The organism is Peribacillus frigoritolerans, from assembly GCF_004358755.1.
Lineage (GTDB): Bacteria > Bacillota > Bacilli > Bacillales > Bacillaceae > Bacillus_P.
The window spans coordinates 1-54,822 of sequence record NZ_SMZY01000008.1 but is presented as its reverse complement, the minus strand read 5'-3'; the positions used below and the strand labels follow the sequence as shown (position 1 = coordinate 54,822).

General features: G+C 41.6%; 70 protein-coding genes, 1 rRNA gene, 1 pseudogene and 2 other annotated features (1 of these 74 only partly in view). All 72 genes and pseudogenes read right to left on the bottom strand.

Annotated elements, in window-relative coordinates:
* Positions 1-101: the beginning of a P-loop NTPase gene (locus tag E2R53_RS22040; RefSeq protein WP_133313813.1), read on the bottom strand. 958 nt of this gene lie to the left of the window's left edge; the window shows 101 of its 1,059 coding nt (coding positions 1-101); the start codon lies at positions 99-101; its stop codon lies beyond the left edge, outside the window.
* 107 nt (positions 102-208) lie between these two features.
* Positions 209-922 carry an N-acetylmuramoyl-L-alanine amidase CwlD gene (cwlD, locus tag E2R53_RS22035; protein ID WP_133313812.1) on the bottom strand — a complete coding sequence of 238 codons (714 nt, stop codon included), beginning with the start codon at positions 920-922 and terminating at the stop codon, positions 209-211.
* Positions 923-993: 71 nt separating this feature from the next.
* Positions 994-1,440: a DUF2521 family protein gene (locus E2R53_RS22030; protein ID WP_309194732.1), complete on the bottom strand. Its 447-nt coding sequence runs from the start codon at positions 1,438-1,440 to the stop codon at positions 994-996.
* A 136-nt stretch (positions 1,441-1,576) separates the two neighbouring features.
* Positions 1,577-1,969: a 30S ribosomal protein S9 gene (gene rpsI, locus E2R53_RS22025; protein ID WP_133313811.1), complete on the bottom strand. Its 393-nt coding sequence runs from the start codon at positions 1,967-1,969 to the stop codon at positions 1,577-1,579.
* A gap of 20 nt (positions 1,970-1,989) precedes the next feature.
* Complete coding sequence (gene rplM, locus E2R53_RS22020) at positions 1,990-2,427, bottom strand: 50S ribosomal protein L13 (protein WP_070875209.1); 438 nt, start codon at positions 2,425-2,427, stop codon at positions 1,990-1,992.
* A gap of 160 nt (positions 2,428-2,587) precedes the next feature.
* The gene (gene truA / locus E2R53_RS22015) at positions 2,588-3,331 is read right to left on the bottom strand and encodes a tRNA pseudouridine(38-40) synthase TruA (protein WP_133313810.1); all 744 of its coding nucleotides are present in this window, start codon (positions 3,329-3,331) and stop codon (positions 2,588-2,590) included.
* A 6-nt stretch (positions 3,332-3,337) separates the two neighbouring features.
* Complete coding sequence (locus tag E2R53_RS22010) at positions 3,338-4,135, bottom strand: energy-coupling factor transporter transmembrane component T family protein (protein ID WP_133313809.1); 798 nt, start codon at positions 4,133-4,135, stop codon at positions 3,338-3,340.
* Positions 4,132-4,998: an energy-coupling factor ABC transporter ATP-binding protein gene (locus E2R53_RS22005; RefSeq protein ID WP_133313808.1), complete on the bottom strand. Its 867-nt coding sequence runs from the start codon at positions 4,996-4,998 to the stop codon at positions 4,132-4,134. The genes E2R53_RS22010 and E2R53_RS22005 overlap by 4 nt, the downstream gene beginning before the upstream one ends.
* Positions 4,974-5,816: an energy-coupling factor ABC transporter ATP-binding protein gene (locus E2R53_RS22000; protein WP_133313807.1), complete on the bottom strand. Its 843-nt coding sequence runs from the start codon at positions 5,814-5,816 to the stop codon at positions 4,974-4,976. Before E2R53_RS22000 ends, E2R53_RS22005 begins: the two co-directional genes overlap by 25 nt.
* A gap of 202 nt (positions 5,817-6,018) precedes the next feature.
* Positions 6,019-6,381 carry a 50S ribosomal protein L17 gene (gene rplQ, locus E2R53_RS21995; RefSeq protein WP_070875214.1) on the bottom strand — a complete coding sequence of 121 codons (363 nt, stop codon included), beginning with the start codon at positions 6,379-6,381 and terminating at the stop codon, positions 6,019-6,021.
* Between the two features lie 80 nt (positions 6,382-6,461).
* Positions 6,462-7,406 (bottom strand): DNA-directed RNA polymerase subunit alpha, encoded by a 945-nt coding sequence (locus E2R53_RS21990; protein WP_070875215.1) that lies wholly within the window; start codon positions 7,404-7,406, stop codon positions 6,462-6,464.
* A 184-nt stretch (positions 7,407-7,590) separates the two neighbouring features.
* Positions 7,591-7,980, bottom strand: a complete 390-nt coding sequence (gene rpsK / locus E2R53_RS21985) for a 30S ribosomal protein S11 (protein ID WP_029282777.1) — start codon at positions 7,978-7,980, stop codon at positions 7,591-7,593.
* A 21-nt stretch (positions 7,981-8,001) separates the two neighbouring features.
* Positions 8,002-8,367 carry a 30S ribosomal protein S13 gene (gene rpsM, locus E2R53_RS21980; protein ID WP_070875216.1) on the bottom strand — a complete coding sequence of 122 codons (366 nt, stop codon included), beginning with the start codon at positions 8,365-8,367 and terminating at the stop codon, positions 8,002-8,004.
* A 23-nt stretch (positions 8,368-8,390) separates the two neighbouring features.
* Entirely contained in the window at positions 8,391-8,504 is a 114-nt protein-coding gene (gene rpmJ, locus E2R53_RS21975) for a 50S ribosomal protein L36 (RefSeq protein WP_003156543.1), read from the bottom strand.
* 32 nt (positions 8,505-8,536) lie between these two features.
* Positions 8,537-8,755, bottom strand: coding sequence for a translation initiation factor IF-1 (gene infA / locus E2R53_RS21970; RefSeq protein ID WP_070875217.1), 219 nt, complete (start codon positions 8,753-8,755; stop codon positions 8,537-8,539).
* Positions 8,733-9,067, bottom strand: a pseudogene (locus tag E2R53_RS21965) (KOW motif-containing protein). Before E2R53_RS21965 ends, infA begins: the two are co-directional and overlap by 23 nt.
* 17 nt (positions 9,068-9,084) lie before the next feature.
* Positions 9,085-9,831, bottom strand: coding sequence for a type I methionyl aminopeptidase (gene map / locus E2R53_RS21960; RefSeq protein ID WP_133313805.1), 747 nt, complete (start codon positions 9,829-9,831; stop codon positions 9,085-9,087).
* The gene (locus E2R53_RS21955; protein WP_070875219.1) at positions 9,828-10,481 is read right to left on the bottom strand and encodes an adenylate kinase; all 654 of its coding nucleotides are present in this window, start codon (positions 10,479-10,481) and stop codon (positions 9,828-9,830) included. The genes map and E2R53_RS21955 overlap by 4 nt, the downstream gene beginning before the upstream one ends.
* A gap of 56 nt (positions 10,482-10,537) precedes the next feature.
* Entirely contained in the window at positions 10,538-11,833 is a 1,296-nt protein-coding gene (secY, locus tag E2R53_RS21950) for a preprotein translocase subunit SecY (protein WP_133313804.1), read from the bottom strand.
* Entirely contained in the window at positions 11,833-12,273 is a 441-nt protein-coding gene (gene rplO / locus E2R53_RS21945; protein ID WP_070875221.1) for a 50S ribosomal protein L15, read from the bottom strand. Before rplO ends, secY begins: the two co-directional genes overlap by 1 nt.
* A 32-nt stretch (positions 12,274-12,305) precedes the next feature.
* Positions 12,306-12,488 (bottom strand): 50S ribosomal protein L30, encoded by a 183-nt coding sequence (gene rpmD / locus E2R53_RS21940; RefSeq protein ID WP_133313819.1) that lies wholly within the window; start codon positions 12,486-12,488, stop codon positions 12,306-12,308.
* Between the two features lie 13 nt (positions 12,489-12,501).
* The gene (gene rpsE / locus E2R53_RS21935; RefSeq protein WP_029282798.1) at positions 12,502-13,002 is read right to left on the bottom strand and encodes a 30S ribosomal protein S5; all 501 of its coding nucleotides are present in this window, start codon (positions 13,000-13,002) and stop codon (positions 12,502-12,504) included.
* A 23-nt stretch (positions 13,003-13,025) separates the two neighbouring features.
* On the bottom strand, positions 13,026-13,388 hold the full coding sequence (gene rplR / locus E2R53_RS21930; protein WP_070875222.1) for a 50S ribosomal protein L18: 363 nt from the start codon (positions 13,386-13,388) through the stop codon (positions 13,026-13,028).
* Positions 13,389-13,421: 33 nt separating this feature from the next.
* Positions 13,422-13,958: a 50S ribosomal protein L6 gene (gene rplF, locus E2R53_RS21925; protein ID WP_133313803.1), complete on the bottom strand. Its 537-nt coding sequence runs from the start codon at positions 13,956-13,958 to the stop codon at positions 13,422-13,424.
* Between the two features lie 30 nt (positions 13,959-13,988).
* Positions 13,989-14,387, bottom strand: coding sequence for a 30S ribosomal protein S8 (gene rpsH / locus E2R53_RS21920; protein WP_029282804.1), 399 nt, complete (start codon positions 14,385-14,387; stop codon positions 13,989-13,991).
* Positions 14,388-14,419: 32 nt separating this feature from the next.
* A complete protein-coding gene (rpsN, locus tag E2R53_RS21915; RefSeq protein ID WP_010285078.1) occupies positions 14,420-14,605 on the bottom strand; it encodes a 30S ribosomal protein S14 in 186 nt (61 codons plus the stop codon).
* Positions 14,606-14,626: 21 nt separating this feature from the next.
* Positions 14,627-15,166 carry a 50S ribosomal protein L5 gene (gene rplE, locus E2R53_RS21910; RefSeq protein ID WP_029282808.1) on the bottom strand — a complete coding sequence of 180 codons (540 nt, stop codon included), beginning with the start codon at positions 15,164-15,166 and terminating at the stop codon, positions 14,627-14,629.
* Positions 15,167-15,190: 24 nt separating this feature from the next.
* On the bottom strand, positions 15,191-15,502 hold the full coding sequence (gene rplX, locus E2R53_RS21905) for a 50S ribosomal protein L24 (protein ID WP_070875224.1): 312 nt from the start codon (positions 15,500-15,502) through the stop codon (positions 15,191-15,193).
* Positions 15,503-15,541: 39 nt separating this feature from the next.
* On the bottom strand, positions 15,542-15,910 hold the full coding sequence (gene rplN, locus E2R53_RS21900; protein ID WP_070875225.1) for a 50S ribosomal protein L14: 369 nt from the start codon (positions 15,908-15,910) through the stop codon (positions 15,542-15,544).
* A gap of 38 nt (positions 15,911-15,948) precedes the next feature.
* Positions 15,949-16,215: a 30S ribosomal protein S17 gene (rpsQ, locus tag E2R53_RS21895; protein ID WP_070875226.1), complete on the bottom strand. Its 267-nt coding sequence runs from the start codon at positions 16,213-16,215 to the stop codon at positions 15,949-15,951.
* Positions 16,216-16,235: 20 nt separating this feature from the next.
* Positions 16,236-16,439, bottom strand: coding sequence for a 50S ribosomal protein L29 (rpmC, locus tag E2R53_RS21890; protein ID WP_070875227.1), 204 nt, complete (start codon positions 16,437-16,439; stop codon positions 16,236-16,238).
* On the bottom strand, positions 16,429-16,863 hold the full coding sequence (gene rplP, locus E2R53_RS21885) for a 50S ribosomal protein L16 (RefSeq protein ID WP_070875228.1): 435 nt from the start codon (positions 16,861-16,863) through the stop codon (positions 16,429-16,431). Before rplP ends, rpmC begins: the two co-directional genes overlap by 11 nt.
* A 2-nt stretch (positions 16,864-16,865) precedes the next feature.
* Complete coding sequence (rpsC, locus tag E2R53_RS21880) at positions 16,866-17,522, bottom strand: 30S ribosomal protein S3 (RefSeq protein ID WP_133313802.1); 657 nt, start codon at positions 17,520-17,522, stop codon at positions 16,866-16,868.
* 3 nt (positions 17,523-17,525) lie between these two features.
* Entirely contained in the window at positions 17,526-17,867 is a 342-nt protein-coding gene (gene rplV / locus E2R53_RS21875) for a 50S ribosomal protein L22 (RefSeq protein WP_029282822.1), read from the bottom strand.
* 17 nt (positions 17,868-17,884) lie between these two features.
* Positions 17,885-18,163 (bottom strand): 30S ribosomal protein S19, encoded by a 279-nt coding sequence (gene rpsS / locus E2R53_RS21870; RefSeq protein ID WP_029282824.1) that lies wholly within the window; start codon positions 18,161-18,163, stop codon positions 17,885-17,887.
* A gap of 57 nt (positions 18,164-18,220) precedes the next feature.
* Positions 18,221-19,051 carry a 50S ribosomal protein L2 gene (gene rplB / locus E2R53_RS21865; RefSeq protein ID WP_070875230.1) on the bottom strand — a complete coding sequence of 277 codons (831 nt, stop codon included), beginning with the start codon at positions 19,049-19,051 and terminating at the stop codon, positions 18,221-18,223.
* Between the two features lie 29 nt (positions 19,052-19,080).
* Positions 19,081-19,368: a 50S ribosomal protein L23 gene (gene rplW, locus E2R53_RS21860; protein WP_070875231.1), complete on the bottom strand. Its 288-nt coding sequence runs from the start codon at positions 19,366-19,368 to the stop codon at positions 19,081-19,083.
* The gene (gene rplD / locus E2R53_RS21855) at positions 19,368-19,991 is read right to left on the bottom strand and encodes a 50S ribosomal protein L4 (protein ID WP_070875232.1); all 624 of its coding nucleotides are present in this window, start codon (positions 19,989-19,991) and stop codon (positions 19,368-19,370) included. Before rplD ends, rplW begins: the two co-directional genes overlap by 1 nt.
* 27 nt (positions 19,992-20,018) lie before the next feature.
* Positions 20,019-20,645 carry a 50S ribosomal protein L3 gene (gene rplC, locus E2R53_RS21850; protein ID WP_133313801.1) on the bottom strand — a complete coding sequence of 209 codons (627 nt, stop codon included), beginning with the start codon at positions 20,643-20,645 and terminating at the stop codon, positions 20,019-20,021.
* Positions 20,646-20,688: 43 nt separating this feature from the next.
* The gene (gene rpsJ / locus E2R53_RS21845) at positions 20,689-20,997 is read right to left on the bottom strand and encodes a 30S ribosomal protein S10 (RefSeq protein WP_029282834.1); all 309 of its coding nucleotides are present in this window, start codon (positions 20,995-20,997) and stop codon (positions 20,689-20,691) included.
* Between the two features lie 341 nt (positions 20,998-21,338).
* The gene (gene tuf / locus E2R53_RS21840) at positions 21,339-22,529 is read right to left on the bottom strand and encodes an elongation factor Tu (protein ID WP_133313800.1); all 1,191 of its coding nucleotides are present in this window, start codon (positions 22,527-22,529) and stop codon (positions 21,339-21,341) included.
* A gap of 111 nt (positions 22,530-22,640) precedes the next feature.
* Positions 22,641-24,719 (bottom strand): elongation factor G, encoded by a 2,079-nt coding sequence (gene fusA / locus E2R53_RS21835; protein ID WP_133313799.1) that lies wholly within the window; start codon positions 24,717-24,719, stop codon positions 22,641-22,643.
* Between the two features lie 53 nt (positions 24,720-24,772).
* Entirely contained in the window at positions 24,773-25,243 is a 471-nt protein-coding gene (gene rpsG, locus E2R53_RS21830; protein ID WP_070875236.1) for a 30S ribosomal protein S7, read from the bottom strand.
* 51 nt (positions 25,244-25,294) lie between these two features.
* The gene (rpsL, locus tag E2R53_RS21825; protein WP_029282841.1) at positions 25,295-25,717 is read right to left on the bottom strand and encodes a 30S ribosomal protein S12; all 423 of its coding nucleotides are present in this window, start codon (positions 25,715-25,717) and stop codon (positions 25,295-25,297) included.
* 107 nt (positions 25,718-25,824) lie between these two features.
* On the bottom strand, positions 25,825-26,073 hold the full coding sequence (locus E2R53_RS21820; RefSeq protein ID WP_133313798.1) for a 50S ribosomal protein L7ae-like protein: 249 nt from the start codon (positions 26,071-26,073) through the stop codon (positions 25,825-25,827).
* 130 nt (positions 26,074-26,203) lie between these two features.
* Entirely contained in the window at positions 26,204-29,803 is a 3,600-nt protein-coding gene (rpoC, locus tag E2R53_RS21815; protein WP_133313797.1) for a DNA-directed RNA polymerase subunit beta', read from the bottom strand.
* Positions 29,804-29,849: 46 nt separating this feature from the next.
* On the bottom strand, positions 29,850-33,431 hold the full coding sequence (gene rpoB, locus E2R53_RS21810) for a DNA-directed RNA polymerase subunit beta (RefSeq protein WP_133313796.1): 3,582 nt from the start codon (positions 33,429-33,431) through the stop codon (positions 29,850-29,852).
* Positions 33,432-33,690: 259 nt separating this feature from the next.
* Positions 33,691-34,296, bottom strand: coding sequence for a class I SAM-dependent methyltransferase (locus E2R53_RS21805; protein WP_133313795.1), 606 nt, complete (start codon positions 34,294-34,296; stop codon positions 33,691-33,693).
* Positions 34,297-34,433: 137 nt separating this feature from the next.
* On the bottom strand, positions 34,434-34,799 hold the full coding sequence (gene rplL, locus E2R53_RS21800; protein ID WP_070875241.1) for a 50S ribosomal protein L7/L12: 366 nt from the start codon (positions 34,797-34,799) through the stop codon (positions 34,434-34,436).
* Positions 34,800-34,856: 57 nt separating this feature from the next.
* Positions 34,857-35,357: a 50S ribosomal protein L10 gene (gene rplJ, locus E2R53_RS21795; protein ID WP_133313794.1), complete on the bottom strand. Its 501-nt coding sequence runs from the start codon at positions 35,355-35,357 to the stop codon at positions 34,857-34,859.
* A gap of 56 nt (positions 35,358-35,413) precedes the next feature.
* Positions 35,414-35,559 (bottom strand) — a sequence feature (ribosomal protein L10 leader region).
* A 49-nt stretch (positions 35,560-35,608) separates the two neighbouring features.
* The gene (gene rplA / locus E2R53_RS21790) at positions 35,609-36,307 is read right to left on the bottom strand and encodes a 50S ribosomal protein L1 (protein ID WP_133313793.1); all 699 of its coding nucleotides are present in this window, start codon (positions 36,305-36,307) and stop codon (positions 35,609-35,611) included.
* Positions 36,308-36,409: 102 nt separating this feature from the next.
* Entirely contained in the window at positions 36,410-36,835 is a 426-nt protein-coding gene (gene rplK / locus E2R53_RS21785; protein WP_029282857.1) for a 50S ribosomal protein L11, read from the bottom strand.
* Positions 36,836-37,005: 170 nt separating this feature from the next.
* Positions 37,006-37,539 (bottom strand): transcription termination/antitermination protein NusG, encoded by a 534-nt coding sequence (gene nusG / locus E2R53_RS21780; RefSeq protein WP_286166378.1) that lies wholly within the window; start codon positions 37,537-37,539, stop codon positions 37,006-37,008.
* Between the two features lie 208 nt (positions 37,540-37,747).
* The gene (secE, locus tag E2R53_RS21775) at positions 37,748-37,927 is read right to left on the bottom strand and encodes a preprotein translocase subunit SecE (RefSeq protein ID WP_070875245.1); all 180 of its coding nucleotides are present in this window, start codon (positions 37,925-37,927) and stop codon (positions 37,748-37,750) included.
* Positions 37,928-37,990: 63 nt separating this feature from the next.
* Positions 37,991-38,140, bottom strand: a complete 150-nt coding sequence (rpmG, locus tag E2R53_RS21770) for a 50S ribosomal protein L33 (protein ID WP_083328099.1) — start codon at positions 38,138-38,140, stop codon at positions 37,991-37,993.
* A 94-nt stretch (positions 38,141-38,234) separates the two neighbouring features.
* Positions 38,235-38,891, bottom strand: coding sequence for an RNA polymerase sporulation sigma factor SigH (sigH, locus tag E2R53_RS21765; protein WP_133313791.1), 657 nt, complete (start codon positions 38,889-38,891; stop codon positions 38,235-38,237).
* Between the two features lie 67 nt (positions 38,892-38,958).
* Entirely contained in the window at positions 38,959-39,468 is a 510-nt protein-coding gene (locus E2R53_RS21760; protein WP_070875247.1) for an NYN domain-containing protein, read from the bottom strand.
* Between the two features lie 4 nt (positions 39,469-39,472).
* Positions 39,473-40,216: a 23S rRNA (guanosine(2251)-2'-O)-methyltransferase RlmB gene (gene rlmB, locus E2R53_RS21755; protein WP_133313790.1), complete on the bottom strand. Its 744-nt coding sequence runs from the start codon at positions 40,214-40,216 to the stop codon at positions 39,473-39,475.
* A gap of 2 nt (positions 40,217-40,218) precedes the next feature.
* Complete coding sequence (locus E2R53_RS21750; protein ID WP_286166376.1) at positions 40,219-40,635, bottom strand: Mini-ribonuclease 3; 417 nt, start codon at positions 40,633-40,635, stop codon at positions 40,219-40,221.
* Between the two features lie 2 nt (positions 40,636-40,637).
* Positions 40,638-42,035, bottom strand: coding sequence for a cysteine--tRNA ligase (cysS, locus tag E2R53_RS21745; protein ID WP_133313788.1), 1,398 nt, complete (start codon positions 42,033-42,035; stop codon positions 40,638-40,640).
* Positions 41,986-42,681, bottom strand: coding sequence for a serine O-acetyltransferase (gene cysE / locus E2R53_RS21740; protein ID WP_133313787.1), 696 nt, complete (start codon positions 42,679-42,681; stop codon positions 41,986-41,988). The genes cysS and cysE overlap by 50 nt, the downstream gene beginning before the upstream one ends.
* Positions 42,682-42,739: 58 nt before the next feature.
* Positions 42,740-42,983, bottom strand: a binding site (T-box leader).
* Positions 42,984-43,021: 38 nt separating this feature from the next.
* Positions 43,022-44,479 carry a glutamate--tRNA ligase gene (gene gltX / locus E2R53_RS21735; RefSeq protein WP_133313786.1) on the bottom strand — a complete coding sequence of 486 codons (1,458 nt, stop codon included), beginning with the start codon at positions 44,477-44,479 and terminating at the stop codon, positions 43,022-43,024.
* A 76-nt stretch (positions 44,480-44,555) separates the two neighbouring features.
* On the bottom strand, positions 44,556-45,032 hold the full coding sequence (ispF, locus tag E2R53_RS21730) for a 2-C-methyl-D-erythritol 2,4-cyclodiphosphate synthase (RefSeq protein WP_133313785.1): 477 nt from the start codon (positions 45,030-45,032) through the stop codon (positions 44,556-44,558).
* Positions 45,032-45,718 (bottom strand): 2-C-methyl-D-erythritol 4-phosphate cytidylyltransferase, encoded by a 687-nt coding sequence (gene ispD, locus E2R53_RS21725; RefSeq protein WP_133313784.1) that lies wholly within the window; start codon positions 45,716-45,718, stop codon positions 45,032-45,034. The genes ispF and ispD overlap by 1 nt, the downstream gene beginning before the upstream one ends.
* A 12-nt stretch (positions 45,719-45,730) precedes the next feature.
* Positions 45,731-46,831, bottom strand: coding sequence for a PIN/TRAM domain-containing protein (locus E2R53_RS21720; protein WP_133313783.1), 1,101 nt, complete (start codon positions 46,829-46,831; stop codon positions 45,731-45,733).
* A gap of 195 nt (positions 46,832-47,026) precedes the next feature.
* Positions 47,027-48,109: a DNA integrity scanning diadenylate cyclase DisA gene (gene disA / locus E2R53_RS21715; protein ID WP_286166375.1), complete on the bottom strand. Its 1,083-nt coding sequence runs from the start codon at positions 48,107-48,109 to the stop codon at positions 47,027-47,029.
* A gap of 4 nt (positions 48,110-48,113) precedes the next feature.
* On the bottom strand, positions 48,114-49,496 hold the full coding sequence (gene radA / locus E2R53_RS21710) for a DNA repair protein RadA (RefSeq protein ID WP_133313782.1): 1,383 nt from the start codon (positions 49,494-49,496) through the stop codon (positions 48,114-48,116).
* Positions 49,497-49,625: 129 nt separating this feature from the next.
* A complete protein-coding gene (clpC, locus tag E2R53_RS21705; protein ID WP_133313781.1) occupies positions 49,626-52,073 on the bottom strand; it encodes an ATP-dependent protease ATP-binding subunit ClpC in 2,448 nt (815 codons plus the stop codon).
* Positions 52,070-53,161 (bottom strand): protein arginine kinase, encoded by a 1,092-nt coding sequence (locus tag E2R53_RS21700; RefSeq protein ID WP_133313780.1) that lies wholly within the window; start codon positions 53,159-53,161, stop codon positions 52,070-52,072. Before E2R53_RS21700 ends, clpC begins: the two co-directional genes overlap by 4 nt.
* A gap of 1 nt (position 53,162) precedes the next feature.
* Positions 53,163-53,708, bottom strand: coding sequence for a UvrB/UvrC motif-containing protein (locus E2R53_RS21695; RefSeq protein WP_133313779.1), 546 nt, complete (start codon positions 53,706-53,708; stop codon positions 53,163-53,165).
* A gap of 16 nt (positions 53,709-53,724) precedes the next feature.
* On the bottom strand, positions 53,725-54,186 hold the full coding sequence (locus E2R53_RS21690) for a CtsR family transcriptional regulator (RefSeq protein WP_133313778.1): 462 nt from the start codon (positions 54,184-54,186) through the stop codon (positions 53,725-53,727).
* 519 nt (positions 54,187-54,705) lie between these two features.
* Positions 54,706-54,821: ribosomal RNA gene (rrf, locus tag E2R53_RS21685) — 5S ribosomal RNA — on the bottom strand.
* Between the last annotated feature and the right edge of the window lies 1 nt (position 54,822).

The window sequence follows — 54,822 nt, the reverse complement described above, 5'->3', positions numbered from 1 at the left end:
ATGGAAACTTCTTCAATTGCATTTAATTCTTCTAATGTTCTATGTAAATAAGGTTCTTCTAAATTCCCGACAATTTTACGAGCTGTTTCCTCATTCAGCATGATAACCACCCTTTGTTGTATTCGTTTACATCAGTATAACATATATAGACAAAAAAGAGGTATCACACATTCCGGCCAGAGAATGAAGCAGAAAACAAAAAAACCCTTCACTCAGGAGGATTTTTTTCGTGTGTCATATATCTTAAGATGCCATTATAAATGGAAGCAGCCACTTTGTCCTGGTATTCTTCCATCCCAAGAAGCCTGGCCTCTTCCGGGTTAGATAAGAAACCTACTTCTACTAATGCACCTGGTTTATCAATGTGTTTCATTAAGTAGATTGTGTTCATTTGTTTTGCTTTTCTGTCTGTATTCTCTAAATTCCTTCTTAATTCATCTTGAATGAATTTTGCCACCTTTTCATTCTCTTTCATTTTAGAATGATAAAAAGTCTGGGCTCCGCTCCACTCATTAGAAGGAATGGCATTCAAGTGAATACTCAAATACAAGTCTGCTTCGGAATCATTAATCATGTGAAGTCTTTTTCTCAAATCCTGTCCTTTTCTCTTTGAATATCCTTTTGTATCCTTTTCAGCAAGATCTGTATCCGTTTCACGGGTCAGAAGGACTAATGCTCCCTGTTCTTGAAGGTAGTCTCTTATCTGCTTGGATATGGAAAGTGCGATATCTTTCTCAAGATGTTCTTTTCCTACGGCCCCTCCGTCTGGTCCTCCGTGGCCCGGGTCTATGTAAATCACTTTTCCCGTCAAAGGCAAATTCCACGATTTCCAGGAGCTGTCGTTACCAAATTGAAACTGAAATAATAGGAGTAATAAAATAAAACCAGCACCGAAGCCAAACCATCTTAGCTTTCTTCTCATTTTTTCCCCTCCTGCTCGTCCTTTAACACTATATGGCGAACCAGCAGGAAATATGATAAGTTATCCGATTATTAATGAAGACGAAGCTTCAGCCGTTTTTCTCCTTTTTCAAATCCCTCAGACCACCACAAATGAATTAAAAACTCACAAGCATAGTAAATCGATTCGTTTTTGAAATCATTTTCGCCAGGGTTTCCCCATATCAGCATGTAGTCAAACAGCTGGTCAACAAGCAGTTTTTCTTCCCGTCTCGATCTGTGATTCACAGTCTGCATGGTTTCTCCAAAAAAACCAAACCTGCTGTAGCTTGCACCAAGCAAATAGGCCTCTATGGAAAAATCAATGCAGCCATCCTCTATAGCTGAGTAGTCAAACTTACCGGAATGCATAAAAACACCAAAGCACTCGTAAGCTTTCGTTTTCAGCTGAGTTAACGTAAGGTCCTTAAGTATACTTCGTTCATAATTGATTTGCTTCTCTCTTCTTTTATCTGAAAGTGAAGTGATATTTTCCATCATGTAAATGCCCCCTCACTCTATTTTCCTACTGTGCATTTTTATCATACGCGGTAAAGTTTTCAAATCTCAGGTGGGAGAACAGCTGATTTTAGACAACAAAAAAACCACAACATAATGTTGTGGTTTTGAAAACGAATTAACGTTTTGAGAACTGAGGTGCACGACGAGCGCCTTTAAGACCGTATTTTTTACGTTCTTTCATACGAGAGTCACGAGTTAGAAGACCAGCGCGCTTTAAAGTGCCGCGGTATTCTGGGTCAGCTTCTAATAATGCACGAGAGATACCATGACGGATTGCGCCAGCTTGACCAGCAAATCCACCGCCGTTAACGCTAACTAAAACATCATAGCTTCCAGTTGTTTCAGTTAAGTTTAATGGTTGTTTAATATCTTCGATTAAAGCTGCGAATGGGATATAATCTTTTACTTCACGATCGTTGATAACAATACGGCCTTCGCCTGGAACCAGACGAACACGCGCTACTGAACTTTTACGACGGCCAGTACCGTAATATTGAACCTGTGCCAAATTAATAACCTCCTTAATAATTAACCGCGAAGTTCGTAAACTTCTGGTTGTTGTGCTTGATGTGGATGTTCGTTGCCAGCATATACATGTAATTTTTTGTACATTTGACGTCCTAATGAACCTTTAGGAAGCATTCCGCGAATTGCTAATTCAAGCATTTTCTCAGAGTAGTTTGTACGCATTTCAAGAGCTGTTCTTGATTTCAAACCGCCTGGGAATTGGCTGTGACGGTAGTAAATCTTGTCAGTCAATTTTTTACCAGTAAGTTCGATTTGTGCTGCATTGATGATGATCACATGATCACCAGTGTCTACATGTGGTGTGTAAGTTGGTTTGTGTTTTCCACGAAGTACAGATGCTACTTCGCTAGCAAGACGACCTAAAGTTTTGCCGGCCGCATCTACTACGAACCATTTACGTTCAACTTCAGTTGCTTTCGCCATATATGTTGTACGCATGTTTTTCCCTCCTAAATATCTTTCAGTTGTTAAAATTTAATCATTCTATTTCAAAACACAAATTAAACTCTTCCGGGGCTTTATTTGTGGGGTTGAAATACATACCATATGATATATTATAACGTTCAGGCAACATTGTCAAGAAAATGTTACACCTGGTTTAGTTGTCATAATAAACTTTCCACAAATATAATCCAGACCCCGGGGCAGTTTTGCCGCATAAGGAACGATCCCGCGCCTTAAGTATCTCCGGAATCTGATAAGGATCCGTTGCTCCGCGCCCTGCATTGATCAGAGTACCGACCAATATTCTTACCATGTTATAAAGAAATCCATCGCCTACAAACCGAAACGTAAGCATGTCATCTTCTTCATAAAATTCGATATCATATAATGTTCTTACCCGGTCTTCTTTATCCGTCTTCGCAGAACAGAAGCTCGTAAAGTCATGAGTTCCGATAAGAAATTTAATCGCTTCTCTCATTTTGACGTAATCAAGTTTATAAGGATAATGATAAGAATAATTTCGATTAAATACATTCCGGATCGCTGAACGGTTTATTTTATAGCGGTATTCTTTCGCACGGACATGATACCTTGCATGAAAGTCTTCGTTTACAAACGCAACGGATTGAATCGCAACGTCCTCAGCAAGCAGTGAATTTAATGCATTTGGCCAGCGGTCCTCAGGAATATAAATGTCCGTATCAAAATGCAGAACCTGTCCGACTGCGTGGACTCCTGCGTCCGTTCTTCCCGATGCGAATACTTTTACTTCTTTTCCTTTATGAAGCCTTTTAAGGCCCCTTTCAATCTCACCCTGGACGGTTCTAAGATTCGGCTGAATTTGAAAGCCGTTAAATCTTGTTCCATCATATCCGATTGTGCATTTTACCCTCATGATAAGCTCCTATGAACGCAATAGTAATAGAACAATGCCAACACCGACTAAAATGGCCAGAATAACCGTATCAAGGATTCCCCATTTCAGCTCTCGCAGCTTTGTTCTGCCCTCGCCGCCCTGATATCCACGTGCTTCCATAGCTGTAGCAAGTTCCTCAGCCCGTTTAAACGCACTTATAAACAACGGCACTAACAGCGGAATAATGGCACTGATCCTTTGTTTGACGGGTCCGCTTGTAAAATCAACGCCTCTTGCCATCTGCGCTTTCATGATTTTATCCGTTTCTTCCATAAGGGTAGGAATAAATCGGAGTGAGATCGACATCATTAATGCGAGTTCATGGACAGGCAGACCAATTTTTTTAAATGGATTCAGCAGACTTTCCATCCCGTCTGTTACTTCGATGGGAGTAGTCGTTAACGTAAGGATCGTTGTCAGCAGGATAAGAAACAAGAATCGCAGGGAAATGAAAATCCCCTGTCTGACTCCTTCTTCATGAATCGATAGAAAACCAAATTCAAACAGAAGAGGCCCTTCTTTCGTGACCAGAATGTGCAGGATAAAGGTAAATAAGATAATCCATATAATCGGCTTCAAGCCATTCAGCAAAAATCTAGGCGGAAGTTTGGTAGAAGCGACAATAAAGAGCGTAAAGCATCCGAGAATCGCGTAAGTCAGTGTATTGTTAGCAAAAAAGACAATAAAGACAAACAAAAAGATCATCGTAAGCTTCGAACGCGGATCCATCTTATGAATGAGAGAACTTCCAGGCACATATTTTCCAATGATCATACTGTTCATCATTTAGGGTCACCTTTTATCTCAGATGCAACCTGATGAACCAAATCATCAATAGAAAGTGAGATCCCTTTCAGTTCCTTGCCAAGCTTTTGTTCGATAATTGTTTGAAGTTTTACAGTTTCCGGAAGATCAAGTCCTGCAGAAATTAACGTTTCAGAATGGCTGAATACTTCTTCAGGAGTTCCCTTCATTTGAACAGTTCCTTTGTGCATGACGATGATTTCATCTGAGTAACGGGCAGCGTCTTCCATGCTGTGTGTGACAAGAATGGTCGTGAGAGCGCGATCTTGATGAAGGGTATAGAAAAGGTCCATGATCTCTTTTCTGCCGCTTGGATCAAGTCCTGCTGTCGGTTCATCGAGTACGAGCACCTTTGGCTCCATGGCCAGCACACCTGCAATGGCGACACGTCTCATTTGTCCGCCGCTTAAATCAAATGGCGACTTTTGAAGAACTTCTGCAGGAAGACCTACTCTTCTCAATGCCTCTCCTGCCTTCACTTTCGCCTCTTCAGGCGGCACGCCGAAGTTCAAAGGGCCAAACATGATATCTCGTTCCACCGTTTCCTCAAACAGCTGATGCTCAGGAAACTGAAAGACAATCGCAACCGATTGGCGGATTGATTTCAGATTCTTGTTTTTCTTGGAAGCTTCAATTTTGCGTTCCCCGATAGAGACCGATCCCTTTGTCGGCTTCAGCAGGCCATTTAGATGCTGCAAAATGGTAGATTTCCCTGATCCCGTATGTCCGATAATCGAAACAAACGAACGATCTTTAATCGTCAAATTGATGTCGTATAAGGCAAGACGTTCAAAAGGGGAATGAACTTGGTACCTGTGCTCTAACTCTTTGAATGTAATGTCCATAGTTCATTCACCAGGCTTTCTTCATCTAAATGGTTGCGTGTCAGGTTAACTCCTGCTTCTCTCAGCTTCATGCTCACTCTGTATGGAAAAGGGAGATCAAGACCAATTTCAACTAGCTTCTGATCAAGCTTGAAGATTGTCTCAGGTGTACCTTCGGCGAACTTTTCCCCGCCATTCATGACAATAATCCTGTCAGCCTTCGAAGCTTCTTCCAGATCATGTGTAATCGATATGACAGTAACGATCCCCTGATCTTTTAGTTCCCTTACTGTTTCCATGACTTCTTTTCTTCCCTGGGGATCAAGCATGGAGGTTGCTTCATCTAAGATGATAATTTGAGGCTGGACAGCTATGACACCTGCAATGGCAACACGCTGCTTTTGTCCTCCTGACAGATGGTGCGGCTCTTGATCGAGAAATGCTTCCATCTTCACTTTATGTGTAGCCCACTCCACGCGCTTTTTCATGACTTCCCGCGGCACTCCGTGATTTTCTAAACCAAAAGCCACATCATCCTTTACGGTTGTACCGACAAATTGATTATCAGGATTTTGAAAAACCATGCCAATCTGTTTCCGTATCTCCCAAACTGAATCTTCATTAAGAGTGATGCCGTTTACGATTACGTTACCGTGCTGAGGCAGTATCAAACCATTCAGTACCCTTGCAAGTGTCGACTTGCCTGAGCCGTTATGACCGACAACCGCAAGCCACTCTCCCTTGTTTAAACTTAAGGAGACGGAATTCAATGCGGGTCTGGCGTCCTCTTCGTGATAACGGAATGTCACGTCATTCACATGAATGATCGGCTGTTCCATTGCTGCCTCCCTCACCTGTGTTTTTGTGTGCTTCATGATAAATGGCACAAGAATAAAACACCGGACTCTTCTATTCTCTCTCTGATCACACTTAGAGTGACCCCTCTTTCTATGAAAAGAATAGAGGGGCTTTAAGTGTATAAAAAAAGGGCATAGATCCAGTTTCTAAAAACTGACCCGCCCTTGGAGTAACTAAATATAATTAAACTAATTCGATAATGACCATTGGTGCTCCGTCGCCGCGGCGAGGTCCAAGTTTCATTATGCGAGTGTATCCACCTTGACGCTCTGTATAACGTGGTGCGATATCACCGAATAGTTTTTGAAGTGCATTTTGCGTGCCTTCTTCGTTTGCTACCTCGTTACGGATGTAAGCAGCAGCTTGGCGGCGGGCATGAAGATCCCCACGTTTACCTAAAGTAATCATTTTTTCTACAGTTGAACGTAATTCTTTCGCACGAGCCTCAGTAGTTTCAATGCGCTCGCTGATAATTAAATCTGTAGTTAGATCACGAAGTAACGCTTTACGTTGAGCACTTGTACGTCCTAATTTTCTGTAAGGCATTATGTGTTCCCTCCTTCGTTTAATACTGTATGTTAATTTTAGAAACACGCGAAAACGCTAGTTAACTTGTTAACTAGTCGTCAGTCGTCTTTACGAAGACCTAAGCCAAGTTCTTCTAGTTTCGCTTTAACTTCTTCCAAAGATTTACGACCTAAGTTACGAACTTTCATCATGTCTTCTTCTGTTTTATGAGCAAGCTCCTGTACAGTGTTGATGCCTGCACGTTTTAAACAGTTATAAGAACGAACTGACAAATCCAATTCTTCGATCGTCATTTCTAAAACTTTTTCTTTTTGGTCCTCTTCCTTTTCCACCATAATCTCAGCGTTTTGAGCTTCATCAGTAAGCCCTACGAAGATATTAAGATGTTCAGTCAGAATCTTTGCACCAAGTGCAATCGCTTCTTTTGGACCTGTGCTTCCGTCTGTCCACACATCAAAAGTAAGTTTATCATAGTTCGACACTTGACCTACACGTGTATTTTCAACTTGATAAGACACGCGTGATACAGGTGTGAAAATTGAATCGATTGGGATAACGCCAATTGGCTGATCTTCTCTTTTGTTTGCATCAGCCGGAGTATATCCGCGTCCACGCTTCGCAGTCAATCTCATACGGAAATGTGCACCCTTCGCTAATGTAGCAATATGAAGGTCCGGATTTAGAATTTCAACATCACTGTCGTGAGTAATATCTGCAGCCGTTACAACTCCTTCATCCTGTACGTCAATCTCAAGCGTTTTTTCTTCCTCAGAATAAATCTTAAGAGCAAGCTTTTTAATGTTTAAGATGATTGTTGTAACATCTTCAACAACGCCTTCGATTGTAGAGAATTCATGGAGTACACTATCTATCTGGATTGATGTTACAGCGGCACCAGGGAGTGAAGATAAGAGAATACGACGTAAGGAGTTACCCAAAGTAGTACCATATCCACGCTCGAGTGGTTCGACGACGAATTTACCGTACTTGGCATCGTCGCTGATTTCAACCGTTTCGATTTTTGGTTTTTCAATTTCTATCATCTATAAACCCTCCTTCAAAACGTCGAAACCCCGGCTAGACAAAAGCAAGCTTTTAGGTGTGTCTAACCGAAATTCCCCATTATAAAGTCCCGAATGTGCACAACAACAAATAGTTATTTCTGCGAGAACTTTTTACTGTATCATAACCCATTATTGACAGGGATACAAAATCTATACAGAAAATTTATACACGACGACGTTTTGGCGGACGGCATCCGTTATGTGGAACCGGAGTAACGTCTCTGATAGCTGTTACTTCTAGACCAGCAGCTTGAAGTGCACGGATTGCAGCTTCACGGCCTGCGCCTGGTCCTTTAACAGTTACTTCAAGAGTTTTCATACCGTGTTCGATTGATCCTTTAGCTGCAGCTTCAGCAGCCATTTGTGCAGCAAAGGGAGTGGATTTACGTGATCCTCTGAATCCCAGTGAACCTGCACTTGACCAAGAAAGAGCGTTACCATGTACGTCTGTAATAGTAACAATCGTGTTGTTAAATGTTGAACGAATATGAGCGATACCTGCCTCAATATTCTTTTTTACGCGACGCTTACGAGTGTTCGTTTTACGAGCCATTGTGGGTTAACCTCCTTTACCTTATTTTTTCTTGTTCGCAACCGTACGACGAGGTCCTTTACGAGTACGAGCGTTATTTTTGGTATTTTGACCACGAACAGGTAAACTGCGACGATGACGCAAACCGCGGAAACTGCCGATCTCAATCAGACGTTTGATGTTTAAAGAAACTTCACGACGAAGGTCTCCTTCAACTTTCAGCTTGTCTACGATATCACGAATTTTACCTAATTCTTCTTCTGTTAAGTCACGCACACGAGTATCTTCAGAAACACCAGCCTCAGCTAGTACTTTTTCAGCAGTTGGACGACCAATACCGAAAACGTATGTTAATGAAATAACTACGCGTTTGTCACGAGGAATATCTACACCAGCAATACGAGCCATTTAAAGCTGCACCTCCTTTAGTTTTAGCCTTGTTTTTGTTTATGTTTTGGATTTTCACAAATTACCATTACTTTGCCTTTTCTGCGAATAACTTTGCATTTTTCACAGATTGGTTTAACCGATGGTCTTACCTTCATGATTTCTCTTACCTCCTTAGTTGCGGAGTGTTTTATTTAAAACGGTACGTAATTCTGCCACGAGATAGATCATATGGTGATAATTCTACCGTAACTTTGTCTCCAGGTAAAATACGAATAAAATGCATGCGGATTTTTCCAGATACATGCGCTAAAACCGTATGACCGTTCTCAAGCTCAACTTTGAACATTGCATTAGGCAATGTCTCTTGTACAGTACCCTCTACTTCAATTACATCGTCTTTCGCCATTCACTTTTCTCCCTTCTTCAAATCAGCAACTTGCTCATTGACAAACTTTGTTAAGGCAAACCGAAGTTTCCCGTTTGTCACACGACCTGTTTCATATATACTGTTCTGAACTTCCGGAGATACGCAATCAATAAATTCTAGATGATTAACATTCTTCTTTTTCGGGGAGTGAAACAATCGATTCTCTCCATCAGCTATTAAAACGAATCGTTCATCGAGAATATTGATCACAACAGCATATTGTCCAGCTTCTCTGCCTTCAGTAATATAGACAAACTGACCTATGCGCGGACTCGATTCGGCTTCGTTCAAACAATATCACCTTCGGATCAGGCTTTAGTTAAAATTTCAAAGCCAGTTTCAGTAATAGCAATTGTATGTTCAAAATGAGCACACATTTTGCGGTCTTGCGTAACAACTGTCCAGTTGTCAGAAAGAGTTCTTACGTAACGGCTGCCGGCATTAACCATTGGCTCAATTGCCAAGACCATGCCTGGTTTTAACCTCGGACCTTTGTTTGGCGGACCATAATGCGGAATCTGCGGATCTTCATGTAAATCCTGTCCAACGCCGTGTCCAACATATTCCCGAACGACCGAGAATTGATGCTGTTCAACATACGTCTGAATAGCGTGTGATATATTGGATAGTCTCTCGCCAGGCTTTGCTTCAGCTAGGCCTTTGTACAAGGATTCCTCTGTTACTTCAAGAAGTCTTTCGGATTCCAGAGAGATTTTTCCAACAGGATATGTCCAAGCAGAGTCACCATGATAGCCATTATACTTAGCACCGATATCAATGCTGATAATGTCTCCTTCACGCAATACTCGATCTCCAGGTATTCCGTGAACGAGCTCCTCATTCACTGAAGCACAAATGCTCCCGCGAAAACCATTATAACCTTTAAAAGAAGGAATTGCATTGCTTCCGCGTATAAACTTTTCGGCAATTACATCCAGTTCTTTTGTAGTAATTCCAGGCTGTATATGTTTTTGGAGTTCCTGGTGGGTCAATGCGACAATGCGACCAGCTTCACGCATGATTTCAATTTCACGTGGAGTCTTACAAATGATCATTCACCTAATCCTCCAAGCAGTTCATTAACGTCAACGAAAACCTGCTTAATGTCCTGTTGTCCATTAATATTACGCAAATATCCTTTTTCTTCATAGAAATTCAGCAAAGGTTGTGTCTGTTTGAGATTCACTTCAAGTCTGTTTGCAACAGTCTCTTCGTTATCATCTTCTCGTTGGTAAAGTTCTCCGCCACATTTGTCGCAGATTCCTTCAGCCGCAGGAGGGTTGAAAACGAGATGATACGTTGATCCGCATTTTTTACAAATACGGCGACCAGTAAGACGCTCCATAAGGATGTCTTTATCAACCTCGATGTTAATAACGTAATCAATTTTTCTATTAAGATCTGACAGAATTTCTTCTAAAGCTTCAGCTTGAGCAACTGTGCGCGGGAATCCATCTAAGAGGAAACCTTTTTCACAATCATTCTTGCCCAATCTCTCACGGACGATACCAATTGTTACTTCATCAGGAACAAGTGCACCTTGATCCATGAAGGATTTTGCTTTAAGACCTAATTCAGTTTCTCCTTTAATAGCAGCTCTGAACATATCCCCTGTTGAGATATGAGGGATTTCATATTTTTCAACGATTCGTTCTGCCTGTGTGCCTTTACCGGCTCCTGGCAGACCCATAAGAACTAAATTCAAGAATATTACCCCCCTCAGTCTCTATTTAGAAGGAAAGGGACCCAAGTCCCGTAACCTTACTGTTTAATAAATCCTTTATAATGACGCTTAACAAGCTGACTTTCAAGTTGTTTCATCGTTTCAAGAGCAACCCCTACTACGATCAACAAGCTCGTTCCGCCAATCTGTGCAGAAGCTGGCAAGTTAGCGAACTTAATAAAGAATACAGGAAGAACTGAGATAGCTGCTAAGAAAAGAGAACCAACAAACGTCAGTCTGTATAAAATTTTTGTCAAATATTCTTGCGTATTTTTACCCGGGCGAATGCCTGGGATATATCCGCCTTGCTTTTTCAGATTCTCTGACATTTGTTCCGGATTAACCTGAACGAATGCATAGAAATAAGTGAAAGCAACGATTAGTGCAACGTAGACTACCATACCGATTGGCTGTGTATAGTCAAACGTTTTTTGAATCCAGTTTGTAACATCATTGGATCCAAAGAATGATGCAATCGTTGGCGGTGTAATAATGAACGAAACCGCAAAGATGACAGGGATTACGCCAGCCGGGTTCACTTTAAGCGGAAGGTGAGTAGACTGACCTTTCGCCGGTGCACGACCTGCTGAGTTCTTCGCATATTGAATAGGAATCTTGCGAAGAGCCTGCTGAATGAAGATAACTCCAACTATAATTGCGATTATCGCTAATACTATCAGCCCAACTTTTACAATATTCAAGAAAAGCTGATCTCCAGCGTCCTGGAATTGTTGTGCATAGATTTGGTTAAGAGTTGTAGGGATTCCTGCTGCAATCCCTGCAAAGATGATAATGGAAATACCATTGCCAACACCCTTAGAGGTAATTTGCTCCCCTAACCACATTAAAAAAGCAGTACCTGCTGTTAAGACAACTGCAATTAAAAGGTACGTTGCAATACCTGGGTTTTCAATTAATAATCCCCCAGCGAGATTATTAAAACCGTAAGACATACCCAACGCTTGGATGAAACCTAGTACAATCGTAAAATATCTAGTGAATTGTGCTAGTTTACGACGGCCAACTTCACCTTGCTTTGACCACTCAGTAAATTTCGGCACAACATCCATCTGCAAAAGCTGCACGATAATGGATGCTGTAATGTACGGCATAATTCCCATCGCAAGGATCGAGAAGTTATACAGTGCACCACCGCCGAACGTGTTAAGAATTCCGAAAACATTCATTTCATCCTGAGCCTTTAAAACGTCAGCGTTGACGCCAGGCACAGGGATGAAAGTTCCAATACGAAATATAATTAACATTAAAAGGGTGAACAAGATTTTATTGCGGATATCACCCACGCGCATAAAATTGGAGATTGTCTTAAACATTAAATCACCTCTACTGTACCGCCAGCAGCTTCAATAGCTTCTTTAGCAGATGCAGAGAATTTGTTAGCTTTTACAGTAAGCTTTTTCTCAAGCTTGCCGTTGCCAAGTACTTTCACGCCTGATCTTACTTTGCTGATCATGCCAGCTTCAAGTAAAAGTTCAGTTGTTACTTCAGTACCGTCTTCAAAAAGATTTAATTTGTCTAAGCTCACGATCGCGAAATCTTTACGGTTGATGTTCGTAAATCCGCGTTTAGGAAGACGTCGGAATAAAGGAGTTTGACCACCCTCGAATCCAGGGCGAACACCGCCGCCAGAACGAGCGTTTTGTCCTTTATGACCTTTACCAGACGTTTTACCGTTACCAGAACCTGTACCACGGCCAACACGGTTACGTGTTTTGCGTGACCCTTCTGCTGGTTTTAATTCATGAAGTTTCATCGGGACACCTCCTTGATATTAGAAGATCTATATTATTGTTCTTTAACTGTAAGCAAATGAGATACTTTGTTGATCATGCCGCGAACAGCTGCATTGTCATCAAGTACAACTGTTTGGTGCATTTTTTTAAGACCTAGTGTTTTAACAGTAATACGTTGGTCTTCTGGGCGACCAATCACACTGCGAGTGAGGGTAATCGCTAATTTGTTTGCCATCATGTTTCCCTCCTTATCCTAACAATTCTTCAACCGACTTGCCACGTAGCTTCGCAACTTCATCAGCGCGTTTAAGTTCTGTTAATCCAGAAATTGTAGCACGGATCATGTTAATTGGAGTGTTAGAACCTAGTGATTTTGACAAGATGTCACTAACTCCTGCTAATTCTAGTACTGCACGAACAGGACCACCAGCGATAACACCAGTACCTTCAGATGCAGGTTTTAAAAGGATGTTTCCAGCACCGAATCTACCGATGACTTGGTGAGGAATAGTAGTACCAACCATAGGTACTTCAACAAGGTTTTTCTTAGCGTCTTCGATCGCTTTGCGAATCGCTTCTGGCACTTCTTGTGCTTTACCAGTACCGAAACCTACATGACCGTTTTTGTCGCCGACAACAACTAATGCAGCAAAGCGGAAACGACGTCCACCTTTTACTACTTTAGCTACACGGTTTACAGTAACAACGCGTTCTTCAAGCTCTAATTTGTTTGGTTCAATACGACCCATTCTCTGTGTCCCTCCTTTTTTTATTAAAATTCTAATCCAGCTTCGCGAGCAGCTTCAGCCAAAGCTTTTACACGGCCATGGTATAAGTAACCCCCGCGGTCAAATACAACAGATTTAACACCTTTTTCAATCGCACGCTTAGCAACTAATTCGCCAACTTTTTGAGCTGCATCGATATTAGCTTTTGCGTCAAGATTAAGATCTTTATCTAAAGTAGAAGCACTTGCAATTGTAACTGATTGAAGATCGTCAATTACTTGAGCATAGATGTGCTGATTAGAACGAAATACGTTTAAACGAGGACGAGCAGTTGTTCCAGATAATTTCGCGCGAACACGGCCGTGTCTTTTCTTACGCACAACGTTTTTATCAAGTTTCGTAATCATCTAGGTCACTCCTTTCTTATCATCTAGGCGATATTACTTCGCTGTTTTACCTTCTTTACGACGTACATATTCACCTTCGTAGCGGATACCTTTGCCTTTATAAGGCTCCGGCGGACGAATAGCACGGATGTTTGAAGCGATAGCTCCAACACGCTCTTTATCAGTACCTCTTACGATAATTTTCGTATTTGACGGCACTTCAATTTCGATTCCTTGTTCAGGAACGATTTCTACAGGATGTGAGTATCCAACAGCTAGTACTAGCTTGTTGCCAGATTTAGTAGCACGGTAACCGACACCTACTAATTCAAGACCTTTTTCAAATCCTTTAGAAACGCCCTCAACCATGTTGCCTAAAAGGCTGCGAGTTGTACCGTGAAGAGCACGATGTTCTTTTTGATCAGAAGGACGTGTCACAGTAAGTACGTTATCTTCAACTTTAACGTTGATATCAGAGTTAAAAGTACGAGTTAATTCACCTTTAGGTCCTTTAACAGTTACAGTGCTTTCATTGATAGTAACTGTTACACCTGCAGGGATTTCAAGTGGTTTTTTACCAATACGAGACATTCATGTACACCTCCATTCTATTTCAGGTTCTTACCAAACGTATGCTAGAACTTCTCCGCCAGCTTGCTTCGCACGAGCTTCTTTGTCAGTTAAGACACCTTGAGAAGTAGATACGATTGCAATTCCTAAACCGTTAAGTACGCGTGGTACTTCGTTAGCTTTAGCGTATACGCGTAATCCTGGTTTACTGATACGTTTCAAACCAGTGATAACACGCTCGTTGTTTGATCCGTATTTCAAGAAAATACGAATGATACCTTGTTTGTTATCTTCTACATATTCAACATCACGAACGAAACCTTCACGCTTAAGAATTTCAGCGATCTCTTTTTTCGCTTTAGATGCAGGAATTTCTAATTTTTCATGACGAACCATATTCGCGTTACGAATACGAGTAAGCATATCTGCAATTGGATCTGTCATTACCATATCAAAATTACCTCCTTCCCGATTATGGGGTATTACCAGCTAGCTTTTTTAACGCCTGGAATTTGACCTTTATATGCGAGTTCACGGAAACAAATACGGCAAAGTTTAAATTTACGCAGAACTGAATGTGGACGACCACAGCGTTCGCAGCGAGTGTACTCTTGTACTTTAAACTTTTGAGTGCGTTTTTGTTTCGCAATCATTGACTTTTTAGCCACGTTTTCGCCTCCCTATTTCGATTATTTTTGGAATGGCATACCGAACTGAGTTAATAACTCACGAGATTCTTCGTCAGTGTTAGCAGTTGTAACGATGACGATGTCCATACCACGAACTTTTGATACTTTATCATAATCAATTTCAGGGAAGATTAATTGTTCTTTAACACCTAGTGTGTAGTTGCCGCGTCCGTCAAAAGACTTTTTAGAGATACCGCGGAAGTCACGTACACGTGGTAATGATACAGAAACTAATTTATCTAGGAATTCATACATGCGCTCGCCGCGAAGAGTTACTTTCGCACCGATAGGCATACCTTCACGCAGACGGAATCCTGCAATTGATTTTTTAGCTTTAGTGATAACCGGCTTTTGACCTGAGATAGTTGTTAACTCTTCAACAGCTGTATCAAGAGCTTTAGAGTTAGATACTGCGTCACCAACACCCATGTTGATTACGATCTTCTCAAGCTTTGGAACTTGCATCACTGATTTATAGTTGAACTTGCTCATTAAAGCAGGTGTAATTTCTTTTTGATACTTTTCTTTAAGGCGGTTCATGCGAGGACCTCCCTTCCTTATTTACTATTTATCTAAAGTTTCACCAGATTTTGTTGCAACACGTACCTTTTTGCCATCAACCACTTTGAATCCAACACGAGTTGGTTCACCAGATTTAGGATCTAGTGGCATAACATTTGATACATGGATAGGTGCCTCTTGGCTGATGATGCCGCCTTGAGGATTTGATTGAGAAGGTTTTGAATGCTTCTTCATAATGTTGATGCCTTCAACAAGTACTCGGTCTTTCTTAGGAAAAGCAGCAAGAACTGTGCCTTGTTTACCTTTATCTTTACCTGAGATAACCATTACCTTATCACCTTTTTTTACATGCATCCTAGTCGCACCTCCTTAGTAAGGCTGTCTATTTTCGATTTATAATACTTCTGGAGCAAGAGAAACAATTTTCATAAAGTTATTTTCACGCAATTCACGTGCAACTGGTCCAAAGATACGAGTTCCGCGAGGGCTCTTGTCATCTTTAATGATTACACATGCATTTTCGTCGAAGCGGATATATGTTCCGTCTTGACGGCGAGCACCACTTTTTGTGCGAACAATTACTGCTTTAACAACGTCACCTTTTTTAACAACGCCTCCTGGTGTTGCTTGTTTGACCGTGCAAACAATTACATCACCAATACTAGCAGTTTTACGTCCAGATCCGCCAAGAACTTTAATAGTAAGTACTTCACGAGCACCGGAATTGTCAGCAACTTTTAAACGGGATTCTTGTTGAATCATTTACGTTACCTCCCTTCGGAAAAATAATCCGAACAATATTAGATAATAACAGCTTCTTCAACAATTTCAACTAGACGGAAACGTTTAGTAGCTGATAAAGGGCGAGTTTCCATGATTTTCACTACATCGCCAACTTTAGCTTGGTTGTTCTCATCATGAGCTTTGAACTTTTTGGAGTATTTTACACGCTTGCCGTAAAGCGAATGCTTTTTATAAGTTTCGACAAGAACAGTGATCGTTTTATCCATTTTATCAGAAACTACACGTCCAGTGTAGACTTTGCGCTGGTTGTTGCGTTCACTCATTCTGCAACCTCCTCTCAGGATTATCGATTATTAGCAGCGATCTCTCTTTCAGTGATCACAGTTTTCATACGAGCGATCGATTTACGTACTTCACGAATGCGAGCAGTGTTTTCAAGTTGACCTGTCGCTAATTGGAAACGAAGGTTAAACAACTCTTCTTTTAGTGATTTTACTTTTTGTTCAATTTCAGCAGTGGTAAGATCACGAATATCATTAGCTCTCATTTGATTCACCACCAATTTCCTCGCGTTTAACGAATTTTGTTTTGATTGGTAATTTGTGAGATGCAAGACGCAATGCTTCGCGTGCTACTTCTTCAGAAACACCAGCAATCTCAAACAAAACTTTTCCAGGTTTAACGACTGCTACCCAGCCTTCTGGAGCCCCTTTACCGGATCCCATACGTACCTCTAGAGGTTTTGCCGTATATGGCTTAGAAGGGAAAATTTTGATCCAGACTTTACCGCCACGTTTCATGTAACGAGTCATCGCAATACGAGCTGCCTCGATTTGACGATTTGTAATCCATGAAGCTTCTAGAGCTTGAATACCGAACTCACCGAAGTGAACTTCTGTACCGCCTTTAGCACGACCGCGCATTTTTCCACGGTGTTCTCTGCGATACTTAACGCGTTTTGGCAACAACATAATTATTTTCCTCCTTCCTCTTTTTTCTTCTTAGTAGGAAGAACCTCTCCACGATAGATCCAAACTTTAACGCCTAATTTACCATAAGTAGTGTCAGCTTCAGCTGTACCATAGTCAATATCAGCACGAAGTGTGTGAAGTGGAACAGTTCCTTCACTGTAATGTTCAGAACGAGCGATATCAGCACCGCCAAGACGACCAGATACCATTGTTTTGATTCCTTTTGCACCAGCGCGCATAGCACGTTGAATTGTTTGCTTTTGAGCACGACGGAAAGAAATACGGTTTTCTAATTGACGAGCGATGTTTTCAGCTACTAATTTAGCATCTAAATCAGCTCTTTTAATTTCAAGAATGTTGATGTGTACACGCTTGCCAGTTAATTCGTTAAGAGCTTTACGAAGTGCTTCAACTTCAGTACCGCCTTTACCGATTACCATACCTGGCTTAGCAGTGTGGATCGTAATGTTTACACGATTAGCAGCACGCTCGATTTCAATCTTAGAAACAGAAGCATCGCTTAAACGTTGGTTGATATATTCACGAACTTTAATGTCTTCGTGTAAAAGATTAGCATAATCTTTACCAGCGAACCATTTAGATTCCCAATCACGAATGACACCAATGCGAAGACCGACTGGATTTACCTTTTGACCCACGGATTATCCCTCCTTCTTTTCTGATACAACGATTGTAATGTGGCTTGTGCGTTTGTTGATTGCACTAGCACGACCCATTGCGCGTGGACGGAAACGTTTTAGAGTTGGACCTTCGCCTACATAAGCTTCAGTTACAACCAGGTTGTTAATGTCCATTTCATAGTTGTGCTCTGCATTTGCCACAGCAGATTTTAGAACTTTTTCAATAATTGGAGAAGCAGTTTTCGGTGTGTGACGAAGAATCGCTACCGCTTCACCTATTTGCTTTCCTCGGATAAGATCAATTACTAAACGAGCTTTACGAGGAGCAATACGTACTGTTCTTGCAACGGCTTTAGCTTGCATTTAAAAGCCTCCTCTCATTAACGTCTTGTTTTTTTGTCGTCAGCTGCATGACCTTTATACGTACGTGTTGGAGCAAACTCACCGAGTTTGTGTCCTACCATATCTTCAGTAACGTATACAGGAACATGTTTGCGACCGTCATATACAGCGATCGTTTGACCGATGAATTGTGGGAAAATAGTAGAACGACGAGACCAAGTTTTGATCACTTGCTTTTTCTCTGACTCGTTTAACTTTTCAACTTTTTTGAATAAATGCTCATCTACGAATGGTCCTTTTTTCAAGCTACGGCCCATACTTGTACCTCCCTTCGCGATTGCGCTACGGTTCCTTCGAACCGTAGAACCATCACGTTATTTTTTACGACGACGTACGATGAATTTATCGGACTTATTGGTTTTCTTGCGAGTTTTATACCCAAGAGTCGGTTTACCCCAAGGAGTCATTGGAGATTTACGTCCGATTGGAGAACGACCTTCACCACCACCATGAGGGTGATCGTTAGGGTTCATTACTGAACCACGAACTGTAGGTCTAATACCTAACCAGCGTGAGCGTCCAGCTTTACCAATGTTGATAAGTTCATGCTGTTCATTTCCTACTTGACCAATAGTAGCGCGGCAAGTAGCAAGGATCATGCGAACCTCACCAGAATTTAAACGAACTAATACGTATTTGCCTTCTTTACCAAGTACTTGTGCAGAAGTACCAGCAGAACGTACTAATTGTCCGCCTTTTCCAGGTTTTAATTCAATGTTGTGGATTACTGTACCTACTGGAATGTTTTGAAGAGGAAGTGCATTTCCTACTTTAATATCAGCCTCAGGTCCAGAAACAACTTGTAAACCTACTTCTAGGTTTTTTGGAGCAAGGATATATCTTTTCTCACCATCTGCATAATTGATAAGTGCAATGTTTGCAGAACGGTTCGGATCATACTCGATTGTAGCAACGCGTCCTGGTATACCATCTTTATCGCGTTTAAAATCGATAATACGGTATTGACGTTTGTGACCGCCGCCTTGATGACGTACAGTAATTTTACCTTGGTTGTTACGACCGCCTTTTCTGTGAACAGGCGCAAGTAATGACTTTTCTGGTTTGTTTGTTGTAATCTCAGCGAAATCAGAAACTGTCATGCCGCGACGACCATTTGAGGTTGGTTTGTACTTTTTAATCGCCATCTCGTTTCCCTCCTATCTTAAAAAATATATTAGACTTCGAATAATTCGATTTCTTTGCTGTCAGCTGTTAATTTAACAACTGCTTTTTTACGCTTATTAGTAAGACCTGTATAACGACCTACACGCTTATATTTGCCTTTGTAGTTAAGTACGTTAACTTTCTCAACTTTAACGCCAAAGATCGCTTCGATAGCATCTTTAACTTGAGTTTTGTTAGCTTTAACGTCTACTTCAAACGTGTACTTTTTCTCAGTCATTAAGTCTGTTGAAAGTTCAGTGATTACGGGGCGCTTAATAATATCACGAGGATCTTTCATTATGCAAGCACCTCCTCTACTTTTTGCACCGCTGCTTTCGTAATAACAAGCTTCTCATGGTTAAGTACATCTAAAACGTTAATAGAATTAGCTGTAAGAACTGTAATGCCAGGGATGTTACGAGCTGATAATTCAACTGTTTCGTTTACATCAGCAGTAACGATCAATGCTTTCTTCGCAATTGAAAGACCTGTAAGAATAGAAGTCATTTCTTTTGTTTTAGGAGCATTCATTAGTAAGTCTTCTAATACTAATACGTTGTTTTCTTGTACTTTAGATGATAAAGCTGATTTGATCGCTAAGCGGCGAACTTTTTTTGGTAATTTGTAAGAATAGCTGCGTGGTGTTGGACCGAATACGATACCACCGCCGCGCCATTGTGGTGAACGGATAGATCCTTGACGAGCACGTCCAGTACCTTTTTGGCGCCAAGGCTTACGACCTCCGCCTCTAACTTCTGAACGACCTTTAACTTTATGGTTTCCTTGTCGCAAGGAAGCTCTTTGCATGATAACCGCTTCGAATAAAACGTGCTGATTAGGTTCGATACCAAATACGGAATCGTTTAGCTCGATTTCACCAACGTTTGATCCGCTTTGGTTTAATAATGCTACTTTCGGCATTATCGAATTCCTCCTTTCTTAGAAAAATTAGTTAGATTTAACAGCTTTTTTCACTGTGATAAGTGATTTTTTAGGTCCAGGTACGTTACCTTTGATCAATAGAAGGTTACGCTCAGCGTCAACTTTCACGATCTCAAGGTTTTGAACAGTAACGCGCTCTCCGCCCATGCGTCCTGGCAATAATTTATTTTTGAATACTCGGTTTGGAGCAACAGGACCCATTGAACCTGGGCGACGGTGGTAACGAGAACCATGTGACATCGGTCCGCGAGATTGGTTATGGCGTTTGATTGAGCCTTGGAAACCTTTACCTTTCGATATTCCTGTTACATCTACTACATCTCCAGCAGAGAAAATATCAACTTTGACTTCCTGACCAACTTCATACTCACCAGCATCTCCGCGGAATTCCCTTACGAAGCGCTTAGGTGCAGTATTAGCTTTTGCAACGTGTCCTTTTGAAGGTTTGTTAGAAAGTTTGTCGCGTTTGTCTGAGAAACCAACTTGAACAGCTGCATAGCCGTCACTTTCAACAGTTTTCAATTGAAGAACAACGTTTCCAGTAGCCTCAATTACTGTTACCGGGATAAGGTCACCCTTTTCCGTGAATACTTGAGTCATACCGATTTTTTTACCTAAGATTCCTTTGGTCATTAGTCACACCTCCTATAATGTGTTGTAAAATCTATTTTTGAAATTAAAGTTTGATTTCAATGTCAACGCCTGACGGTAAGTCTAATCGCATTAATGCATCAACAGTTTGTGGTGTTGGGTTAATGATATCGATCAAACGTTTGTGCGTGCGCATTTCAAATTGCTCACGAGAATCTTTGTATTTGTGTACCGCACGAAGAATCGTATAAATCGATTTTTCAGTTGGCAACGGGATCGGACCAGAAACGTTAGCACCTGAACGTTTTGCTGTTTCAACGATCTTCTCAGCAGATTGATCAAGAATTCTGTGATCATATGCTTTCAAACGAATACGAATTTTTTGTTTTGCCATTATTTTCCCTCCTTTTCGCCTACTTTTAAAATAGACTTTCTCCGTAGAAATTTTCCGTACACTCGCCATGGCAAAGCGGCCGTGTGTATCGGCAACCTCCTACTTCATCGCAGTCAAAGACCAACATTGTCTATTATATAAAAAATCCGTGCCCAATGCAAGAAGAAAATAAAGTTTTTACTTTCTTGCGCACTTTTACTATTATACATACTTCATAGTCGTATGACAAGCGAATCTGCAAATGGAAAATGTTTTCGATTCTTGACTAAATCACTTCTTAATAGAAGAGATTTTTTATATAAAAAAAGACGAGCATTAAGCTCGTCTTTTAGAAAGTAGAATTACTCAGTGATCGTAGCTACGACACCAGCGCCTACTGTACGTCCGCCTTCACGGATTGAGAACTTAGTACCTTCTTCAATCGCGATTGGAGCGATAAGTTCAACAGTCATTTCGATGTTATCGCCAGGCATAACCATTTCAACGCCTTCTGGAAGTTGAATGATACCAGTTACGTCCGTAGTACGGAAGTAGAACTGTGGGCGGTAGTTAGAGAAGAATGGAGTGTGACGTCCACCCTCTTCTTTTGAAAGAACGTAAACTTCTGATTTAAATTTAGTGTGTGGAGTGATTGTTTTTGGCTTAGCAAGAACTTGTCCACGTTGGATATCTTCACGAGAAACCCCACGAAGAAGTGCTCCGATGTTGTCGCCAGCTTCTGCATAGTCAAGAAGCTTACGGAACATTTCAACACCTGTTACAGTTGTAGATTTTGGCTCTTCAGTGAAGCCGATGATGTCGATAACATCTCCAACTTTAACTACACCGCGCTCTACACGTCCTGTAGCAACTGTTCCACGACCAGTGATTGAGAATACATCCTCAACTGGCATCATGAAAGGTTTTTCAGTGTCACGAGCTGGAGTTGGGATATACTCGTCAACTGCGTTCATAAGTTCAACGATTTTCTCTTCCCACTCAGCTTCTCCTTCAAGAGCTTTAAGAGCAGAACCTTTGATTACTGGAATGTCATCGCCAGGGAAGTCATATTCAGTAAGAAGGTCACGAACTTCCATTTCAACTAATTCAAGTAACTCTTCGTCGTCTACCATGTCACATTTGTTCATGAATACAACTAGGTAAGGAACACCTACTTGACGAGAAAGAAGGATGTGCTCACGAGTTTGTGGCATTGGGCCGTCAGAAGCAGAAACAACTAGGATTCCGCCGTCCATTTGTGCAGCACCAGTGATCATGTTTTTAACATAGTCAGCATGTCCTGGGCAGTCAACGTGTGCATAGTGACGAGTTTCAGTTTCGTACTCAACGTGTGCAGTTGAGATTGTGATTCCACGCTCGCGCTCTTCTGGAGCAGCATCGATCATGTCGTATGCCATTGCAGCACCTTTACCGCTACGTTTAGCTAATACAGTTGTAATAGCAGCTGTTAAAGTTGTTTTACCGTGGTCAACGTGTCCAATTGTACCGATATTGGCATGCGTTTTTGAACGGTCGAATTTTTCTTTACCCATTCTAAATTCCTCCTTAGAGTCATGATTCATTATATAGATTGCAGAAAGTGAAACATGTCCACTTTCTATTCATACATAAGTAGTTATACTTCAATAAAAGGTGAAAATCAATTATTCACCTTTATTTTTTTTGATAATTTCTTCAGAAATTGATTTTGGAACCTCTTCGTAATGATCAAAGTGCATTGAGAATGTTCCGCGGCCTTGAGTATTTGAACGTAACGCAGTAGCGTATCCAAACATCTCAGAAAGTGGAACCATTGCACGTACAACTTGAGCATTTCCGCGTGCTTCCATACCCTCTACTCGTCCGCGACGAGAAGTGATATCACCCATGATATCTCCCATGTACTCATCAGGGATTACAACTTCAACCTTCATAACAGGCTCAAGAATAACAGGGTTACACTTAGATACAGCGTTTTTAAGAGCCATAGATGCAGCAATCTTAAACGCCATTTCACTAGAGTCAACATCATGGTAAGAACCGTCAACCAATGTAGCTTTTACATCGATTAGAGGGTATCCAGCTAGAACACCGTTTTTCATAGAGTCTTCTAGACCAGCTGCAACAGCAGGCACGTATTCACGTGGTACTGTTCCACCTACTACTTTATTTTGGAACTCAAAGCCTTTTCCTTCTTCGTTTGGTTCAAATTCTACCCAAACGTGTCCGAACTGACCTCGTCCGCCAGATTGGCGTGCGAATTTACCTTCAACTTTAGCAGAGCCACGGAAAGTTTCGCGATACGCAACCTGAGGAGCACCAACGTTAGCTTCAACTTTAAATTCACGTCTCATACGGTCAACAATGATGTCAAGGTGAAGTTCACCCATACCAGAGATGATCGTTTGACCTGTTTCAGTATCAGTGTGAGCTTTGAAAGTTGGATCTTCTTCAGAAAGCTTTGTTAAAGCTGTAGACATTTTGTCTTGGTCAGCTTTAGATTTTGGTTCAACAGATAGTGAGATAACCGGCTCTGGGAAATTCATTGATTCCAAGATAACTTGGTTCTTCTCATCACATAAAGTATCACCAGTTGTAGTGTCTTTAAGACCTACAGCAGCAGCAATATCTCCAGCGTATACTGTTGAGATTTCCTCACGAGAGTTAGCATGCATTTGCAGGATACGTCCTACGCGTTCACGCTTGCCTTTCGTTGAGTTCTGTACGTATGATCCAGAATTCAAGACACCTGAATACACACGGAAGAATGTTAATTTACCAACATAAGGATCCGTCATAACTTTGAATGCAAGTGCTGAGAATGGACCCTCATCACTAGATTCACGAGATACTTCGTCCTCACTGTCAGGTAATGTACCTTTAATTGCTGGTACATCTAAAGGTGATGGCAGGTAGTCTAGAACAGCGTCTAGCATTAACTGAACACCTTTGTTTTTAAATGCAGATCCACAGATTACTGGGTAGAATTCTACATTTACTGTTCCTTTACGGATCGCAGCTTTCAATTCATCGATTGTAAGCTCTTCACCTTCAAGGTATTTCATCATAAGCTCTTCGTCAAGTTCTGCTACAGCTTCTACAAGCTTTCCGCGCCACTCTTCTGCAAGATCTTTATAATCATCAGGAATTTCCATAGCCTCTGAGCGAGTTCCTAGGTCGTCTTCGTAGATATATGCAACATTCTCTACTAAGTCAATAATACCTACAAACTCATCTTCAGCACCAATTGGAAGTTGGATAGGGTGAGCATTAGCTTCAAGACGGTCGTGCATTGTTTTTACAGAGTATAAGAAATCCGCACCGATTTTATCCATTTTGTTAACGAATACTACACGCGGTACTCCGTAAGTTGTTGCCTGGCGCCATACTGTTTCAGTTTGAGGCTCAACACCAGATTGAGCATCAAGTACTGCTACTGCACCATCAAGTACACGAAGTGAACGTTCAACTTCAACTGTGAAGTCTACGTGTCCCGGTGTATCGATGATGTTTACGCGATGACCCTTCCACTGAGCAGTTGTAGCAGCAGAAGTGATTGTGATACCACGTTCTTGCTCTTGCTCCATCCAGTCCATTTGAGAAGCACCTTCATGTGTTTCACCAATTTTATGGATACGTCCAGTGTAGAATAATACACGTTCAGTAGTAGTCGTTTTACCGGCATCGATGTGAGCCATGATGCCGATATTACGAGTTTTGTCTAAGGAGAACTCTCTTGCCATTTGGGTTTTTCTCCTTCCTATTATAAGGATTAGTATATTTTATGGTTTGAATCCTACCAGCGGTAGTGAGCGAATGCTTTGTTAGCTTCAGCCATTTTGTGAGTATCTTCACGTTTCTTAACTGATGAGCCAGTGTTGTTAGCTGCATCAAGAATCTCGTTAGCTAAGCGCTCTTCCATCGTTTTTTCACCGCGAAGACGAGCGTAGTTTACTAACCAGCGAAGACCAAGAGTAGTACGGCGGTCAGGGCGAACTTCAACAGGAACTTGATAGTTTGCACCACCCACACGACGAGCTCTTACCTCAAGAACTGGCATGATGTTTTTAAGTGCTTGTTCAAACACTTCGATTGCTTCTTTACCTGAACGCTCTTTCACTAAGTCAAAAGCAGTGTAAAGAATAGTTTGTGCTTTACCTCTCTTACCGTCTACCATAATTCTGTTGATTAGACGAGTAACAAGCTTTGAGTTGTAAAGTGGATCTGGTAATACGTCTCTTTTTGTAACAGGACCTTTACGTGGCATGTTATATCCTCCCTTCATGCTATAATCTTAAGCTTTATATTACTTAAGGCATTATTTTTTTGGTGCTTTTGGTCGTTTTGTACCGTATTTAGAGCGGCCTTGCATACGCTTGTCAACACCAGCAGTGTCTAATGCACCGCGCACGATGTGATAACGGACACCCGGTAAATCTTTTACACGTCCGCCGCGGATAAGTACAACACTATGCTCTTGCAGGTTGTGTCCGATACCAGGAATGTAGGCAGTTACCTCGATTCCGTTAGTTAAACGAACACGAGCATATTTACGAAGAGCCGAGTTCGGTTTCTTCGGTGTCATTGTACCAACACGAGTACATACTCCGCGTTTTTGCGGTGATGATGTGTTTGTTTGCTCTTTTTTGAAGCTGTTGTAACCTTTGTTTAACGCAGGAGAAGTTGATTTTTCAACTTTGCTTACGCGTCCCTTGCGCACTAATTGGTTAATAGTAGGCATGTTTATGTCCTCCCTTCTCGAAGTTTAATACCACACATCCAGGTGGTTCATATTTGGGCAAAAACAAAGTTTTTGCAGAGGATTTAAAACCCTTGGCAAAAACGGTTTTAATTGATAATAGCTACAGTTACTGCTCCTACTTCTATTCCGCAAGCTTTTCCAAGCTTTTTCATAGAGTCAACCATATTAAAGGGAATGTCTTTCTGTTCAGCGAGTTCAGTAATCATGTGAATGATTCTTGAATCAGCGTCTTCAGCAATGATCAGTTCCTTTACTTGATCAAGTTTTAGAGCCTTTACTGTTTGCTTCGTACCAACAATAATTTTATGTGCCTGCGATACTTTTTCATAAGACATAAAAATATATCCTCCAAAGCAACAGGTTTTAATTAAGCACCTAGAACATACTAACATCGTAAGAGATGGATGTCAACTAGATCAATGAAACATTTTTCTAGAATCGTCCATCTCTTTTTCAGTTAGTTAATTAATCTACAGTTACAGTTTCATCTTCCGGCTGTATGCGAGGAATTGGATTCACGCGTCTATAGCGCTGCATTCCAGTTCCGGCAGGCACAAGCTTACCGATGATAACATTTTCTTTCAAGCCGAGCAGTTCATCACGCTTGCCTTTAATCGCAGCATCAGTTAGGACACGAGTTGTTTCCTGGAATGATGCAGCAGATAAGAATGAATCTGTTTCAAGTGATGCTTTTGTGATACCAAGCAGGATCGGACGTCCTGTTGCCGGGCGCTTGCCTTCAAGCAATACCTTTTTGTTGGCATCAGTAAATTGGTGAACATCAAGCAATGTTCCAGGCAATACATCTGTATCTCCTGCATCCATTACTCTAACTTTGCGAAGCATTTGGCGAACCATTACTTCAACATGTTTGTCTCCAATTTCTACCCCTTGCATACGGTATACTTTTTGAACTTCACGAAGCAGATATTCCTGAACAGATGTGATGTCTGTTACTTTCAGCAATTCTTTAGGGTCGATTGAACCTTCAGTAAGTTCCTGACCGTGTGTAATTTTGTCGCCTTCGGCCACTTTAAGTCTAGCGTTGTAAGCAGCTGTGTAAGTGCGTGTTTCAACATCGCCTTTAATAACGATTTCCTGTTGTCTGTCACGAACTTCATTAATTTCCACTACTACACCATCAATTTCAGAGATGGTTGCCTGACCTTTAGGATTTCTCGCTTCAAATAGCTCCTGAATACGAGGTAAACCTTGAGTGATGTCATCTCCGGCAACACCGCCTGTATGGAACGTACGCATTGTAAGCTGAGTTCCCGGTTCTCCGATAGATTGAGCAGCGATAATACCGACTGCCTCTCCAACTTCAACCTCGGTTCCTGTAGCCAAGTTGCGTCCGTAGCATTTTTTACATACACCATGACGAGTGTTGCATGTAAATGCAGAACGAATCCATACTTCTTCTATACCAGTTTCAACAATCGCTAAAGCAAGGTCTTCTGTAATGAGATCATTTTCAGAAACGATGACTTCACCAGTCTCCGGATGTTTAAGTGTTTTGCGTGCATGACGTCCAATTAAACGCTCTTCTAAATGCTCGATTACTTCTGTGCCTTCTTTAATTGACTTCGTCAAGATGCCGCGGTCCGTTCCACAGTCTTCATCACGAATGATGACATCCTGCGCAACGTCAACGAGACGTCTTGTCAAGTAACCTGAGTCAGCTGTTTTAAGGGCTGTATCGGCAAGACCTTTACGCGCACCATGTGTAGAGATAAAGTACTCTAACACTGTTAAGCCCTCGCGGAAACTTGATTTGATTGGAAGTTCAATAATACGTCCGGCCGGGTTGGCCATCAGTCCGCGCATTCCCGCAAGCTGCGTAAAGTTAGATGCGTTACCACGGGCTCCTGAATCACTCATCATGAAGATCGGGTTGCGCTTATCAAGAGAAGCCATCAGTTTGCCCTGGATGACATCTTTAGACGCACTCCAGATGGAAATAACACGTTCATAGCGCTCTTCTTCTGTAATCAGACCGCGTTTGAATTGTTTAAGAACATTATCAACTTTAGCTTGTGCCTCTTTTAAGATCTCTTCTTTTTCACGCAGTACGATGATATCTGATACACCAACCGTAATACCGGCTTTAGTAGAGTATCTGAATCCAAGATCTTTCATGCGGTCAAGCATTTTAGACGTTTCGGTAATATGGAATTTCTTAAAGATTTCAGCAATGATTTTACCTAAGATTCCCTTCTTGAAAGGAGGGATGATCTCTTGGCTTTGAATGAATTCTTTCACATTCACATTTGCATCAATAAAGAATTTTTCCGGTGTTTCATCTTCAATGTTGCTCTTAGTCGGTTCATTCATATAAGGGAATGAAGGAGGAAGAATTTCATTGAAAATCAGTTTTCCTACAGTTGTTACAAGCAGCTTTTTGCGCTGTTCATCCGTAAATGATTCGTTAGGCAGAGAGCTTGCTTGAACAGCGATACGAGTGTGAAGATGAACATATCCGTTTTGATATGCAAGCAAGGCTTCGTTCGTATCTTTGAAGACCATTCCTTCGCCGACAGCTTCTTCGCGTTCTAATGTCAGGTAGTAGTTTCCAAGTACCATATCCTGAGAAGGAGTAACAACAGGTTTTCCGTCTTTAGGATTTAGAATGTTTTGAGCTGCAAGCATCAAAATGCGTGCTTCTGCTTGAGCTTCAGCAGATAGAGGTACGTGAACCGCCATTTGGTCACCATCAAAGTCAGCGTTATATGCTGTACATACTAATGGGTGAAGACGTATTGCACGGCCTTCTACAAGCGTAGGCTCAAATGCCTGGATTCCCAGTCTGTGAAGTGTAGGTGCGCGGTTAAGGAGAACTGGATGCTCTCTGATAACTGCTTCTAATACATCCCAAACCTCAGGAGATACACGCTCTATTTTACGTTTAGCACTCTTAATGTTGTGTGCTAAGCCTTTTTCAACAAGTTCTTTCATAACGAAAGGCTTGAATAATTCAAGAGCCATTTCTTTCGGCAAACCGCACTGATACATTTTCAGGTTCGGTCCTACAACGATAACGGAACGGCCTGAATAGTCAACACGTTTACCAAGTAGGTTTTGACGGAAACGTCCTTGTTTACCTTTCAGCATATGTGAAAGGGATTTAAGAGGACGATTACCTGGTCCAGTAACCGGACGGCCGCGTCGGCCATTGTCAATCAATGCATCAACAGCTTCTTGAAGCATGCGTTTTTCGTTCTGTACGATGATGCTTGGAGCACCAAGGTCCAATAAACGTTTTAAACGGTTGTTGCGGTTAATTACACGGCGGTACAAATCATTTAAGTCAGAAGTCGCAAAACGTCCACCGTCTAATTGGACCATTGGACGAAGTTCAGGCGGGATAACAGGAAGAACATCAAGGATCATCCAAGATGGCTCATTGCCTGAATTACGGAATGCTTCTAATACTTCTAATCGTTTGATTGCACGGGTTCTGCGCTGGCCTTGTGCTGTTTTAAGCTCTTCTTTAAGCTGATCAACCTCTTTATCCAAATCGATGTCAGAAAGAAGTTTTTTGATCGCTTCTGCACCCATTGCAGCTTGGAAAGTTGAGCTGTATTTATCACGGTATGCTCTATATTCTTTTTCAGAGAGCAGCTGTTTTTTCTCAAGCGGCGTGTCGCCTGTTTCTGTAACCACGTAAGAGGCGAAGTAAATCACTTCTTCTAGTGCACGCGGTGACATATCAAGCACTAAGCCCATGCGGCTAGGGATGCCTTTAAAATACCAAATGTGAGAAACAGGGGCAGCAAGTTCAATATGCCCCATGCGCTCACGGCGGACCTTAGCACGAGTTACTTCAACTCCGCATCGATCACAGACTACACCTTTGTAGCGAACTCTTTTATATTTTCCGCAATGACATTCCCAGTCCTTAGTAGGACCGAAAATGCGCTCACAGAATAAACCGTCTTTTTCTGGTTTTAATGTACGATAGTTAATCGTTTCTGGTTTCTTAACTTCACCGAATGACCACGAGCGAATTTTATCAGGTGAAGCGAGACCGATGTTCATATACTCAAAGTTATTTACATCTAGCAAGGGGCCTACCTCCCTTTTCGTCTTCAGGTTTTACCCTTATTGCTTACTATTCTTTAATAACTGCGTCTTTTTCTTTTTCCACGGCTGCTGATGAAAGATCATCCGGCTGATCATTCAAGGATAAACCTTCTGATTGCTGTCCTTCTTCATCATCTTCTAAGTCTCTCATTTCGATTTCTTTTTCGTCGCTTGAGAGAATCTTAACATCCATACCTAAGCTTTGAAGCTCTTTTATCAATACTTTGAATGATTCTGGAACTCCTGGCTCCGGAACATTTTCGCCTTTAACGATTGCTTCGTACGTTTTCACACGTCCGACAACGTCATCTGACTTAACTGTGAGAATCTCTTGTAGAGTATAAGCTGCGCCATAAGCTTCAAGCGCCCATACTTCCATTTCTCCAAAACGCTGTCCGCCAAACTGGGCTTTACCGCCAAGTGGCTGCTGCGTAACAAGTGAGTAAGGACCTGTTGAACGGGCATGCAATTTATCATCAACCATGTGAGCAAGTTTGATCATATACATGATTCCTACTGATACACGGTTATCAAACGGTTCGCCTGAGCGGCCATCATAAAGAACTGTTTTAGCATCGCGTGCCATGCCAGCTTCTTCAAGAGTTGACCATACATCTTCCTCGCGTGCACCATCAAATACAGGAGATGCAACGTGTAAACCAAGTTTGCGCGCTGCCATTCCAAGATGCAGTTCAAGTACCTGACCGATGTTCATACGAGATGGTACACCGAGAGGATTTAACATGATATCTACTGGTGTGCCGTCTGGAAGGTAAGGCATATCTTCTTCAGGAAGAATTCTTGAGATAACACCTTTGTTTCCGTGACGTCCGGCCATTTTATCCCCTTCAGAAATTTTACGCTTCTGAACGATGTATGCGCGGACTAACTGGTTGACTCCCGGTGGAAGTTCATCGCCGTCTTCACGGTTGAACACTTTAACATCAAGAACGATACCGCCGCCTCCGTGAGGAACACGAAGTGAAGTATCACGTACTTCCCTTGCTTTTTCACCAAAGATTGCATGTAGAAGGCGTTCTTCTGCAGTCAGTTCAGTAACCCCTTTTGGTGTAACCTTACCAACAAGCAAATCTCCGTCTTTTACTTCAGCACCGACACGGATTATTCCGCGGTCGTCCAAATTGCGAAGCGCATCTTCTCCGACATTCGGAATATCGCGTGTGATTTCTTCAGGTCCAAGCTTTGTATCACGAGATTCTGATTCATATTCTTCGATATGAATAGAAGTATAAACATCATCTTTTACTAGACGCTGACTCATGATGATGGCATCCTCATAGTTGTAGCCATCCCATGTCATGAATGCAACCATAACGTTGCGTCCAAGTGCGAGTTCGCCTAGTTCCATAGATGGTCCGTCAGCAAGGATTTCACCTTTAACAACTTCATCGCCGACACTTACGATCGGGCGCTGGTTGTAGCAGGTACCTTGGTTAGAACGGATGAATTTAAGCAGGCTGTACTTATCCAAGTTGCCTTTTGTTTTCACGCCATCCACATCTTCGTAGCGTCGTACCCAGATGTTTTTAGCTTCTACTTTTTCAACAACTCCAGGGAACTTGCAGATTACTGCAGCACCAGAGTCTTTGCCTGATACGTACTCCATGCCTGTTCCGACAATCGGAGACTCAGGGTTCATAAGCGGTACTGCTTGTCGCTGCATGTTCGCTCCCATAAGGGCACGGTTGGAGTCATCATTTTCCAAGAACGGGATACATGCTGTAGCAGCAGAAACTACTTGCTTAGGAGATACATCCATGTAATCCATTCTGTCACGGGACATAACTGTGTTCTCTCCGCGGAAACGGGAAACAATGTCCTCATCAATAAATGAACCATCATCTGCTAAACGAGCGTTTGCTTGGGCAACTACGTAATTATCTTCTTCGTCTGCTGTTAAGTAATCGATGCGGGCAGTTACTTTCCCTGTTTCAGGATCTACGCGGCGATATGGCGTTTCAATGAAACCAAAGCGATTAACTTTAGCATAAGAAGAAAGTGAGTTGATCAAACCGATGTTTGGTCCCTCTGGCGTTTCAATCGGACACATGCGGCCATAGTGAGAGTAATGAACGTCACGCACTTCAAATCCAGCGCGTTCACGTGTTAATCCACCAGGTCCAAGTGCAGACAGACGGCGTTTATGAGTTAATTCAGCAAGCGGATTCGTCTGATCCATGAACTGTGATAACTGAGAGCTTCCGAAGAACTCTTTAATTGACGCAATAACAGGACGGATGTTAATCAGCTGCTGAGGTGTAATTGTATTAGTATCTTGAATGGACATTCTCTCGCGCACAACACGCTCCATACGAGAAAGACCGATTCTGAATTGATTTTGGAGAAGTTCTCCTACAGAACGCAGACGACGGTTTCCTAAATGGTCGATATCATCTGTGTCTCCCACTCCATGAAGCAAGTTAAAGAAATAACTGATAGAAGACAGGATGTCAGCAGGCGTAATATTCTTAACGTTTTCTTCGACATAAGCGTTGCTGATCACGTTAATGACTTTTTCACCTTCTGAATCAATAGGAGCATAGATTTTAATTGATTGAAGCGTTACATCTTCTTCAACAACTCCGCCAGATGGCGTAATTTTTCTGAAGCCTACTCCACTCTCTAAATTAGGAATGATTCGGTCAAGAGTACGTCTATCAATTAAAGTATCTTTTTCTGCAATAATTTCGCCAGTTTCAGGGTCTACTAATGTTTCAGCAAGACGCTGATTGAACAGGCGATTTTTAATATGAAGCTTTTTATTGATCTTGTAGCGTCCTACACTTGCAAGATCATAGCGTTTTGGATCAAAGAATCTTGAATCCAGCAAGCTTTTCGCGTTATCCACTGTTGGAGGCTCACCAGGGCGCAGACGCTCATAAATCTCAAGAAGAGCTTTTTCTGTGCTTTCTGTGTTGTCCTTATCAAGTGTGTTGCGCAAGTATTCATTTTCACCGAAAAGATCGGTGATTTCTTGATCAGAGCCAAACCCTAGTGCGCGCAAAAGAACCGTTACCGGCAATTTCCGAGTGCGATCAATACGCACATATGCAACATCTTTAGCATCTGTTTCGTACTCTAACCAAGCGCCGCGGTTTGGAATGACAGTTGCAGTAAAGCCTTTTTTACCATTTTTATCGACTTTTCCGCTGTAATAAACACTTGGTGAACGTACGAGCTGTGATACGATAACACGCTCAGCACCGTTAATCACAAATGTACCTGTTTCAGTCATCAATGGGAAATCACCCATGAAAACATCCTGATCTTTTACTTCACCAGTTTCCTTGTTAATTAAACGCACCTTCACACGAAGCGGTGCAGAATAGGTAACATCGCGCTCTTTAGATTCCTCTACTGAATATTTAGGATCACCTAAACTATAATCAATAAATTCTAGCGAGAGGTTACCAGTGAAGTCTTCGATAGGAGATATGTCCTGGAACATTTCTCTAAGACCCTCATCAAGAAACCACTGATAGGAAGAGGTTTGAATCTCAATAAGATTTGGTAATTCTAACACTTCACTAATACGTGCATAACTTCTGCGTTGGCGGTGTCGTCCATACTGAACTAGTTGACCTGTCAACTGCTTCACCCCTCAAATCAAGCGTAATATAACTTGTAATATGTACTCGTAAATCAATCTATTAACCACCAATACACATACAAGGAGAAAACAAAAATAAAAAGGTCTCTATAAATTAGAAAACCACTTTTGTAAAACGTACTATTGATTTTATAAGTTTTTCCATCTGTCCTATATTTATACATTCACCTCAAAAAATAGAGACTTATGGAATATATATATTGGCATTTTATAATATTAACATAGCGAAAAATACGAGTCAATCTTTTTCTGCTCTGATAATAAAGTAGCCTTTATCCTTTTTGACTGTAACAACTTCTTTAAACATCTCATCCAGTTTGGCAATAGCTGATGGGGCTCCTTGCTTTTTCTGAATGACAACCCATAATTCTCCGCCCGGCAAAAGAGATTCAAAGCTTTTTTCAAAAATCTCGTGAACAACTTTTTTTCCTGCACGGATAGGAGGATTTGTCAGAACAGCCGCATACTTTTTCAAAGGATCAACATTTTCAAAAAGATTGCTTGCGATAATACGGACATTTTTAACACCGTTTGCTTCTGCATTCACTTTCGCTAGGTCTACTGCTCTCTCATTAACATCAATCATATCAACTGTGAGATCCTTGAATTCTTTTGCAAGCGAAATTCCGATTGGTCCGTATCCGCAGCCAACGTCCAGCAAGTCGCCTTTTTGATCAGGCAGTGTAAATGTTTCAATCAGCAGTCTTGAACCAAAATCGACTTCATTTTTAGAAAAAACGCCGCGATCACTTTGAAAATGAAAGGAATTCCCTCTTAAAGTAAACGTCCATGATTTACGATTACTCTCAGCCTCAGGCTGACTTGAATAATAATGATTTGTCATCTTTTTCCCTCCATGTTAAAGGAGTATAGCAAATCATGCTATTTTTCATACCTCTGTATCTTTAATAAAATCAATTTCCTGTCAAACGTGAAAAAAAAGCTCGCTATTTGAATTAAGCGAGCTTTGTCTTTTTGGAATTACTTAACTTCTACAGAAGCGCCAACTTCTTCAAGTTTGCCTTTGATTTCTTCAGCTTCTTCTTTAGCGATTCCTTCTTTAACAGCTTTAGGAGTGTTGTCAACTAATTCTTTAGCTTCTTTCAAGCCAAGACCAGTGATTTCACGTACTACTTTGATAACTTTGATTTTTTGAGCACCAGCGCTAGCAAGTACTACATCAAATTCAGTTTGCTCAGCAGCAGCTTCGCCACCAGCAGCGCCACCAGCCATTGCTACAGGAGCAGCTGCAGTTACGCCAAATTCTTCTTCGATTGCTTTAACTAAGTCGTTTAATTCTAAAACAGTCATTTCTTTAACTGCTTCAATGATTTGTTCTTTAGTCATTGTATATTTCCTCCTTATAAACCTATTAGTTTTTTGTTTTGGTACAGGTCAAACAGATTAAGCGCCTTGCTCTTCTTTTTGTTCTGCAACTGCTTTAGTAGCAAGTGCAAGATTGCGGATTGGAGCTTGAAGAACGCTAAGCAACATAGAAAGTAAGCCTTCACGTGATGGAAGTTCAGCAAGAGCTTTAATTTGTTCTACAGTTGCGATGTTGCCTTCGATTACACCTGCTTTGATTTCTAACGCGTCATGCTTTTTAGCAAAGTCGTTAAGAATCTTAGCTGGAGCAACTACGTCGTCATTACTGAATGCGATCGCATTAGGACCTGTTAGGGCGTCATTAAGACCAGTAAGTTCAACATTTTCAACTGCACGGCGAGTCATTGTGTTTTTGTAAACTTTGAACTCGATGCCAGCTTCACGAAGAGTTTTACGAAGTTCAGTAACTTCTGCTACTGTTAAACCGCGGTAGTCAACAACGATCGTTGTTTTGCTGTCGCGAAATTTAGCAGTAATGTCATCTACGATGGATTTTTTTGTTTCGATAGCGCTGCTCATTGATACACCTCCTGTAAGAATCAAAGTCCCACACTTATACCGATCGGTGTTTTCTCTTTAAAAACAAGAAATGCCTCCACGTCAGACATGGAGGCAGTATATATACAAGCGATCTAATAATTTTAGTTCACATATATACACCTCGGCAGGAAATTAAGCTTATGCAAGCACCTACTGTCTTCGGTATAAATGAAGTTATTTAGTTAAACAACATTTTTGATTATATATAAAGTCGACCCTTATGTCAACTATTATTTAACGCCGAAACTTGATGAATCAACTTTAACGCCAGGTCCCATAGTAGAAGCAACAGCTACGTTCTTCATGTATGTGCCTTTTGCAGCAGCAGGTTTAGCTTTTAATAATGTTTCGAAGATTGTAGTGAAGTTTTCAACTAACTTGCTGTCTTCGAAAGATACTTTACCGATTGGCACGTGGATGTTACCAGCTTTGTCAACGCGGTATTCAACTTTACCAGCTTTGATTTCTTTAACTGCTTTTTCAACGTCAAATGAAACAGTACCGGTTTTAGGGTTTGGCATTAAGCCTTTTGGTCCAAGTACGCGGCCAAGCTTACCAACTTCACCCATCATGTCAGGAGTAGCTACGATTACATCGAAGTCAAACCATCCTTGCTGAATTTTGTTGATGTAGTCAGCATCGCCTACGAAATCAGCTCCAGCAGCTTCTGCTTCCTTCGCTTTTTCACCTTTTGCAAATACTAAAACGCGTTGAGTTTTGCCTGTTCCATTTGGAAGAACAACTGCTCCGCGGATTTGCTGATCGTTTTTACGTGGATCAACGCCTAAACGGAATGCAACTTCAACTGTTGCATCAAATTTAGCTGTGTTTGTTTTCTTTACAAGTTCAATTGCTTCTTGAACTCCGTAAGCTTGAGCACGGTCTACTAATTTAGCAGCTTCAACGTACTTTTTACCTCTTTTAGCCATTTTAAATTTCCTCCTTAGTGGTTTTAGCGGAATAACCTCCCACGAATAAAGGTTGCGAACTTGTTAAAAGCAAACTCGCAACCCCTAAAACAAAAACAACAATTAGTCTTCGATGACGATACCCATGCTGCGCGCAGTACCTTCAACCATACGCATAGCTGATTCAACATTAGCTGCATTTAAGTCAGGCATTTTTGTTTCAGCAATTTCACGTACTTTATCACGCTTAACTGTTGCTACTTTATTACGGTTAGGTTCACCTGAACCAGACTCGATACCAGCTGCTTTCTTAAGCAATACTGCAGCAGGCGGAGTTTTTGTAATAAATGTAAATGAACGGTCTTCAAAAACCGTAATTTCAACAGGAATGATAAGTCCAGCTTGATCAGCTGTACGAGCGTTAAACTCCTTACAGAATCCCATGATGTTAACACCAGCTTGACCTAATGCAGGACCAACCGGCGGCGCTGGATTTGCTTTTCCAGCAGGAATTTGCAATTTAACCATTTTAATTACTTTTTTAGCCACGAGACACACCTCCTTAAGTCCGTGATGTGGTAATAGGGTAATACCCTCCCACTCATGTCGTTCATTCTTTATATGAATGATAGAAATTAATCAAGTTTTATGTCCCGCATAGCGAGACATACTGACTTATGAAATATTATCACTTTTCTTTTGTGAATTCAAGTTTTTTCTTATAATTTATCAACTTGAGAAAATTCCAGCTCAACCGGTGTTTCGCGGCCGAACATGTTTACTAATACCTTCACTTTGCTCTTATCTTTATCAATCTCTTCAATTGATCCGGTAAAGTTAGCAAAAGGTCCATCTATTACTTTTACAGTCTCTTTCAAGTCGAAATCAACTTCAACTCTCTTTTCTTCCATTCCCATATGTTTAAGGATTGATACAACTTCTTCAGGAAGAAGCGCTGTTGGCTTTGAACCAGAACCAGCTGAACCGACAAATCCTGTTACACCAGGTGTATTGCGGACTACATACCAGGAATCATCTGTCATAACAATTTCAACGAGGACATAACCCGGGAATACTTTTTTCTTTGTTACTTTCTTTTTGCCGTTTTTATAATCTGTTTCTTCTTCTTCCGGAACGACAACACGGAAAATTTTATCCTGCATGCCCATTGATTCTACACGCTTTTCAAGATTCGCCTTTACCTTATTCTCATAACCTGAATAAGTATGGACCACATACCAATTTTTCTCCATTTTAATAGGACGATTTGTCCATTCCCTCCCTGCTTTTTGAAGCTTATATGATGATTCTGCTGCTCTTATTCTTTGGCTGACACTTTTTAAGACAATGAAAAAACCCGTCGAACGGGTTTTTGGGGAAATATAATATTCTCTATTATAGCACGATTTTATATCTATTATTCAAAAAATAAAACGAAAATGAAGATCGGTGTTTTATTTTTTATGACACTAGACGAATTAACGATGAAATTCCAAGATCAATAATGGCGAAAAAGATGACAGCAAAAGCGACAGTTGCAATAACTGTAATTGTATATCGCGTCAGTTCTTTGCCTTTTGGCCAGCTGACCTTTTTCATTTCACGGGAAACATCTTTGAAAAAATTAACAATACGCTGCATTTACATTACCTCCAAGAGAATTCAGAAAGCCTGTCATAGAAATAAAGAATCATGAGATGAGTGCTACTTTGTTTCACGGTGGTCCGTATGTGCGTTACAAGCTTTACAAAATTTCTTGAATTCTAAACGCTCTTCGGAGCTTGACGTGTTTTTCATCGTTGTGTAGTTTCTGCTTCCACAGTCTGTGCAAGCCATTGTAACTTTCTTACGCATTTATGGCACCTTCCGCTAGTCATGCATTTTTCTATAAAAATGTAACACACGCAAGGACCTTCGTCAATGACGCCTGACGTGTTTCACTTGATTTTTACATATTGATTTCACGAAGCTCAAGATACCTTTCAAGCTTTCGTTTCACCCGCTGAAGGGCATTGTCTATTGATTTAACGTGGCGGTTGAGCTCTTCAGAAATTTCCTGATAGGATCTGCCGTCCAAATACAGAACAAGAACCTTCCGTTCGAGATCGCTCAGAAGCTCGCCCATTTTCAGTTCGATATCATCAAATTCTTCCTGATTAATAATCAGTTCTTCCGGATCCATGACTTTTGTCCCTGAAATAACATCCATCAATGTCCGGTCTGATTCTTCATCATAAATCGGCTTGTCCAGTGAGACATAAGAGTTAAGAGGAATATGTTTTTGACGGGTTGCGGTTTTAATAGCGGTAATGATTTGGCGAGTGATGCACAGTTCTGCAAAAGCTTTGAAAGAAGTAAGCTTGTCCTCTCTGAAATCACGGATAGCCTTATACAAACCGATCATACCTTCTTGAATAATATCTTCTCTGTCAGCGCCTATCAAAAAATAGGACCTTGCCTTCGCTCTTACAAAATTACGGTACTTTGTTATTAAATAATCAAGAGCATCGCTGTCTCCATTATGAACAAGCTCCACAACCTGTTCATCCAAAAGAGCATGAAAGTCTTCCTTGCTGAGTTTACCCGTGCTGAAATGTGTGTTCATGCCGATCCCCCCGACCGCACAATAGATAGAAATATTATACAGTATGATTTTTGAAAGCGTCAACAGGCTATAAATCGCCCCTGCGCCATTTTTCAAACATTTTCAGGACATCATCTGTGATTGGAATCTTTGATTGAGGACTATTCACTTTTATTTTTTCTACTCTTTTTTGGATTCTTTTTTCTATTGCTTCCACTTCATTTAAAAGTTCTCTTGCTGATTTCCTGAGAGCTCCCTGGCCAAAAATAGCCCATTGCTCTGTAAAATCGGAGGTTGCTACATGGATTTGCGTTTTAATATTGCTCAGGGAAATCGCAAGTTTTTCAATGCGCTCATCCGCTGTTTCGTTTTCACGGGTATAGATGACTTCGACACGGTGGTTTTTTTGTTTCTTTTCAATACCCTTCACTTGATGAGCATCGAAAATAACGATCACCCTGTAACCGGTGTAAGCTTGATACTCTGCCATTTTTTGAATCAGCAGCTCTCTTGCTTCTGAGAGATTCTCTTTTTTTAATGATTGAAGATTCGCCCAAGCACCGATGATATTATATCCGTCAACAAGAAGGATATCCATTTTCTTATTCTCCTAATGGATGACGCTTTCTGAAGACCTCATACATCAGCAGACTCGCTGCTACTGAAGCATTGAGCGAAGTGACCCGGCCAGCCATCGGCAAGTTGACCAGAAAATCGCATTTTTCTTTAACCAGTCTTCCCATTCCTTTACCTTCACTGCCTATAACTAAGCCAAGAGGCATTTTCCCGTCCATTGAACGGTAATCATCTGATCCTTTTGCATCTGTTCCAACTATCCAGACGCCCCGCTCTTTTAATTCCTCAATGGTTCTGGCCATATTTGTCACCCTTGCAACAGGAATATATTCAATTGCGCCAGTAGATGACTTCGCTACTGTAGCTGTAAGCCCTACTGCTCTTCTTTTAGGAATGATAATGCCGTGCGCTCCTGTTGCATCGGCTGTTCTCATAATGGAACCAAGGTTATGAGGATCTTCAATTTCATCTAAAAGAAGGATAAATGGGGCTTCATTTTTATCTTCAGCCGCCTTTAAAATATCATCTACCTCTGAGTACTCATATGCTGCTACCTGAGCAACAACACCCTGATGATTTCCTTCAACCATTTGATCAATTTTCTTTTTAGGAACAGATTGAATGGATATGCCCTTTTCTTTTGCAAGGACAACGATCTGCTGGGCTTGTCCCTTGACGGAGTTTTCCGCCATCCAGATTTTATACACATTTCTCGTTGATTTTAACGCTTCAATGACTGTGTTGCGCCCCATAATGTATTCTTCTGACATTCCTATTTCCTCCCTTCATTCTGAATCAATTCAAATGATGACTGAATGATTTCTGCCAGCCGGTCTCCATCTTTCATAAGATGCAGGTAGCCGATTAGTGCTTCAAATGCTGTACTGTAGCGGTATGTTTGAACATCTGTGTTTTTTGGAACCGTGCCTGATTTTGCATTGCGGCCGCGGCGTATAATGGCCATTTCTTCTTCAGAGAAATATTCCGCTTTAGACAGTTCATGAAGAACGGTGGCCTGCGCCTTGGCTGAAACATATTTTGTCGCTAATTTATGAAGCTGATTTGGACGGACATTGCCTTTAGAAAGCAGGTGATGCCTGACGTAAACTTCATAAATTGCATCACCTATATAGGCGAGCGCCAGGCTGTTCACTTGTTTTGGGTGCGGTATCTCTTCTAAGTGAAGCATACTTACCCTCTTTTCCATCTCGTGCCTTGAGGCGTATCTTCTAAAATAATATTCATGCCTTTCAGCTGATCCCGGATTTCATCTGACAGCTGAAAGTTCCGGTCAATTCTAGCCTGAATGCGCTTTTCAATCAATTCTTCAATTTCTGCATCCAATAGTTCTTTTTTTCCGAACTGCAGGCCAAGCACAGCGCCAAGCTCATCAAATGCAGCTGTGAATGCAGCAATTACTTCTTTAGAAGTGTTCTTTTCCTGCAAATAATAGTTGGCTTGCTTTGACAATTCAAACATGACTGAAATGGCATTGGCTGTGTTGAAATCGTCATCCATTGCTTCCACAAAAACCGTGCGCTGTTCAGAGATAATGTTCAGCCACTTCTCATTGTCATCGGTTAAGTCCGTGCTGCTTTGTACGCGGTGCAGCAGATTTGCATAGGATGTACGAAGACGGTCTAATGCATTTTTCGTGCTCTCAAGCAAATCAACGGAATAGTTAATTGGATGACGATAGTGAACAGACAGCATGAACAATCTTAGAACCTGGGCATCGTGTTCTTTCAGGATGTCATGAACTAATACAAAGTTGCCTAGAGACTTCGACATTTTTTCGTTGTTAATATTAATATACCCATTATGCAGCCAGTAGTTAGCAAACGGTTTTTCTGTCAGTGCTTCCGATTGGGCGATTTCATTCTCATGGTGAGGGAATGTTAAGTCCTGTCCTCCAGCATGGATATCAATTGTATCCCCGAAGTGATCATGGACCATAGCGGAACACTCAATATGCCAGCCCGGTCTTCCTTCTCCCCACGGACTTCCCCAAGAAATCTCGCCCTCTTTTGCCGCTTTCCATAGCGCAAAATCAAGTGAATCCTGCTTCTTCTCTCCAGCATCGATTCTTGCGCCTACTCTAAGTTCATCGATGGATTGATGAGAGAGTTTTCCGTAATCTTTAAAAGCTCTTGTTCTATAATACACATCCCCGTCTGCTTCATAAGCAAATCCTTTTTCGATCAAAGCCTGAATAAAGTCAATAATAATATCCATGCTTTCTGTCACTCGCGGATGTGCTGTTGCACGGTCGCAGCCAAGAGCAGTGACGTCTTCAAAATAGGCTTCAATAAAGCGGTCCGCAATGGTTGGAACATCTTCTCCGAGCTCATTTGCTGCCTTTATCAGCTTATCGTCTACATCTGTAAAGTTTGATACATACGTGACATCATATCCTCTGTACTCCAAGTATTTACGGACTGTATCATAGACGATGGCAGGACGGGCATTCCCTATATGGATATAGTTATAAACGGTCGGCCCGCACACATACATTCTGACCTTGCCTTCTTCAAGCGGCTTAAACGTTTCTTTTTGTCTGGTTAGCGTATTGTATAACTTGATGGTCATCTTGACTCTTCCCTTCTTTCAATTGTGCAAGCTCTTGTCTCAAATGCAGCATTTCTGCTTCCAGCTCTTTGAACCTGTCTGCGACTGGATCAGGAAGATTGCAGTGATCAAGATCATTTTTGATTCTCTTTCCATTTTGTATCACGACCTTGCCCGGTATTCCTACCACAGTGGAATGATCAGGCACATCACGGAGCACAACCGAACCCGCACCTATTTTAGAATAAGCGCCGACTGTAATGGATCCCAGCACTTTCGCACCTGTAGCAATCAATGCATGATCCAGAATGGTCGGATGCCTCTTTCCTTTTTCTTTCCCGGTTCCGCCTAAAGTTACCCCTTGGAAGACTGTTACGTTATTTCCAATTTCACATGTTTCACCAATCACAACACCCATTCCGTGGTCTATAAAGAAACGGCGGCCGATTTTTGCACCTGGATGAATCTCGATTCCTGTAAAAAAGCGGCTCACTTGAGAAATGACTCTGGCAATGAAGAACAAATTCCGTCTAAAGAACGCATGTGCCAGACGGTGAGCCCAAATTGCATGAAGCCCGGAATAAGTAAGAATAACTTCTAAATAAGACCTTGCAGCTGGATCCTGTTCGAAAACAACTTCGATATCTTCCTTCAGCATTTTGAACATTCTATTCCCCCCAAACATTCCCCTTGATATTTAAATAAAAAAGCGCCTCTGCCTAATAGACAGAGACGCTTTAAATGCGCGGTTCCACTCTGTTTAAACAAGCAAAGAAATTGCCTGTTTCAACTTTAGGCTCCTGTAACGGTGAGCAATCCGCTTTTATTTAATGCGTCAGACTGGCTGATGGTTCAATAAAAGGCTCAAAGGTGCATTTCGAGAGTTTTTTCGCATAAACCTCTTTCAGCCGGGGAGGTTCTCTCTAATATGGAAACGGACTCTCTACTTCTCCTTATCAACGCGTTTAAATGTATTAATCATACTATATTACATTTTTAGAAAAAAGTTAACTGTTCGCGCTTTTTAATCGGGTTAAAATTGTTTCTTTTCCAAGCAGCTCAATTGCCTGAGGAAGATCCGGCCCGTGAGTTTGTCCTGTAGTGGCAACACGGATTGGCATAAAGAGATTTTTGCCTTTATGTCCGGTCGACTTTTGAACAGCTTTTGTAGCTGCTTTAATTTGATCAGCCGTAAAGGACTCAAGTTTCTCGATTTCCAGAGCAAATGCTGTAAGAACCTCTGGAACCTGTTCCTCTTCAAGAACATTACGCGCCTCGCGGTTATAAGTAATTTCTTCTTTAAAGAAAAGCTCAGTCAGTTCAACGATCTCAGCACCATAACTCATTTTGTCCTGATGAAGGCCGATTAATTTCCGCGCCCAGTCGATTTCTTCAGCTGAAGCAGTTTCTGATACTTTTCCGGCTTTAATCAGATGAGGAAGGGAAAGCTCAACCAGCTGATCTAATTCGAGCTGTTTGACATATTGATTGTTCAGCCACATTAGCTTCTGTGTATCAAAAACAGCCGGTGATTTCGATAATCGATTCGGATCGAATATTTCAATGAACTGCTCTTTGCTGAATATTTCTTCCTCGCCGCCCGGAGACCATCCAAGCATGCCGATAAAGTTAAAGAGCGCCTGCGGCAAATAGCCCAGTTCTTTATATTGTTCAATAAATTGAATAATTGATTCATCGCGCTTGCTTAATTTTTTACGGTTTTCATTAACGATTAATGTCATATGGCCAAAAATAGGCGCTTCCCATCCCAATGCATTGAAGATCATAATTTGCTTAGGTGTATTGGAAATGTGATCTTCCCCGCGTAGGACATGAGTCATTTTCATTAAATAATCATCTACCGCTACAGCGAAGTTATAAGTTGGTGTTCCGTCTTTTTTTACGATGACATAATCGCCGATTCCATCTGTTTCAAATGAGATTTCATCTTTCACGATATCACGAAATGTGATGACCTCTCCCTTTGGAACACGGAAGCGAATGCTAGGTTTTCTTCCTTCATCCTCAAGCTTTTGCTGCTCTTCAGATGTTAAATTCGCGCATTTTCCAGAGTATTGAGGAGTCTCGCCGCGGGCACTTTGCTCTTCCCGCTCCTGCTCAAGCTCTTCTTCTGTACAATAGCATTTATACGCTTTTCCGCCAGTAAGAAGTTCATCGTAATATTTTTTATAAAGATCATTGCGCTCTGATTGTCTGTATGGACCGTACTCACCGTCTGTATCAATGCTTTCATCCCAGTCGATGCCGAGCCATTTCAAATATGTAAGCTGGCTTTCTTCGCCGCCTTCAATATTTCTCTTTTTATCCGTGTCTTCAATTCGGATAATAAATTTGCCGCCTGTGTTGCGTGCATATAAATAATTAAAAAGGGCTGTTCGGGCATTCCCGATATGTAAATGTCCAGTCGGACTTGGAGCGTATCGCACTCTTACTTCATTTGTCATTGTTATACCTCCGATAATCTTTAGCATCTGTTTCATTTTATCACTAAAATCACTCTGTTCAAAAGATTGTCCGTGATTATTTTTTCTGAATGAGAACCGTTGCCTGCGATGCTATTCCTTCGCCTCTGCCTGTAAATCCAAGCTGTTCGGTCGTCGTTGCTTTTACATTCACCTGGCTGATGTCCGCTTCAAGCAATTCAGCAATTCTTCCTCTCATTTGATCAATATATGGAGCCATTTTTGGCTTTTGAGCAATAATCGTGCAATCAATATTACTTAACGAATATCCCTTTTCTTTAACAAGCTGCCAGACATGCTGCAGCAGCTTTGCAGAGTCTGCATCTTTAAATTCAGGATCCGTATCCGGAAAATGCTTGCCGATATCACCGGCAGCAATAGCACCCAGACATGCATCAGCAACTGTATGAAGCAATACATCTGCATCTGAATGCCCAAGCAGTCCTTTTTCATACGGAATCTCGATTCCTCCGAGGATGAGCGGACGGCCTTCTACGAGCTGATGTACATCAAATCCCTGTCCAATTCTAAGCATTATGTTTCCCCTCTTTCACTTTCTAAGATGGCTTTTGCAATCATCAGGTCATCTGGTGTCGTGAGTTTAATGTTTGTATAAACGCCCTCGACTACATGAACTTTGCTTCCGCTTCTTTCTATTAAACTTGCGTCATCGGTTCCCAGGAAACCAGACTGCGACGCTTCCTCGTGGGCAGCGAGTATATCTGAAAGACGAAAAGCTTGTGGGGTCTGCACGGCCCACAAGCTAGAACGTTCAACTGTTTCAATCACTTCGCTGTTTTTCACACGTTTTATTGTGTCTTTCACAGGGACTGCAACCGTTGCAGCTCCATCTTCACTTGCTGCTTTCACTAGTTTTGTAATCATGTTTTTCTTAATGAATGGCCGAGCCCCGTCATGAACAAGAACGATCTCAGAAGACGCAGCTTTTAGTCCATTATACACGCTGTGCTGCCTCTCGCTGCCCCCGCTGATCAATCCTTTAATCTTATGAATTCCGTAACGGTCAGCCATTTTGGTGAAAATATCTTTTTCATTCGGATTGACAACTAAGAGAATGCCCGTACATTCAGGATCTTGTTCAAAAACATTCATTGTATGAACAATGACAGGCATCCCGTCAAGTTCAATGAATTGCTTGTTCTTGCCCGCATTCATCCGCTTTCCTTGTCCTGCAGCAGGAATGACTACCTCATACTTCATGCGCTTTCTCCCCTACAACGCTTTTTCCAGCAGCTTGGGTTTAGCAAAAATCATTCTTCCGGCAGATGTCTGCAGCACACTCGTCACAATAACATCAATGTGCTTGCCTATATAATCTCTTCCATCTTCAACAACAATCATTGTGCCGTCATCTAAATAGGCGACGCCCTGATTATGTTCTTTTCCATCTTTAATGACTTGTACTCTCATTTCTTCCCCAGGCAATACAACCGGCTTTACAGCGTTTGCTAAGTCATTGATATTTAATACAGCCACACCCTGCAGCTCACATACTTTATTCAAGTTAAAATCGTTTGTTACCACGACGCCGGACGTAAGCTTGGCGAGTTTCACAAGCTTGCTGTCAACCTCTTGGATTTCATCAAAGTCGCCTTCATAGATCTCTACCTTAATGGAGAGCTCCTTTTGAATGCGGTTCAGAATATCAAGTCCGCGTCTCCCGCGATTTCGTTTTAATGCATCAGATGAATCAGCAATGTGCTGAAGCTCTTCAAGGACAAATTGAGGAATGACAATCGTGCCTTCTAAAAATCCAGTCTGGCAGATATCAGCAATTCTGCCGTCGATAATCACGCTTGTGTCCAAAATTTTAAGCTTTTTGTCTTCTGTTTCTGCGTCTTCCTCACCAGCGCCTTTTTTCTTTCCGATTTTGCCTGAAATAGAGAAAAGACTGATCAGCTCATCTTTACGCTTGAAACCGACCTGAAAACCAAGGTATCCAAGCAGCAATGTAAGAAAGATCGGAATAATCGTACTGAACACTTGATATTGGATGTCTTTAAACGGAATAACATTTACGATAAGAAAGGCAATTATAAGTCCGACAATCAATCCTAAACTACCAAATAGAACATCCGTTACAGGTGCCTTTACCAGTGATTCTTCTAAAAGTTTGACCCAGTTAACCACATAATCGACAAGCCAGAATGTTGCTATATAGAATAATATTGCTCCTAAAATGGCCAATGCATATGGTGAATTAATAAAAGGTATGTCTTGTAGATTTAACAATCTCATTAGCTCCGGCATAAAGAAAATGCCTAAAGTCCCTCCGAGAAACAGGAAAAAGATCTGCACAATACGCTTTAACATACCTCCACCTCCTTTATATCTATTATAATCACTTTAATTCAATTAAAACGCCAAAGATATGAATTTCTAAAGCTGTAAACAGATTGAAATGTTAGAACAGATTATACCTTTCCCCCTAAAAAAGAAAAACAAGAATAATATAACCTAAATCCGCGGGATTAAAACGTTTAAACAAAAAGTTTCATAAAAAGTTCGCTATATTTGACGATCAATCAGCAGCTGTTCCTGCAGCCTCCGCAGACCTTCTTTAATTTTCTTCGCCCGAACCTCGCCAATTCCATCAACCTCATCCAACTGTTCTACGGATGCACGCGTAATAAGTTTCAGATTCGTGAATTTGTTCACCAAATTTTCAATTATGACAGGCGGAAGACGCGGAATCTTCTTCAGTACTCTGTAGCCGCGCGGCATCACTAAATCCTCAAGATTTGTAAAATGTGCTGAGTACCCAAGCAGTCTCAGCAGGACCATGTCATCTAAGAGCTCCGTATTTGTCAGGACCTGAAACTGATCGAGCACATATTTAGGATCAAGCGTTTTATCAAATGAGTAGTCTTTAATGACAAGCGCCGCTTCCTCTTCAATATCTGACAGCAATTCGTTCAGCTGCAGGCGGATCAGGTGCCCTTCTGTTCCAAGTTCGTTAATGTAATTCAAGATTTCATTCTTTATGCGGAGCACCATTTCAATGCGGTGAATGACCTGCAGCAATTCATCAAACGTTACAAGCTCTTCAAATTCAAGCGCTCCAAGATTTATGATTGACTGATCAAGAACCGTGCGGTATTTCTCAAGCGTCTGAATCGCCTGATTCGCTTTTGTTAAAATTACACCGATGTCTCTCAGCGCATAGCGAAGCTCCCCGTAATAAAGGGTAATAACATTTCTTCTCTGTGAAATGGCGATTACCAGATTGCCTGTCTGCTTCGCTACTCTTTCTGCTGTCCGATGCCGCATGCCTGTTTCAATGGATCCGATAAAAGCATTTGGAACAAGCTGTGCATTTGCATATAATATTTTATTGCCTGAATCGCTGAGAATAATCGCGCCGTCCATTTTAGCAAGTTCATAAAGGTGAGCCGGGGAAAAAGCAGAGTTTATGTAAAAACCTCCATCTACTAGCTCTTTTACTTTGTCGCTGAAACCAACCACAATCAGACCGCCGGTTTTCGCCCGCAATACGTTTTCAATTCCAGCTCTGAGAGGTGTCCCGGGAGCAATAAATTGCAAGATTTCCTTCATGCTTTTCTCATGTGTCTTTTTCTCTTTATCAATCATTGTCCTACCCCCCTAATGTAGTCTGCAGGGCCTCTGAGACGTTCTTAACTCCCACAACCTCAATGTCACTTGGCACCGTCCATCCGCCAATATTGGCCTCTGGAACGATTGCACGCTTAAATCCAAGCTTGGCCGCCTCCATGACGCGCTGTTCAATTCTTGAAACGCGCCTGACTTCGCCGGTTAAGCCTACTTCTCCAATAATAATATCTGTCGCTTTTGACGGTACGTCCTTAAAGCTTGATGCTATGCTGACTGCTATTGCCAAATCAATAGCAGGTTCATCTAATTTCACTCCGCCTGCCACTTTTAAATAGGCATCCTGATTTTGAAGAAGCAAGCCTACTCGTTTCTCAAGGACAGCCATTAACAGCGGGACACGGTTATGGTCAATCCCGGTTGCCATTCTCCGCGGATTTCCGAAGCTGGTAGGCGAGATTAACGCCTGAATTTCCACCAGAACCGGCCTTGTTCCTTCCATGGATGCAACAACCGTAGAGCCTGCTGCCCCTTTTGACCGCTCTTCAAGGAAAATCTCGGAAGGGTTCAGGACCTCCTCAAGACCGCTTTCTTTCATTTCAAAAATGCCCATTTCGTTTGTTGAACCAAAACGGTTTTTTACAGCTCTTAAAATCCTGTACGTATGATGGCGTTCTCCTTCAAAATAAAGCACAGTATCCACCATGTGCTCAAGAATTCTTGGACCCGCAATGGATCCTTCCTTCGTGACATGTCCCACAATAAAGATCGCAATGCCTTTTGTTTTCGCGATCCTCATCAGTTCAGCGGTACATTCCCTAACTTGTGAAACACTTCCCGGTGCTGATGTAATATCACTTTGAAAAACAGTTTGGATGGAATCTACAATTACAAAGGCAGGATTCGTTTCATCAATTGCCTTTGTAATAAATTCAAGATCTGTTTCAGCAAAAACAAAGAGTTTATCAGACTTCACTCCAAGTCTGTCGGCCCTCATTTTCGTTTGCTTGACCGATTCTTCGCCTGAAATATATAAGACATCGTTCCCATTATCGGCTAATTGAGAAGAAACTTGAAGCAGCAGTGTTGATTTTCCAATTCCGGGATCTCCGCCTATTAATACTAGGGAACCCCTTACAATTCCGCTTCCAAGGACACGGTTAAATTCCTGCAGGTTTGTTTTAATGCGCGGTTCTTGAGTTGTTTCAATGTTTGTAATCGATGAAGGTTTATTGGCGGTTTGACCTGGAGCTGAGTGCGCAAAGGCAACTCTTCTATTTGCAGTTCCTGTTTTGACAATTTCCTCTGTCATCGTGTTCCATGCGCCGCAGCCTGGACATTTGCCCATCCATTTGGCAGATTCATATCCGCACGTCAGACACATGAATTTCGATTTCGTTTTAGCCATTATTTCGGTCCTTCCTTACTAGATTACCTATTTTAAAGAGAAATGGTTATTTTTGATGTGCTTTTTTTAGAAACGAAATCGAGGCATACGTAAAAAGTGTATGCCTCATGATTGTTTCGCCTCAGATGATTATTTTATTTTCTCTGCTTCTGCCTCAGAGCCTTTCACGATAAATTCCCCGTCCGTTACATCAAGAACGACTTTTTGCCCTTTCTCGATTGTGCCTCTCAGCAGCTCTTCTGACAAACGGTCTTCTACATGCTTTTGAATGGCTCTTCTTAGAGGACGTGCTCCGTACTCAGGATCAAATCCTTCATCCGCAATTTTATCCTGTGCGGCATCCGTGAGCTCAAGCACTAGATCCTGCTCTGCAAGACGCTTCATCAGCTGATCTGCCATCAGCGTCACAATTTCTTTAATGTGTTTCTTCTCCAGAGAGTGGAACACAATGATTTCGTCAATACGGTTTAAGAATTCAGGTCTGAATGCTTTTTTCAGCTCATTCATTACTTTGCCCTTCATATCCTTATAATCCTGCGCTTCGTCCTGAACATTGAAGCCAACGTATTTATTGCGTTTAAGCTCGCTTGCTCCGACGTTTGAAGTCATGATTAGAATCGTATTTCTGAAATCAACTGTTCTTCCTTTAGAATCCGTTAATCGTCCATCCTCTAAAACTTGAAGAAGAATGTTGAAGACATCCGGATGAGCTTTTTCGATTTCATCTAGAAGTACAACTGAGTAAGGCTTTCTGCGCACCTTCTCTGTCAGCTGTCCGCCTTCTTCATAGCCTACATATCCAGGAGGTGACCCGACAAGTCTTGATGTTGAATGCTTCTCCATATATTCAGACATATCAATGCGGATCATCGCATCTTCGTCACCAAAAATAGATTCTGCCAGTGCCCGTGCAAGCTCTGTCTTACCAACACCTGTTGGTCCCAAGAAAACGAAAGACCCGATTGGACGCTTTGGATCCTTTAGGCCTGCTCTTGCACGGCGTACAGCTTTCGCAACTGCAACAACAGCTTCATCCTGACCAATGACGCGGTTATGAAGAATTTGCTCCATGTTGAGAAGTTTATCCGTTTCTTTTTGAGCAAGTCTTGATACAGGAATTCCAGTCCAGCTTGCCACAACCATAGCAATATCTTCAACTGTAACCTCGGAATTTTCCTGTCCTTGTTTTTCTTTCCATGTTTTCTTCGTTTCTTCAAGCTGTTCACGAAGACGCTGCTCTGTATCGCGCAATGAAGCGGCCTTTTCAAACTCCTGGCTTTGAACAGATGCATCCTTTTCTTTCCGCACTTCTTCAAGCTTCATTTCAAGCTCTTTTAAGTTTGGCGGAGTCGTGAATGAACGAAGGCGCACTTTTGAACCTGCCTCATCAATCAAATCGATTGCTTTATCCGGTAGGAACCGGTCTGAAATGTAGCGGTCTGAAAGTTTGACTGCAGCATCAATCGCTTCATCTGTAATTGATACTCTGTGATGAGCCTCATAGCGGTCGCGAAGACCTTTTAAGATCAGGATGCTTTCATCAGCTGTCGGCTCATCAACCTGGATTGGCTGAAAGCGTCGTTCAAGCGCAGCATCTTTTTCAATATATTTGCGGTATTCATCAAGAGTTGTTGCACCAATACACTGCAATTCACCTCTTGCAAGTGATGGCTTAAGAATATTGGAAGCATCGATTGCACCCTCTGCGCCTCCTGCTCCAATTAACGTATGCAATTCATCAATGAATAAAATAATATTGCCTGCCTGGCGAATTTCGTCCATTACTTTCTTAAGACGGTCTTCAAACTCACCGCGGTATTTTGTTCCTGCTACAACTGTTCCCATATCAAGGGTCATCACTCGTTTATCACGGAGGATTTCAGGAACTTCATTATTAACGATCTGCTGAGCCAATCCTTCTGCGATCGCCGTTTTACCGACGCCTGGCTCACCGATTAAGACAGGATTGTTTTTCGTTCTTCGGCTTAGCACTTCAATGACCCGTTGAATCTCTTTGCTTCTGCCGATAACAGGATCTAAGCTGCCTTCACGTGCAATGGCCGTCAAGTCGCGTGCAAGACTGTCAAGGGTAGGAGTATTGGCGTTATTCATTGAGCCGCCCTGATGTCCGGATCCTGATTCATTGCTGCCCAGAAGCTGAAGAACCTGCTGGCGCGCTTTATTTAAACTTACTCCAAGATTGTTAAGAACTCTTGCCGCTACGCCTTCACCTTCACGGATAAGCCCTAAAAGGATATGCTCTGTTCCAACGTAAGAATGACCAAGCTTTCTCGCTTCATCCATCGAAAGCTCGATGACTTTTTTCGCCCGCGGAGTATAGTGGATCGTTTGAGAAATTTCCTGTCCTCTTCCGATTAGACTCTCAACTTCTTTTTGAATTTTATCTGAACCAAGGCCAAGTGCAGTAAGAGCCTTGGCAGCAATCCCTTCGCCTTCACGTACAAGACCGAGAAGAATATGCTCAGTGCCGATATTATTATGGCCCAGTCGAACCGCTTCCTCTTGTGCTAATGCAAGAACTTTTTGAGCGCGCTCAGTAAATCTTCCAAACATCATACTTCATCATCCTCCATCCTTCTGACCATTTCTAGGTTTAATCTTTCTCTAATTAAGGAAGCTCTTCTTATATCCCGTTCATCCGGTCTTAGTGCTCCGCCGGCATATTGCTGCAGAAAACCAGGCTGAGTTAAAATCATTAACTCGTTTAATATGTTTCTGGAAATGTCTTCAATAATATTTAAATCTATTCCCAGCCTGACATCTGATAAACATTTGGCGGCTTCTTTTGACTCGATTATACGGCTGTATGTCAGAGTGCCGAGAGATCTGAACACACGGTCTTCAAGCGGTATCTGCGACGTTTTATATAAAGCTTCGCGTGCAGAACGCTCCTTGTCAATCAGCTGATGGACAACGCTCAGCAAATCCTCTACTATATCGTCTTCAGACTTCCCCAGTGTAATCTGATTTGAAATCTGAAAGATGTTACCTAATGCTTCGCTGCCTTCCCCGTAAATTCCTCTAACAACCAGACCTAATTGATTAATTGCCGGAATAATCCGGTTCATCTGCTGTGTCAGGACAAGTGCAGGCAAGTGCATCATAACTGATGCTCTAAGACCAGTTCCGACATTTGTCGGACAGCTTGTTAAGTATCCTCTCTGCTCATCAAAGGCATAATCTACAGCATGTTCCATCCAATCATCCAGCTCGCTTGCTGATTTTAAAGCTTCTTTCAGCTGAAGTCCCGGATATAAACATTGAATTCGAATGTGATCTTCTTCATTCAGCATGATGCTGACCTCTTCATTCTCAGATAACAAACATCCTCCAAAAGAAGAATCTTCCGCTAAATTCGGACTGATCAAATGTTTTTCAACTAAAACCCTTTTTTGAATGGGCTGCAGATCATCCATCCTGAGCATTTCAAGCTTGCCGATCTCATTTACGTTTTCATCTGAAAATGTTTCTTCAAAAAGGTCTAAAATCTCCAGTGATTCTTCATTGGAGGCAATCGTTGTAAACTTATATTTCTCAATATTTCTTGCAAGCCTGACCCTGCTGCTGAGAACAATGTCAGAATCAGGTCCTTCCTTGCTCATCCAGGCGCTCATTGCCTGATTGATAAATTGCTGAAGTGACATATCAGGATTCTCCTCCTCTAGAACTTTTTAATTTCAGTTCAAGCGAACGGATTTCATCTCGAGTCTCAGCAGCTTTTTCAAATTCTTCTTGCTGGATCAAATCTTTAAGATTCTGTTTTAATAACTCTATTCGTTTGCGGATGTGAATGCTACCGCCAATTCGTTCCGGAATTTTACCCGCATGAACAGTGTTGCCGCTATGGACCCTTCTTAAAATAGGATTAATCTGATCATGAAAAGTCAGGTAGCACTCAGAACAGCCAAAACGGCCGACTTTTGTAAACTGCTGATAGGTCATCTGACATCTGCTGCACTGCAAAACTTCATTTTTCTTAAAAACATCCTGCTTTGATTTTGAAATGGAAGGTTCCATATTTAACAAACCAGCCAATAAGTTATTAATTGAAAAACCAGTACTGTTATCAATAAACATCGAACTGTTATCCTGAGCACATTGATCACAAATGTGAATCTCTGTCTTTTCGCCGTTTACTACTTTTGTAAAATGAAACGTTGCCGGCCTTTCATTGCATTCCTGGCAAATCAAGTCTGTTCACCTGCTTTCATCGGTATTTCAAGGAAGTCAGCATAGCTTTTATCATCCTTGCCCTTAACTCGTCTCTATATGGCAAATCAATATATAAGACGGATCGGTCAATTACACTCATCATAATTTTCGCCTCGCGTCTAGATATCACATCTTCATTAACTAGCCTTAAAATAAGATCTTCAGCAGAGGTTTGCGAAATCCGTCTATCGATAATTCCCAATATCTGATCAATTAGATGGGCAGCATCATTAGATTTCACCTTAATGATTCGAATATAACCTCCCCCGCCCCTCTTACTTTCTACTATATACCCTCTTTCAATAGTAAAACGCGTATTAATCACATAATTTATTTGTGAGGGCACACATTGAAACTTATCTGCAATCTCGCTTCTTTTGATCTCAACAATTTCTTTACCGCTCGTTGTGAGCACCTGCTTCAAATACTGTTCAATGACATCCGAGATATTCCGCACTCCGCCTCCCCCTAACTTGACTTTGACTATATTTGACTTTAACACTAATATAAAACGAACTTCACTTTTTTTCAACTTATAACCACTCATTTATCTATTTCCATTATTAACGGCACTGAAACGTTTTTAAACAGGAATAACCATTTTATTTACACGGAGACTAAAAGGTTTTATATTTAGAAGTAAAAAGTTGGAAGGTAAGATATATATACGTTTAAAAAAATGTTTCATGAAAGGGAATATCTTTTTAGCAATAAAAAATGACATTGCCAAGGGGAGGCAGAAAGTGGGCCGTTTCGATATTATTCAGGTCGGGATGTGAATAGGATTTGGCTTCCTCACATTCGTTTGATGCCTGTATAGTTAGAAGGTGATTCTTGAGAGTAAAACTGGTCAGCTTGTTATAGCACCTACTGGAGAGTAAAACGCAGCTTACAGAGGGGATGTGTGTGCGGCTCACTAACATATGCAATCCATACAAAAGAAGAACAGCATCTCTGCTGTTCTTCTTTTATGCGTGCCTGGCAACGTCCTACTCTCACAGGGGGAAACCCCCAACTACCATCGGCGCTAAAGAGCTTAACTTCCGTGTTCGGCATGGGAACGGGTGTGACCTCTTTGCCATCGTCACCAGAC

What these genes read in the sequence shown, in the direction of transcription:
- rplA (WP_133313793.1), bottom strand. Translation starts at nt 36,307, where the DNA reads ATGGCTAAAAGAGGTAAAAAGTACGTTGAAGCTGCTAAATTAGTAGAC.
- rpsL (WP_029282841.1), bottom strand. Translation starts at nt 25,717, where the DNA reads ATGCCTACTATTAACCAATTAGTGCGCAAGGGACGCGTAAGCAAAGTT.
- E2R53_RS21805 (WP_133313795.1), bottom strand. Translation starts at nt 34,296, where the DNA reads ATGACAAATCATTATTATTCAAGTCAGCCTGAGGCTGAGAGTAATCGT.
- cysE (WP_133313787.1), bottom strand. Translation starts at nt 42,681, where the DNA reads ATGTTCAAAATGCTGAAGGAAGATATCGAAGTTGTTTTCGAACAGGAT.
- rpsM (WP_070875216.1), bottom strand. Translation starts at nt 8,367, where the DNA reads ATGGCTCGTATTGCTGGTGTAGATATTCCTCGTGACAAACGCGTAGTT.
- cysS (WP_133313788.1), bottom strand. Translation starts at nt 42,035, where the DNA reads ATGACCATCAAGTTATACAATACGCTAACCAGACAAAAAGAAACGTTT.
- radA (WP_133313782.1), bottom strand. Translation starts at nt 49,496, where the DNA reads ATGGCTAAAACGAAATCGAAATTCATGTGTCTGACGTGCGGATATGAA.
- secY (WP_133313804.1), bottom strand. Translation starts at nt 11,833, where the DNA reads ATGTTTAAGACAATCTCCAATTTTATGCGCGTGGGTGATATCCGCAAT.
- disA (WP_286166375.1), bottom strand. Translation starts at nt 48,109, where the DNA reads ATGATTGATAAAGAGAAAAAGACACATGAGAAAAGCATGAAGGAAATC.
- rpsS (WP_029282824.1), bottom strand. Translation starts at nt 18,163, where the DNA reads ATGGGCCGTAGCTTGAAAAAAGGACCATTCGTAGATGAGCATTTATTC.
- rplN (WP_070875225.1), bottom strand. Translation starts at nt 15,910, where the DNA reads ATGATTCAACAAGAATCCCGTTTAAAAGTTGCTGACAATTCCGGTGCT.
- rpmD (WP_133313819.1), bottom strand. Translation starts at nt 12,488, where the DNA reads ATGGCAAACAAATTAGCGATTACCCTCACTCGCAGTGTGATTGGTCGC.
- rpsK (WP_029282777.1), bottom strand. Translation starts at nt 7,980, where the DNA reads ATGGCTCGTAAAACGAACACTCGTAAGCGTCGCGTAAAAAAGAATATT.
- rplB (WP_070875230.1), bottom strand. Translation starts at nt 19,051, where the DNA reads ATGGCGATTAAAAAGTACAAACCAACCTCAAATGGTCGTCGCGGCATG.
- rlmB (WP_133313790.1), bottom strand. Translation starts at nt 40,216, where the DNA reads ATGTCAGAAGAATACATTATGGGGCGCAACACAGTCATTGAAGCGTTA.
- rpmG (WP_083328099.1), bottom strand. Translation starts at nt 38,140, where the DNA reads ATGCGTAAGAAAGTTACAATGGCTTGCACAGACTGTGGAAGCAGAAAC.
- gltX (WP_133313786.1), bottom strand. Translation starts at nt 44,479, where the DNA reads ATGACAAATGAAGTAAGAGTGCGATACGCTCCAAGTCCGACTGGACAT.
- rpsE (WP_029282798.1), bottom strand. Translation starts at nt 13,002, where the DNA reads ATGGGTCGTATTGAACCAAACAAATTAGAGCTTGAAGAACGCGTTGTT.
- rplJ (WP_133313794.1), bottom strand. Translation starts at nt 35,357, where the DNA reads ATGAGCAGCGCTATCGAAACAAAAAAATCCATCGTAGATGACATTACT.
- rpmC (WP_070875227.1), bottom strand. Translation starts at nt 16,439, where the DNA reads ATGAGAGCTAATGATATTCGTGATCTTACCACTGCTGAAATTGAACAA.
- E2R53_RS21990 (WP_070875215.1), bottom strand. Translation starts at nt 7,406, where the DNA reads ATGATAGAAATTGAAAAACCAAAAATCGAAACGGTTGAAATCAGCGAC.
- rplQ (WP_070875214.1), bottom strand. Translation starts at nt 6,381, where the DNA reads ATGCCTTACAGAAAATTAGGACGTACAAGTGCTCAACGTAAAGCGTTA.
- map (WP_133313805.1), bottom strand. Translation starts at nt 9,831, where the DNA reads ATGATCATTTGTAAGACTCCACGTGAAATTGAAATCATGCGTGAAGCT.
- infA (WP_070875217.1), bottom strand. Translation starts at nt 8,755, where the DNA reads ATGGCGAAAGACGATGTAATTGAAGTAGAGGGTACTGTACAAGAGACA.
- E2R53_RS21720 (WP_133313783.1), bottom strand. Translation starts at nt 46,831, where the DNA reads ATGTTAAAGCGTATTGTGCAGATCTTTTTCCTGTTTCTCGGAGGGACT.
- fusA (WP_133313799.1), bottom strand. Translation starts at nt 24,719, where the DNA reads ATGGCAAGAGAGTTCTCCTTAGACAAAACTCGTAATATCGGCATCATG.
- rplV (WP_029282822.1), bottom strand. Translation starts at nt 17,867, where the DNA reads ATGCAAGCTAAAGCCGTTGCAAGAACAGTACGTATTGCTCCTCGTAAA.
- E2R53_RS21820 (WP_133313798.1), bottom strand. Translation starts at nt 26,073, where the DNA reads ATGTCTTATGAAAAAGTATCGCAGGCACATAAAATTATTGTTGGTACG.
- rplD (WP_070875232.1), bottom strand. Translation starts at nt 19,991, where the DNA reads ATGCCGAAAGTAGCATTATTAAACCAAAGCGGATCAAACGTTGGTGAA.
- rpmJ (WP_003156543.1), bottom strand. Translation starts at nt 8,504, where the DNA reads ATGAAGGTAAGACCATCGGTTAAACCAATCTGTGAAAAATGCAAAGTT.
- tuf (WP_133313800.1), bottom strand. Translation starts at nt 22,529, where the DNA reads ATGGGTAAAGAAAAATTCGACCGTTCAAAAACGCATGCCAATATCGGT.
- E2R53_RS21700 (WP_133313780.1), bottom strand. Translation starts at nt 53,161, where the DNA reads ATGTCACTTCAGCAATTTATCAATCAGGCAATGAGCGCCTGGATGAGC.
- nusG (WP_286166378.1), bottom strand. Translation starts at nt 37,539, where the DNA reads ATGGAGAAAAATTGGTATGTGGTCCATACTTATTCAGGTTATGAGAAT.
- E2R53_RS22005 (WP_133313808.1), bottom strand. Translation starts at nt 4,998, where the DNA reads ATGGACATTACATTCAAAGAGTTAGAGCACAGGTACCAAGTTCATTCC.
- E2R53_RS22030 (WP_309194732.1), bottom strand. Translation starts at nt 1,440, where the DNA reads ATGATGGAAAATATCACTTCACTTTCAGATAAAAGAAGAGAGAAGCAA.
- ispD (WP_133313784.1), bottom strand. Translation starts at nt 45,718, where the DNA reads ATGAAGTATGAGGTAGTCATTCCTGCTGCAGGACAAGGAAAGCGGATG.
- rplO (WP_070875221.1), bottom strand. Translation starts at nt 12,273, where the DNA reads ATGAAACTTCATGAATTAAAACCAGCAGAAGGGTCACGCAAAACACGT.
- sigH (WP_133313791.1), bottom strand. Translation starts at nt 38,891, where the DNA reads ATGAACACACATTTCAGCACGGGTAAACTCAGCAAGGAAGACTTTCAT.
- rpsH (WP_029282804.1), bottom strand. Translation starts at nt 14,387, where the DNA reads ATGGTAATGACAGATCCAATTGCAGATATGCTTACTCGTATTCGTAAC.
- rplM (WP_070875209.1), bottom strand. Translation starts at nt 2,427, where the DNA reads ATGCGTACAACATATATGGCGAAAGCAACTGAAGTTGAACGTAAATGG.
- rplF (WP_133313803.1), bottom strand. Translation starts at nt 13,958, where the DNA reads ATGTCTCGTATTGGTAAAAAACCACTTGAAATCCCTGCAGGTGTAACA.
- rplL (WP_070875241.1), bottom strand. Translation starts at nt 34,799, where the DNA reads ATGACTAAAGAACAAATCATTGAAGCAGTTAAAGAAATGACTGTTTTA.
- cwlD (WP_133313812.1), bottom strand. Translation starts at nt 922, where the DNA reads ATGAGAAGAAAGCTAAGATGGTTTGGCTTCGGTGCTGGTTTTATTTTA.
- rpsJ (WP_029282834.1), bottom strand. Translation starts at nt 20,997, where the DNA reads ATGGCAAAACAAAAAATTCGTATTCGTTTGAAAGCATATGATCACAGA.
- ispF (WP_133313785.1), bottom strand. Translation starts at nt 45,032, where the DNA reads ATGCTTAGAATTGGACAGGGATTTGATGTACATCAGCTCGTAGAAGGC.
- E2R53_RS22010 (WP_133313809.1), bottom strand. Translation starts at nt 4,135, where the DNA reads ATGATGAACAGTATGATCATTGGAAAATATGTGCCTGGAAGTTCTCTC.
- rplX (WP_070875224.1), bottom strand. Translation starts at nt 15,502, where the DNA reads ATGCATGTAAAAAAAGGTGATAAGGTAATGGTTATCTCAGGTAAAGAT.
- rplW (WP_070875231.1), bottom strand. Translation starts at nt 19,368, where the DNA reads ATGAAAGATCCTCGTGATATTATTAAGCGCCCCGTAATCACTGAACTT.
- rpsG (WP_070875236.1), bottom strand. Translation starts at nt 25,243, where the DNA reads ATGCCACGTAAAGGTCCTGTTACAAAAAGAGACGTATTACCAGATCCA.
- rplR (WP_070875222.1), bottom strand. Translation starts at nt 13,388, where the DNA reads ATGATTACGAAACTTGATAAAAACGTTGTGCGTAAGAAAAGACACGGC.
- secE (WP_070875245.1), bottom strand. Translation starts at nt 37,927, where the DNA reads ATGCAGCGTATTGTTAATTTTTTCAAAGATGTTTCCCGTGAAATGAAA.
- rpsQ (WP_070875226.1), bottom strand. Translation starts at nt 16,215, where the DNA reads ATGAGTGAACGCAACAACCAGCGCAAAGTCTACACTGGACGTGTAGTT.
- E2R53_RS21760 (WP_070875247.1), bottom strand. Translation starts at nt 39,468, where the DNA reads ATGGATATCCTTCTTGTTGACGGATATAATATCATCGGTGCTTGGGCG.
- E2R53_RS21750 (WP_286166376.1), bottom strand. Translation starts at nt 40,635, where the DNA reads ATGCTTCACTTAGAAGAGATACCGCACCCAAAACAAGTGAACAGCCTG.
- E2R53_RS22000 (WP_133313807.1), bottom strand. Translation starts at nt 5,816, where the DNA reads ATGGAACAGCCGATCATTCATGTGAATGACGTGACATTCCGTTATCAC.
- rplE (WP_029282808.1), bottom strand. Translation starts at nt 15,166, where the DNA reads ATGAACCGCCTTAAAGAAAAGTATCAAAAAGAAATTACACCTGCTTTA.
- rplP (WP_070875228.1), bottom strand. Translation starts at nt 16,863, where the DNA reads ATGTTGTTGCCAAAACGCGTTAAGTATCGCAGAGAACACCGTGGAAAA.
- rplC (WP_133313801.1), bottom strand. Translation starts at nt 20,645, where the DNA reads ATGACCAAAGGAATCTTAGGTAAAAAAATCGGTATGACTCAAGTATTC.
- clpC (WP_133313781.1), bottom strand. Translation starts at nt 52,073, where the DNA reads ATGATGTTTGGAAGATTTACTGAGCGCGCTCAAAAAGTTCTTGCATTA.